Here is a 55137-nt window from a genome sequence, read left to right on the forward strand (position 1 = left end):
TCGGACCGAAGCTGTCGGTCTCGCTGCGGGTGGCGGCGTTGGATGGTGTCGTCGATTGAGCCATGCATGCTCTCCGTTGCGTCATCAGAACGTGGTCCGGCGAGGCGCCGGCTTTCCGGCGCGGCCATGCGAAAGCGTCCGCGCGGAAGCACGTTCATGAAGATAATCCGGGATGACGATCTGTCATCCCGACCCTCGCAAGCATCCTACAAGGTCGAGGATCGATCTGCGTTTAGATTATTTCTTGCGGAAGCGGTCCAGCCGCACGACCTCGGCGCCCTCGCTGGGCTTCGCGGGCTCCTGCTCGGTCTCGGCCGTCTCGGTCTCGGCCGCTCGGGCGGCCGGTGCGGGAAGGGGAGCAGCCGGTGCCGTCGCGGGCGGGGTCTCCTCGGCCAACGCGTCCGAGACGTCGAACCGCAGATCGAACGGAGCGGACGGATCGAGGAAGCGGGTCACCGCGGCGAACGGCACGTTCAGCCGCTCGGGAATCCCGCCGAACGACAGGCCGACCTCGAACCGGTCCTCGGTCACCACCAGATCCCAGAACTGGTGCTGCAGGATGATGGTCATCTCTTCCGGATACTGCGCGAGCAGCCGCGGCGACAGCTTCACGCCATCGCCGTGCGAGAGGAAGGTGATGTAGAAATGGTGCTCACCCGGCAGGCCATGTTCGGCAGCGTCGGACAAGACCCGGCGCAGCACCCCGCGCAGCGCGTCGCGCGCCAGCACGTCATATCGGATGTGATCGGTCGCCATCGTATTCCTGTCGCTTCGAAAATGCCGGCAAGGCATCGCCGGACCCGTCCGACTCGCCCTTTTGGCCATGCTACTCCGCCGGGACCCGGAAATCAGCAGGGCTGGCAGCGGAAAATGCGGGCGGACGCCCGATCGGGAAATAAAGTGGAGGCTTCTGTTGCCAGGTGCCTCCGAACCCCGCCTAACGGAGCTTAACCCGTTAGGACTTTAAGATGGTCTTTCAAACTGCGTTACGCAGCCTGAGCAACCGGAGCAAAGTTGTCGTTGGCAACTATTGCATTAGCCCGATAACGGCGGAACCATACCGAGAAAAAACACGCCCTTTACGCCCTCGTCGATCCTATTTCGCCCCCGCCAAAAGCCACCAAAGCTAGAGGCTCGGATGGGTTTTGGTGGAGGCGCCGGGTACCGCCCCCGGGTCCGAATGGTTTATTGCGACGGCCATTTATTTCCATAGCCGGCGAACCGGCACCCCCAATATAGGCGGCGCGGACGGAGAAAAATAGAGCCGATTCAGGCTTGTTCAGATGTGAAACACGCCGATTTGGGTTAGCCGGCGTCTTGGCCGGGGATCTTGGTCAGGTCTTGGTCAGGTCTTGGTCAGGTCTTGGCGCTGTCTCGGCGCCGTTCTAGATTTTGCCCATGCCCCCGGAATCCCCGCCGGTTGCCGCCCCGGCGCCGGATGCCTCCGCACCGTCTCCGCCCCTCCAGCCCGGCCTGTTCGAGCTGTTCCTGGCCTTTGCCAAGATGTCGCTGGCCGGCTTTGGCGGGGTCCTGGTCTGGGCCCGGCGGTCGATCGTCGAACAGCACCGCTGGATGACGGCTGAGGAGTTCAACGAGACCTTCGCGCTGTGCCATTTCCTGCCAGGTCCGAACATCGTCAATCTGTCGGTCGTATTCGGCTCGCGCTTTCGCGGCGTCGCCGGCGGCCTTGCGGCCTTCGCCGGACTGGTCGGGCCGCCGATGGTGATCGCGACCGTTCTTGCCGCACTCTACGCCCGCTACGGCGATATCGACGTGCTGCGCCGGACACTCGCCGGCGTCGCCTGTGCCGCGGTCGGGCTGCTGTTCGCCGTCGTCCTCAAGATGATGATGCCGCTGTTGAAGCGGCGTGATGTCACAGGCCTCGTCATTCTGTCCGCGGTCTTCGTCGCGATCGGACTGATCCGATGGCCGCTCCAGATCGTGCTGCTGGTGGCGATCCCGCTCAGCATTGCGACGACAGTCCTGGCGCGACGCATGGTGAAGGCATGAATACGGAGTCCAGCCCGATCGCAGCGCTGCTCTGGACCTTCGGCCTGATGTCGCTGTTTGCGGTCGGCGGGGCCAATTCGGCGATTCCCGAAATGCACCGCGCCGCCGTCGACGTGCATCACTGGCTCACCGACAAGCAGTTCGCCGACGTGTTCGCGATCTCGCAGCTCTCGCCTGGGCCGAACGTGCTGATCGTGACGCTGATAGGCTATTCTGTCGCAGGCGTCGCCGGGGCGCTGGCCGCAACCGTCGCGATGTGCGGACCGACCGCGCTGCTTGCCTATTATGTGAGCCGTTTCCTCGATCGCTCGCGCGATGCGCGCTGGCCGGCGATCATTCAGGCCGCATTGGTTCCGCTGTCGATCGGTCTGATGGCCGCCTCCGGTCTGATCGTGGCGCAGACATCAGACCAAAGTTGGATCGCAGTCCTGATCACCATTGTCGCAGCCGCGCTTGCTTTTGCGACGCGGATCAATCCTTTGTGGATGTTGCTTGCCGGAGGTCTCTTGGGTTTTGCTGGCGTTGTCTGACGAAAATCGCTAGCAAGGCTTTCGGTCAACGCACCACAAGCCAAGCCATTCAATCACAACGGGCGGGACAGCCCTGACGGGGGAAGCGAAGTCATGAGCGATACGCCGAGCGAGGCGCCGGTCAAATCGATCTTGCCTGAATGGGTACGCGGTCCGCAGGACTTTGTCGGCGGGCTCGCCATGATGGCGGTTGCGCTGTTTGCCCTGTGGGCCTCCAGCGATCTGCAGGGCATGCACGGATTCTCGTTCGGCGCCGGAACCGCGCCGCGCATGTTCGCCGTGCTGCTGCTGTTGCTCGGCGGCGCTGTCGCGCTGGTGGGAGTTTTGCAGGATGGTCCGCAGATCGCGGCCTATTCCTGGCGCGGGCCGCTGTTCGTGTCGGCGGCAATCGTGTTCTTCGCAGTGGCGATCCGCCCGCTCGGGCTCGTCGTCTCCGCCTTTGCCGCCTTCCTGATCGCGGCGATGGGCTCGCATGAGACGAAATGGCTCGAGGCCATCATCGTCGGCGGCTGCCTGACGCTCGGTTGCGCGCTGCTTTTCCCCTACGTGCTGGGACTTCCGATGCCGATGTTCCCGCGTTTCCTGATTCAGTGAGGGCGTGATGGAACTGTTTGCCAATCTCGCCCACGGTTTCGTGGTCGCGTTCTCGCCGATCAATCTTCTGATGTGTCTGATCGGTGCGCTGGTCGGCACGCTGGTCGGCGTGTTGCCGGGCATCGGCACCATCGCGACCGTCGCGATGCTGCTGCCCATCACCTTCGGCCTGCCGCCGGTCGGCGCGCTGATCATGCTCGCCGGCATCTATTACGGCGCCCAGTATGGCGGCTCGACCACCTCGATCCTGGTCAATATTCCGGGTGAGGCGACCTCCGTTGTCACCGCGCTCGACGGCCACCAGATGGCGCGACAGGGCCGCGCCGGCCCGGCGCTCGCGATCGCTGCGATCGGCTCGTTCTTCGCCGGTTGCGTCGCGACCGTGCTGATCGCCGTGCTCGGCGCGCCGCTGACCAAGCTCGCGCTGGCGTTCGGACCGGCCGAATATTTCTCGTTGATGGTGCTCGGCCTGATTTTTGCGGTGGTGCTCGCCAAGGGCTCGGTGCTGAAGGCGATCGCGATGATCGTGTTCGGCCTGTTGCTGTCGATGGTCGGCTCCGACATCGAGACCGGCGCCTCGCGCATGGCCTTCAACATCCCCGAGCTTGCCGACGGTCTCGGCTTCGCGACGGTGGCGATGGGCGTGTTCGGCTTTGCGGAGATCATCCGCAACCTCGACGCGGGTGCCGAGGTGAGCCGCGACCTGGTCCAGCAGAAGATCACCGGTCTGATGCCGACCAGAAAGGATCTGGTGGATTCCACGCCGGCGATCATCCGCGGCACCGTGCTCGGCTCGATCCTCGGCATCCTGCCGGGCGGCGGCGCCGTGATCGCCTCGTTCGCGGCCTACACGCTGGAGAAGAAGCTGGCAAAGGATCCGTCGCGGTTCGGCCGCGGTGCGATCGAGGGCGTGGCGGCGCCGGAGAGCGCCAACAACGCCGCAGCGCAGACCTCGTTCATCCCGTTGCTTACCCTCGGCATCCCGCCGAATGCGGTGATGGCGCTGATGGTCGGTGCGATGACCATTCACGGTATCGTGCCGGGTCCACAGGTGATGGTGAAGCAGCCTGACCTGGTCTGGGGCATGATCGCCTCGATGTGGATCGGCAACCTGATGCTGATCATCATCAACCTGCCGCTGGTCGGCATCTGGGTCCGTCTGCTGCGCGTGCCGTACCGGCTGATGTTCCCCTCGATCGTGGTGTTCTGCGCAATCGGCATCTACTCGGTGAACAACGCGCCGGTCGACGTCGTGCTCGCAGGCGCGTTCGGTCTGGTCGGCTACTGGCTGATCAAGCACGATTTCGAGCCGGCACCGCTGCTGCTCGGCATGGTGCTGGGCCCGCTGATGGAAGAGAACCTGCGTCGCGCACTCCTGATCTCGCGCGGCGACTGGAGCGTGTTCCTGTCGCGGCCGCTGTCGGCAGTGCTGCTGGCGATCGCGGCGGGTCTGCTGGTGCTCGCCGTGCTGCCGACCTTGCGTGCCAAGCGCGACGAAGTGTTCGTGGAGTCCGAGGGCTGAGTACGCTCAGCCGGCCCTGCGTCGGCGCGCCGCAGGCGGAAGTCGAATCGACACTCGATGTCGTCTCATGAAATGAAAATGCCGGCCGATTTGGCCGGCATTTTTATTTGGTCAAAACGTTCCCGGGAGGAATTGAGATAATGTCCGTTCGCTCGCTTGCGGGCGCATGCCTTTCGGCATTTGCCGCGCTGGGCGCATTCGCCGTGCCGGCCTCCGCGCAAACCTATCCGACCCGCACCATCACCATGATCGTGCCGTTCGCAGCCGGCGGTCCGACCGACGTCATCTCGCGCATCGTCACCGCGCACATGGCGCAGACGCTCGGACAGAGCATCGTCATCGAGAACGTGGTCGGCGCCGGCGGCACCACGGCGACGACGCGCGCCGCACGCGCCGCCAATGATGGCTACACGCTGGTCACCGGACATATGGGCACGCACGCGGCGTCGGTGCCGCTCTATCCGAAACTCGCCTATCACCCGGAAAAGGATTTCGAACCCGTCGCGCTGCTCGCCGGCACGCCGATCCTGATCCTTGCCCGCAAGGATTTCCCGCCGAAGGACCTGAAGGAATTCGTCGCCTACGTGAAGGCCAATGCCGACAAGGTCAACGCCGCGCATGCCGGCATCGGTTCGGTCTCGCACGCGTCCTGCGAGTTGCTGAACTCGATCCTCGACGTCAAGCCGGTGGGCGTGCCGTTCAACGGCACCGGCCCTGCCATGAATGCACTGGTCGGCGGCCAGGTCGATTACATGTGCGACCAGATCGTCAACGCGGTGCCGCAGATCAACGCCGGCACCATCAAGGCCTATGCGATCGCCACCCCCGAGCGCAATCCGTCGCTGCCCAATGTCCCGACCACGGCAGAGGCCGGCTTGCCGGCGTTCCAGGCCCAAGCCTGGAACGCGATCTTCGCGCCGAAGGGAACTTCGCCCGCGATCATCGCCACGCTGAATGCCGCGGCCATCAAGGCGCTCGACGACGACAACGTGCGCAAGCGGCTGCTCGAGCTCGGCAGCGTGATCCCGGCGCCCGCCAACCGCACGCCGGAGGCGCTCGCGACCCTCGTCAAAAGCGAGATCGCGAAGTGGACCCCGGTGCTCAAGCCGGCAAGTTAAGCCAACGCGATCAATCGGATAGGGCAGGGGCGGAACGCAAGTTCCGCCCCTTGTCGTTTGGCTCAAGGGTGCTCATTTTTCGGGGTATAATCGGTGCAATCAGCCGAATCGGCATGTCGGTTGGCAGCCTCGGCCGTTAAGTTCGCCGCTTCCCCCGAAGGGTCCGAAACCAACGCCATGAACCAGTATCACGACCTGCTCGAACGCATCCTCGCCGATGGCGCGGAGAAGCACGACCGCACCGGCACCGGCACGCTGTCGATCTTCGGCCACCAGATGCGCTTCAACCTGTCGGCCGGCTTCCCGATGCTGACCACCAAGCGGTTGCCGCTGAAGGCGATCGTGCACGAGCTGCTCTGGTTCCTCGCCGGCGACACCAACATCAAATATCTCAACGACAACGGCGTCACGATCTGGGACGAATGGGCCGACGCCAATGGCGATCTCGGCCCGGTCTACGGCTCGCAATGGCGGTCGTGGCCGGCGCCCGATGGCCGCAGCATCGACCAGATCGCTGGTGTGATCGAGATGATCAAGCGCAATCCGGATTCGCGGCGGCTGATCGTCAGCGCCTGGAATCCGGCCGAGGTCGACAAGATGGCGCTGCCGCCGTGCCACTGCCTGTTCCAGTTCTATGTCGCGAACGGCAAGTTGTCCTGCCAGCTCTATCAGCGCTCGGCCGACGTCTTCCTCGGCGTGCCCTTCAACATCGCCTCCTATGCGCTGCTGACCATGATGGTGGCGCAGGTGACCGGCCTCAAGCCCGGAGATTTCGTGCACTCGCTGGGCGACGCGCATCTCTACTCGAACCACCTCGAACAGGCGCGGTTGCAATTGACGCGGCCGACGCGGCCGTTGCCGACGATGGCGATCAATCCCGACGTGAAGGATATCTTCGCGTTCCGCTACGAGGACTTCAAGCTCGAGGGTTACGACCCGCATCCGCACATCAAGGCTGAAGTCGCGGTCTGAGGGATTGCATGTCGCTGACCATCCGCCGCGCGCGGCCCGATGAGGCCGGACTGGTGTTCTCGCTGGTCCGCGAGCTCGCCGACTACGAAAAGCTCCTGCACGAGGTCCACGCCAGCGAGGCTGACATCGCTGACGCGCTGTTCGGAACGAACCCGCGGCTTACTTGCGACATCGCCGAATGGAACGGCGAGCCGGCCGGCTTCGCGGTCTGGTTCGTCAACTTCTCGACCTTCGCCGGCCGCCACGGCATCTATCTCGAAGATCTCTTCGTGCGCCCGGCGCTGCGCGGCAAGGGCATCGGCAAGGCGCTCCTGGTGCATCTGGCGAAGCAATGCCTCGCCAATGGCTGGGCGCGCCTGCAGTGGGCGGTGCTCGACTGGAACGCGCCGTCGATCGCCTTCTACAAGTCGCTCGGCGCCGAGATGATGGACGAGTGGACGATTTGCCGCGTCTCCGGCGAGGCGCTGTCGGCGCTCGCGGAAGGAGCGCGCTGATGGAGATCGTGCTCGTCGTTGCGGTCGCCGAGAACGGCGTGATCGGAAATGCCAACGCAATCCCGTGGCGGCTGAAGACCGATCAGCAGCGCTTCAAGGCAATCACGCTGAACAAGCCCGTCGTGATGGGACGCAAGACGTTCGAATCCCTGCGCAGACCGCTTCCGGGTCGCACCAATATCGTGGTGACGCGCGATGCGAACTACCGCGCGCGCGGCGCCATCGTCACCACGTCGTTCGAGAACGCCCGCGCCATCGCGCTTGGTGACGCGCTGCGGCGTTTCGCCACTGAAATTGCCGTCATCGGTGGCGCGGAGATCTATGCGCAATGGATGGGCACGGCCGATCGCCTGGAGATCACCGAGGTTCACGCCCGGCCGGACGGCGACACACGGTTCGACACAATCGACGCGAAAGAGTGGGACGAGGTCGCGCGCGTGCGAAATCCGGCAGGCGAGGGCGACAGCGCCGACTTCTCCTATGTGACATATCGTCGGCGCGGCCGGGGTTAACCAATGTTTGCATTGACAATTATGCCCCGGCGCATAGCTCGTCCGGCAAGGAAGCTTGCGTTGTAAGGGCCTGAGCGGTCCCCTATAACCGGGCCGGACATTCGAGGCCGGGCGTCCCGTCCGGACTTGCCGAGGAGATGTTTGATGCCGTGGAAAAATCAAGGCGGGGGGCCATGGGGCTCGGGTCCGAAAGGACCATGGGGCACAGGTCCGCAGTCAGCCGGGCCAAGGCCGCCGGATCTTGAGGATCTGCTGCGGCGCGGCCAGGACCGGCTGCAGCAGTGGTTGCCCGGCGGTCATTTCAGCGGCATGGGCATCGCGCTGGTGCTGGTCGCCGCGCTGGCGATCTGGTTTGCGACCGGGATCTTCCGCGTCCAGTCCGAAGAGCTCGGCGTCGTGCTGCGCTTCGGCAAATACGTCCGCGATGCCCAGCCGGGCCTGCGCTATCATCTGCCGTACCCGATCGAGACGGTGCTGCTGCCGAAGGCGCTGCGCGTCAACACGATCTCGATCGGCATGACCCTGATCGACGATCCCGCACGGCGCGGCCGCACCATGCGTGACGTGCCGGAAGAGAGCCTGATGCTGACCGGCGACGAGAACATCGTCGACGTCGACTTCACCGTGCTCTGGCGCATCAAGCCGGGCGGGGCCGGCGCCTACCTGTTCAACATCCAGAATCCCGAAGGCACCGTGAAGGCGGTTGCCGAAAGCGCGATGCGTGAGGTGATCGGCCGCTCGCAGATCCAGCCGATCCTGACCGGGGCGCGCAACGTCACCGAGCAGAACGTCCAGGAGCTGATGCAGAAGACGCTCGACAATTACAGCGCGGGCATCCAGATCACCCAGGTGCAGATGCAGAAGGTCGATCCGCCGGCGCAGGTGATCGACGCATTCCGCGATGTGCAGGCGGCGCGCTCCGACCTCGAGCGCAAGCAGAACGAGGCGCAGACCTACGCCAACCGGATCGTTCCGGAAGCGCGTGGTCGTTCCGCGCAGATCCTGCAGGCCGCCGAGGGCTACAAGGAGCAGGCGGTCGCCGAGGCCAAGGGCCAGAGCGCACGCTTCCTGAAAGTCTATGATGAATACAAGAAGGCACCCGAAGTGACGCGCGAGCGCATCTATCTTGAGACCATGGAACGCGTGCTCGGCAGCTCCGAGAAGCTGGTCTATGACGGCGGCCAGGGCCAGAACATCGTGCCCTACCTTCCGCTCGGCGAACTGACGCCGCGGCGTCCGCCGGCAGCGCCGGCCACGACCGGCCAGCAGCAGGGAGCCACCCGATGAGGTCCCCTGTCACCGGCATTGTGTCCCTGATCATCCTCTTCATCGTGCTCGCCGTCGGCTACAGCTCGATGTTCACCGTGGCGCAGACCGAGCAGACCATCGTGCTGCGGTTCGGCGAGCCGGTTGAGGTCGTCACCGATCCCGGCCTGCACTTCAAGGCGCCGTGGAATTCGGTGATCAACGTCGACAAGCGCATCCTCGATCTCGAAAACCCGTCGCAGGAGGTGATCGCCTCCGACCAGAAGCGGCTGGTGGTCGACGCCTTCGCGCGCTATCGCATCAAGAATGCGCTGCGCTACTACACCAGCGTCGGCTCTATCCAGGCCGCCAATCTGCAGCTGACGACGCTGCTCAACGCTGCGCTGCGCCGCGTGCTCGGCGAGGTCACCTTCATCACGGTGGTGCGTGACGAGCGCGAGAAGCTGATGGCACGGATTCGCGAGCAGCTCGACAAGGAGGCTGACGGCTACGGCATCGAGGTCGTCGACGTCCGGATCCGCCGCGCCGACCTGCCGGAGCAGAACAGCCAGGCGGTGTACGACCGGATGAAGTCCGAGCGTCAGCGCGAAGCGGCCGAGTTCCGTGCCCAGGGCGACCAGAAGGCGCAGGAGATCCGCTCCAAGGCCGACCGCGAAGCAACGGTGATTGTCGCCGAGGCGAACTCGACCGCGGAGCAAACCCGCGGTGCGGGCGATGCCGAGCGCAACCGCCTGTTCGCCGAGGCCTATGGCAAGGACAAGGACTTCTTCGCGTTCTATCGCTCGATGACGGCCTATGAGAATAGTCTGCGTTCCGGCGACACACGTTTCCTGTTGCGGCCGGACTCGGAATTCTTCAGATACTTCGGCAATGCGAACGGCAAGGCGCCTGAGGCGGCCGCCGCGCCGAAACAGTAACGTCAAGATCTGAACGTCACGACTTGAACACCACGACCTGAATATCAAGATTTGGCGGCGATGCGGACACCGCGTCGCCGCCACTCAACAACAACAAGCATCGAGCGGGAGGCTGCCATCCGATGAAGTCCATAGCGTTCGGCGACTTCCTCATCGGGTTGGGAATCCTGTTCGTGCTCGAAGGCATCCTGTTTGCGGCAAGCCCCGCCTGGATGCGCCGCGCGATGAAGAGCGCGCTGGCCACGCCCGACAACATCCTGCGCATCGTCGGCATCGGCTCGGCGGTCGCGGGACTGATCCTGATCTGGCTGGTGCGGCGCTAGATTTAGCTGTCGTTCCGGGGCATGCGAAGCATGAACCTCAGGAGCGCAATTGCGCTCCGGGGAACCTCGAGATTCCCCAGGGCGCAATTGCGCCCCTGAGGTCTGGTCCTTCGGACCATCCCGGAATGACAAACAAGACTGAACATAATCGTGAGCCTCTCGCAGCAGGTTTTTCGCCGGAATGCCCGGCTGAGATGCTTGCGCCATATGCCCGTTCGGGCGCACTCTGCGATCAGCTAATTTGAACCTGTTTGCCTGGAGAATTTCCGACATGACCGCTGCCAGACCAGCCCTGAGCCGTCGCCTCCGCATGATGGGAGCTGCGATCTCAATCGGTGCTGCGAGCATGCTGAGCTCCGGGCCGGCGTCCGCACGCGGCCCCGAGGGCATAGCCGACATCGCCGAGAAGGTGATCGACGCCGTCGTCAACATCTCGACGTCGCAGACGATCGAGGCCAAGGACCGGACGATGCCGCAATTGCCGCCCGGCTCGCCGTTCGAGGAATTCTTCGACGACTTCTTCAAGAATCGCCGCGGCCCGCCTGGCAAGGGCGGCGACAAGAGCGGCGAGTTCCAGCCGCGCAAGACCAACTCGCTCGGCTCGGGCTTCATCGTCGACACTGCGGGTATCGTCGTCACCAACAACCACGTCATCGCCGATGCCGACGAGATCAACGTCATCCTCAACGACGGCACCAAGATCAAGGCCGAACTGGTCGGGGTCGACAAGAAGACCGACCTCGCGGTGCTGAAGTTCAAGCCGCCGAAGCCGCTTACCGCGGTCAAGTTCGGCGACAGCGACAAGATCCGCCTCGGCGACTGGGTGGTCGCGATCGGCAACCCGTTCAGTCTCGGCGGCACGGTGACCGCGGGCATCGTCTCGGCCAAGAACCGCGACATCAGCCAGGGCCCGTATGACAGCTACATCCAGACCGACGCCGCCATCAATCGCGGCAATTCCGGCGGCCCGCTGTTCAACCTCGATGGCGAGGTGATCGGCGTCAACACGCTGATCATCTCCCCGACCGGCGGCTCGATCGGCCTCGGTTTCGCCGTGCCGTCGAAGACGGTGGCCGGCGTCGTCGACCAGTTGCAGAAGTTCGGCGAGCTGCGCCGCGGCTGGCTCGGCGTGCGCATCCAGCAGGTCACCGACGAGATCGCCGACAGCCTCAACATCAAGCCGGCACGCGGCGCGCTGGTTGCCGGTGTCGACGACAAGGGCCCGGCCAAGCCGGCCGGCATCGAGCCCGGCGACGTCGTCGTCAAGTTCGACGGCAAGGACGTCAAGGACCCCAAGGATCTGTCACGCGTTGTCGCCGACACCGCGGTCGGCAAGGAAGTCGACGTCGTCATCATTCGCAAGGGCAATGAAGAGACCCGCAAGGTCACGCTCGGCCGGCTCGAGGACAACGACAAGGTGCAGCAGGCCAATGCCAAGCCCAAGGACGACACCGCCGAGAAGCTGGTGACCCAGAAGGCGCTCGGTCTCGACCTGGCGGCGTTGAGCAAGGATCTGCGCACCAAGTACAAGATCAAGGACAGCGTGAAGGGCGTCGTCGTCACCGGCGTCGACAATGCCTCCGACGCGGCCGAGAAGCGGCTGTCAGCCGGCGACGTCATCGTCGAGGTGGCGCAGGAGGCGGTGTCCAGCGCCGCCGACATCAAGAAGCGCGTCGACCAGCTGAAGAAGGACGGCAAGAAGTCGGTGCTGCTGCTGGTTTCGAACGGCGACGGCGAACTGCGCTTCGTCGCGCTCGGCGTGCAGTAAGACTGTGGTCATTGCCGGGCTTGACCCGGCAATCCATCACCTGACGAAGCTTTTGCGAAGTGAGATGGATGCCCGGGTCAAGCCCGGGCATGACGAGCCAGTAATCAGTTAGCTCTCGACGAATTCATCCCGCCGATAGCCCTGCGCATACAGCAGCGCGGTGAGGTCGCCGTGATCGATCCGCGCCGCCGCGGCGGCTGCGACCGCGGGCTTGGCGTGATAGGCGACGCCGAGACCTGCGGCCTGGATCATGCCGAGATCGTTGGCACCGTCGCCCGTGACCAGCGTGTCGATGTCGTCGAGGTCGAAGGATTCTGTCAGCTCGACCAGGGTGGCGAGCTTGGTGGCACGGCCGAGGATCGGCTCGACCACTTCGCCGGTCAACTTGCCGTCCGCGACCTGCAACCGGTTGGCGCGGTTTTCCTGGAAGCCGATGTTCTCCGCGACCACCTTGGTGAACAGGGTGAAGCCGCCGGAGATCAGGCAGGTATAGGCGCCGTGCGCGCGCATGGTCATGACCAGCGCGCGGCCGCCCGGCGTCGGCGTGATGCGCTTCTCCAGCACCTCGTCGACGACGCCGACCGGCAGGCCCTTGAGCAGCGCGACGCGCTCGCGCAGCGCGGACTCGAACTCGATCTCGCCGCGCATCGCGCGCTCGGTAATGGCAGCGACATGAGCCTTCAGCCCGGCGAAGTCGGCGAGCTCGTCGATGCACTCCTGGCCGATCATGGTCGAATCCATGTCGGCCAGAAAAAGCTTCTTGCGCCGGCCGATCCGAGGCTGCACGACAATGTCGATCGGCAGGTCGCCGCGGGCCTGGCGCAGCCGCTCCTCGATGGCCTTGATGTCGTCCCTGCTGGCGTCCTGACGCTCGAACGGAATATCGACGGCGACTTCGTTGAACAGCCACTGCGCCGGGCCAGGTGAGGGCAGCACGGCCCGCGCGCCGTCGACGATGGTGGAGTCGAGCGCGGGGCTTGCAGGATTGCAGATCAGCGTGGCAACGAGGGACATGCAGGCGCATTCAGGATTGTTGGACAAGGCAGTGCTTATCGCAGGGCCGACCGCCAGCGGCAAGTCGGCGCTGGCGCTCGAGCTTGCGCAGCGGACCGGCGGGGTCGTGATCAACACCGACTCCATGCAGGTCTATCGCGACCTCCGGATCATCACCGCGCGGCCGACCGCCGCCGAGGAGGCACAGGTTCCGCACAGGCTCTATGGCCATGTCGACGCCGGCTTGAATTTCTCCGCGGGGGCCTGGGTGACCGACGCGGCAAAAGTGCTGAGTGAGGCGCGTCAGCAGGGACGGTTGCCAATCTTGATCGGCGGTTCGGGCCTGTATTTCAAGGCGCTGACGCGCGGGCTATCGGCGGTGCCGCCGATCCCGCCTGATGTGCGCGACGGCGTCCGCGCAAGGCTGGAGCAGCATGGCGTCGAGGCTCTGCATGCCGAGCTTGCACTGCGCGATCCGGTGTCGGCCGAACGGCTGAAGCCGCGCGACCGCACCCGCATCGCGCGGGCGCTCGAGGTCGTCCAGGCCACCGGCCGCCCGCTGCCGGACTGGCATCGCGATGGCCTGCCGCCGCTGCTGCCGCCGGGCCAATTCCACGCGCTGTTTCTCGCGCCGGAGCGCGAGCGGCTCTATGCGCGGATCGACGCGCGGTTCGGCGTGATGCTCGATGGAGGCGCGCTCGACGAGGTCGCGGCGCTGGCCGCGCGCGGGCTCGATCCGCTGCTGCCGGCCATGAAGGCCCATGGCGTTCCGGCGCTGATCCGGCACCTCAAGGGAGAGATCAGCCGGGAGGAGGCCGCCGAGGTCGGCCGGGCCGACACCCGCCACTACGCCAAACGCCAGTTCACCTGGTTTCGCCACCAGCTCCCGGAATTCGAATGGGTCGCGCCTGAGGCGGCGAGGGAGTGGCTGGAGGGTCTTATCCCGTAGCCCGGATGGAGCGCAGCGCAATCCGGGAGCCTCCTCCGCGGAGACGCCGCCCCCGGATTGCGCTTCGCTCCATCCGGGCTACGGCCTCTCGGACTGCGGCGCCGCCGCGCGCCCGTCTGCCATGCGCGTTGCGCCGCGCAAAAACGCTCGCCGAACGGCTGGAACCCCGTTACACTTCAAAAATCGCGAAATTGCTTGCCTTGCCTTGACATTCGGGCTTTGGCCGCTATGTTCGCGCAACCTTTGGGAAGACTGGGTCCTCTCGTGCGCAACATTATTACCAAACTGCTTATCGCCGTCGTACCCAGGCACACCGCCGGGGATGGCTAGCGGCCATCCAAATTCGGGCGGTGTGCATGGGGCCTCTGGGGCCCCTTTTTATTGCCCGAAGCAGAACTGACGAGAACTGACAAAAGCCGCGCAAAAACAAGCGCATCCGGAGCGAACCATGACCGACAAGAGCCACGATCCCAATCAGATGACCGGCGCCGCGATGATCGTGCGCGCGCTCATCGATCACGGCGTGCAGCATGTCTTCGGCTATCCCGGCGGCGCGGTGCTTCCGATCTACGACGAGATTTTCCAGCAAAGCGAAGTCGAGCACATCCTGGTCCGCCACGAGCAGGGTGCCGGCCATGCCGCCGAAGGCTATGCCCGCTCGACCGGCAAGCCCGGCGTGGTGCTGGTGACGTCGGGGCCCGGCGCCACCAACATGGTGACGCCGCTGACCGACGCGCTGATGGACTCGATCCCGCTGGTCTGCATCACCGGCCAGGTGCCGACCCATCTGATCGGCAACGACGCCTTCCAGGAATGCGACACCGTCGGCATCACGCGGCCCGCCACCAAGCACAACTGGCTGGTGCGCGACGTCAACGACCTCGCCAGGGTGCTGCACGAAGCCTTCTATGTCGCCACCACCGGCCGCCCCGGTCCGGTGCTGGTCGACGTGCCGAAGGACGTGCAGTTCGCGACCGGCACCTATCATCCGCCGCGCAAGTCGGACGTTCACATCTCCTACACGCCGCGCGTGAAGGGCGATGCGACCCAGATCCGCAAGGCGGTGGCGCTGCTCGCCAATGCAAAACGTCCCGTGATCTATTCCGGCGGCGGCGTGATCAATTCGGGTCCGGAGGCCTCGCAACTGCTGCGTCAGCTGGTGGAGGCGACCGGCTTCCCGATCACCTCGACCCTGATGGGGCTGGGCGCCTATCCGGCGTCGGGACCGAACTGGCTCGGCATGCTGGGCATGCACGGCACCTATGAGGCCAACATGACGATGCATGATTGCGACGTCATGCTGTGCGTCGGCGCGCGCTTCGACGACCGCATCACCGGCCGCGTCGATGCGTTCTCGCCGGGCTCGAAGAAGATCCACATCGATATCGACCCGTCCTCGATCAACAAGAACATCCGCGTCGACGTGCCGATCATCGGCGACGCCGGCAATGTGCTCGGCGACCTGCTGCAGGTGTTCAAGGCGGAGGCCAAGAAGCCCGACATCAAGGCGTGGTGGCAGCAGATCGCGCAATGGCGCGCGCGCAACTCGCTGTCCTACCGGAAGAACAACGATATCATCCTGCCGCAATACGCGATCCAGCGCCTGTTCGAGCTGACCCGCGGCAAGGACACCTACATCACGACCGAAGTCGGTCAGCACCAGATGTGGGCGGCGCAGTTCTTCGGCTTCGAGGACCCGCATCGCTGGATGACCTCGGGCGGTCTCGGCACCATGGGCTACGGCCTGCCGGCCGCGGTCGGCGTGCAGGTGGCGCATCCGGACAGCCTGGTGATCGACATCGCCGGCGACGCCTCGGTGCAGATGACGATCCAGGAGATGTCGACGGCGGTTCAGTTCGAGCTGCCGATCAAGATCTTCATCCTGAACAACCAGTACATGGGCATGGTGCGGCAGTGGCAGCAGCTGCTGCACGGCAACCGCCTGTCGCATTCGTACTCCGAGGCGCTGCCGGACTTCGTGAAGCTCGCCGACGCCTACGGCTGCGTCGGCTTGCAGGCGACCAAGCCGTCCGATCTCGACGGCGCGATCAAGGAGATGATCTCGATCAAGCGCCCGGTGCTGTTCGACTGCCGCGTCGCGGCGCTGGAGAACTGCTTCCCGATGATCCCGTCGGGCAAGGCGCACAACGAGATGCTGCTGCCGGAAGAAGCGACCGACGAGGCCACCGCCAAGGCCTTCGCCGGCGGCAAGGCGCTGGTGTGATGATGGATCGGCGCGGAGCACTCTCTCTTCACCTCGCCCCGCTTGCGGGGAGAGGTCGGATTGCGCGTCAGCGCAATCCGGGTGAGGGGGAGTCTCCGCGAGTCCGTCTCTCACCATTGCCTTGGAGGCAGCCCCTCACCCCAACCCTCTCCCCGCGAAGAGCGGGGCGAGGGAGCCTATCGCACGCTCGGATGGAGGGCGGCTCCCATGTTTGACCTCAACGAGCTCGAGCGCGCGCACAGGATCGTCGGCACCGCGGTGCCGGCGACGCCGGCTCATGCCTGGCCGTTGCTGGCCGACCGGCTCGGCACCGAGGTCGTGGTCAAGCATGAGAACCACACGCCGATCGGCGCCTTCAAGGTGCGCGGCGGCCTGGTCTATCTCGAGCGGCTGAAGCGCGAGCGGCCCGATGTGCCCGGCATCATCTCGGCGACGCGCGGCAATCACGGCCAGAGCCTGGCATTTGCCGCGAGCCGCCATGGCGTGCCGGCCGTGATCTACGTGCCGCGCGGCAATTCGGTCGAGAAGAACCGCGCCATGCACGCGTTCGGTGCCGAGCTCGTCGAGCACGGCGAGGACTTTCAGGCCGCGCGCGAAGAGGCCGAGCGCCGTGCCCAGTTCGCCGGCCTGCACATGGTGCCGTCGTTCCATCCGGACCTGGTCCTGGGTGTCGCGACCTACGCGCTGGAATTATTCCGCACCGCGCCCGACCTCGACATTCTCTATGTGCCGATCGGGCAGGGCTCCGGCATCTCCGGATGCATCATGGCGCGCGACCTGCTCGGCCTGAAGACCGAGATCGTCGGCGTGCAGTCGACCGAGGCGCCGTCCTACGCGCTGTCGCTTGCGGCCGGAAAGATCGTGACCACCGAGACCTGCAACACCTTTGCCGACGGCATGGCGACGCGGATTCCGGACGCGGATGCATTCGCCCTGATCCGCAAGGGCGCCTCCCGCATCGTGCAGGTCACCGACGACGAGCTCGGGCAGGCGATCCGTGCCTACTGGACCGACACCCACAATCTCGTCGAGGGCGCAGGCGCTGCGGCGCTCGCAGCCGCGCTGCAGGAAAAGAGCAAGCTCGCCGGCAAGCGGGTCGGCCTGATCCTGAGCGGCGGCAATATCGATTTCGATCTGTTCCGAACCTGGATCGGGACGGATGCTGCGCCGTCCGCCCAGCGGGCGGTGGCGTGAAGAGAATGCAAGGGGACGACCAATGAACCAGCCCGCATCCGCCTACTTCCTCGAAGAGCGTCACGATCCGAACGAGACGCACACGCTGTCCGTCCTCGTGCAGAACGAGCCCGGCGTGCTCGCGCGCGTGATCGGGCTGTTCTCCGGCCGCGGTTACAACATCGAGAGTCTCACGGTTTCGGAAACCGAGAGCCAGAAACACCTCTCGCGGATCACCATCGTCACCACGGGCACGCCGATGGTGATCCAGCAGATCAAGCATCAGCTCGACCGCATGATCCCGGTCTACCGCGTCGTCGACATGACGCTGACCGGCAGCTCGATCGAGCGCGAGCTTGCGATGGTCAAGGTGAGGGGCGGTGGCGATCACCGGGTCGAGGCGCTGCGGCTGGCGGACGCGTTCCGCGCCCGGGTGATCGATGCCACGACCGAGAGCTTCGTGTTCGAGATCACGGGCAACTCGTCCAAGATCAGTCAGTTCATCGACCTGATGCGCCCGCTGGGCCTGGTCGAGGTGTCACGAACCGGGGTGGCCGCGATCACGCGTGGGCCGGAAGGGATGTGAATCATGTTGGCGCGCGACTGGTACTACACGCAACGGCGGCAGGTCGGTCTCGATACCGCGGTTGCCTCGATCTATGACGTCAGCGAGGACAGCGACGCCCGGGCCCGCCAGGCGCTGACTATGCTCGGCGTCAAGCCGGGTTGGCGGATCGCCGATATCGGCTGCGGCAACGGCGTGCTGGCGACCGAGGCGGCGCTGATGGGCGCCGCGGTCGACGCCATCGACATCTCGCCGGCAATGATCGGGCTTGCTGAAATCTATGCGCGGGACCGCAAGGCGAAGATCCGGACCCAGCCGGCCGGGCTGTTGTCCTTTGCCTATCAGCCGAACTCCTATGACCTCATCGTCAGCGAGTTCACGCTGCATCATCTGCCGGACTTCTGGAAAGCGGTGGCGCTGTCGCGGATCTTCAACGCGCTGAAGCCCGGCGCGAATTTCTATCTGCGCGACATGGTGTTCGTCAGCATGCCCGACGGGGTCGATCGCGATGTCGAGGGTTGGGCCGATTTCTCGATCAAGAATCACGATTTCGAGCGCGAAAGCGTGATGACCCACATGCGCGACGAATACTCGACCTTCGGCTGGGTGATGGAGCGCATGCTGATCGAGACCGGTTTCACGCTGGTCACCGCCGACTACCACGCGCCGCTGCACGGCACCTATCTGCTGCGCAAACCGAAGCCGGACGAACAGATCTAGATCCTCGCATCGACAGAGCCAAACCGAACCAAAGAAGAAGAACAATGAAGCCGGCCGATGTTGGCATCGCCGTCATGGTCGCGGTGATCTGGGGACTTGCGTTCGTCGCGAGCCGGATCGCGCTCGATGAGCTGCCGCCTGAATTGATGACGGCACTGCGCTTCGGCATCGCGGCGGTGCCGTGCCTGTTCCTGCCGAGGCCAAGTCAAGTCTCGTGGCCGCTTTTGATCGGAATCAGCCTCACCTTGTTCCTCGGCCAGTTCCTTGCGCAATCCGTCGCCATCGCGCATGGCATGCCGGTCGGGCTTACCAGCGTGATCGTGCAGAGCCAGGCGCTGTTCACCATCGGCTTTGCCGCGGTTTTGTTCGGCGAATTGCCGTCGCGCTTGCAGACCGTCGGCATCGCCATCGCCGCGATCGGCCTGCTGATGATCTGCGGCACCGTCGGATACGATTTCAGCGTCACCGCCTTTGCCATCCTGATGATCTCGCCGATCTCGTTCGCAATCGGAAACCTGCTGCTGCGGCCGGCGCAGGGCGCGCGCATGTTCGACCTGTTCGCATGGCTGTGCCTGTGTGCCGCGATCCCGCTGTTCGGCCTGTCGCTGCTGACGCTGGGCGCGAAGCCGATGTGGCAGGCGCTGTCGCATCTGTCGCCGGCCGGCATTATCTCGATGCTGTTTGTCGGCACCGTTTCCACCAGCATCGCCTATTGGCTGTGGGGCCGGCTGCTCAGGGATTATCCGGCGGCACAGGTGGTGCCGTTCGCGCTGCTGGTGCCGTTCGTCGGCTCCGCCGCTTCCAGCATCGTGTTCGGCGAGAGGTTCGGGCCGCTGCGGCTCGCCGGCATGCTCACGGTCATCGCCGGCATCGCCGTGATGCTGCTGTCGAAGCGGCCAAAAGCTCTGCCGAAAGTCGCGTGAGGGCACCATGTCGCATTCGCTGCTGTTCGCCTTTGTCGTGTTTGCCGTCGTGATGTTCTTCACGCCGGGGCCCAACAACATCATGCTGCTGTCGTCGGGGCTGACCCACGGCTTCCGCCGCACGGTGCCCCACATCGCCGGCATTACGGTCGGCTTCGCCTTCATGGTCGGCGCGATCGGCGTCGGGCTCGGGGCGGTCTTCACTGCCTATCCGGTGCTGCAGACGATCCTCAAATATGGCGGTATCGCCTATCTGGTCTATCTCGCGGCCGTCATCGCCATGGCCGAGCCGCCCTCGGCGGACAAGGACGACAAGGCCGGCCGCGGTCCCATGACCTTCTGGGGCGCGGCCATGTTCCAGTGGATCAATGCCAAGGGCTGGGTGATGGTGATCGGCACCATCACGGCCTATGCGGCGATTGCCGCCTTCCCCTGGAACATCGCGATCCAGGTCGGCCTGAGCCTGGTCCTGGGGACGCTCTCCTGCATCGTCTGGGCGCTGTTCGGCACCGCCCTGCGGCCGGTCCTGACCTCGCCCCGGGCGATCCGTGCCTTCAACGTAATCATGGCCATCCTGCTGCTGGCCTCGCTCTACCCGGTCTTCATGGACGCATGATGCCGCACCGCGCCATGCGAGATGGGGGTTTCCCCTGAGGGGGAAAATGCTCTAGACAACGCCGGAAATTCGCGGGCGCCCGGCGGTTCTGACCTTCCGAAAGCCTGATTCATCGGCCGATTTTGGCCCCCTTCAAACGAGGAAAACACGATGCGAGTTTACTACGATCGCGATGCCGACCTGAACCTGATCAAGGGCAAGAAGGTCGCCATCGTCGGCTACGGCAGCCAGGGCCACGCCCACGCGCTGAACCTGAAGGATTCCGGCGTCAAGGAAGTGGCGATTGCGCTGCGCAAGGGTTCGGCCTCGGCCAAGAAGGCCGAGAACGCCGGCTTCAAGGTGATGGAAGTCGCCGAGGCCGCCAAGTGGGCCGACCTCGTCATGATGCTGACCCCGGACGAGCTGCAGGGCGACATCTATCGCGAGCACCTGCACGACAACATGAAGAAGGGCGCGGCGCTCGTGTTCGCCCACGGCCTCAACGTGCACTTCAACCTGCTCGATCCGCGTGCCGACCTCGACGTGCTGATGATCGCGCCGAAGGGCCCCGGCCATACCGTGCGCTCGGAATATCAGCGCGGCGGCGGCGTGCCCTGCCTGATCGCGATCGCCAAGGATTCGTCGGGCAACGCCCATGACCTCGGCCTCAGCTACGCCTCGGCGATCGGCGGCGGCCGTGCCGGCATCATCGAGACCACCTTCAAGGAAGAGTGCGAGACCGACCTGTTCGGCGAGCAGGTGGTGCTCTGCGGCGGCCTGGTCGAGCTGATCAAGGGCGGCTACGAGACGCTGGTCGAGGCCGGCTACGCGCCGGAGATGGCCTATTTCGAGTGCCTGCACGAAGTGAAGCTGATCGTCGACCTGATCTATGAAGGCGGCATCGCCAACATGAACTACTCGATCTCCAACACCGCCGAATACGGCGAGTATGTCACCGGTCCGCGCATCGTCACGGCCGAGACCAAGGCGGAGATGAAGCGCGTGCTCGCCGATATCCAGGGCGGCAAGTTCGCCCGCGACTGGATGCTGGAGAACAAGGTCAACCAGACCTCGTTCAAGGCGACCCGTGCCAAGCTCGCCCAGCATCCGATCGAGGAAGTCGGCGCCAAGCTGCGCGACATGATGCCCTGGATCAAGAAGGGCGCGCTGGTCGACAAGAGCAAGAACTAAGCTCGGGCGTGTAGGGTGGGTTAGGCGAAAGCGTCACCCACCAATTCGTTCCGCGGAGACGTGGTGGGTTACGCTTCGCTAACCCACCCTACGCATCGAATCAAAAAGGGTGGGCGCGTTGCCCACCCTTTTTCTTTGTCGCGAGGAAGCAGCGGCCGCTAACCGGCCGCCATCGGCTGCTTCTCGATCCTGTTGTGCAGCTGCCAGAACCGCACGGTGCGCTGTGCGGTTTCCAGCGACAGCCGCCTGTAATCGCGGTGCGCGATCTCGAGCGTCGCATGGTCGATCTGATGCGGCAGCGGCCGCTTGCGCAGGATGGTTTCGACCGTCGGCCAGTTGAGCCGCGCCGAGCGGCACGGGATCAGCAGCAGGTCGGAGCGCAGCCCGAGCATCAGGCGCTCGATCATTGCGATCGGCATGTCGTTGAGAACGGCGAGCGCAACCGTGACCTCGTCGAACTTGCCGTCTTCGGCGAATTTGTAGACCGCCACATCGTCGAGCTCGTTCAGCTGCTTCATCAGCTTGACCAGCTCTTCGGCGATGCCGTAGTTGCGGCGCGGGGCGGCGGCCTCTTCCTGCGCGATGTCGTTCAGCACCTGGCTGATCTCCTCGCGTGCCCTGGGCGATGCGAGCGCGAGCAGGCGCGCGCGCACCGTTTCCTTGGCGCGCTGCAGCAGGTCGCGCAGCAGCTTGGCCGGAATATCGATACGCAGCCCGAGGATCTCGACCAGCTCGTCGTCGCCTTCGGCGCGGGCGACGATCGAGGAATAGCCGTTGTCGGAGAACTGCGCGCCGGCGTTCTTGGCGAGACGCCGGATCACCTTGTCCTCGCCGCGATCGATGATCACGTCGGTGACGGAAGCCGGCAGGTTCTCCCGCGCCGAGATCGCGAACAGATGGTCCTGGCCCTTGCTGGCGGCGATCTCGCGCAGTGCGTCGTTCGAGAGGCGGCTGGAGTGGGTCAGCACGTCGCCGGCGACGCCGATGTCGTCGTCCCAGGCGAGATGCTGAATCACCTCAAACGGCGCATAGTCGAGCGGCGCGAGCCGCTTGCTGAGCTCGGCCCGCGCACGCGTCTCGACGCGCGCGACGAGCAGGCAGAGCACGTCGTCGAACACCTTGACCTGTTCATCGTTGAGGCGGTCGCCGTCGTTCAGGAACAGATCGGTGACCTGCCGCAGCGTCTGCACGCGTTTGGCGGATGTCCCGTCCCGGACCGCATCCTCGAGTTCGGCAATAATCGATTGTGACGCCTGTTGCGCCATCGATGGGCGACCTTGTTTTTGTTGAATGACACCTGTCCGTGCACCATGCATGGCGTCGTCTTACACCTGCGTTAAGGTGGAACCCGGTGCAAATACGGGCCCATCGCATCCTTAACGGGCGACGACCGGACAAGGCTCAATTGGTGCTTTCGCCGCAATGGCAGTACGTCTTAAGGGATTGTTTAGGACGATGCGCGCCGCGCGACGGCAAACAGGTCGATCGAAGCAGCGCGCCCGCGCAATTGCGTCGAGCCGAGCGGCTCGATGACAAAATCCGGGTCCGGGGGCAGCAGGCGACGTAGCTCGCCCGAGATCAGCAGCGGCCGGCCGGCCTCCTTGCAATGCGCCTGCAGCCGCGCCGTGACGTTCACGGTGTCGCCGAAATAGGCGATCTGCCGCCGCGAGTCGCCGCATTCGCTGATGACGACAGGGCCGGCATGCAGGCCGGCACGAAACGCCGGCACCACGCCGAACTCCTTGCGATAATGGTCGGCCCGCTTGGCGAGGCGGTCTTCGATCGCGAACACGCAGTCGAGGTAGCGCCGCGACGGCTGGCCCGTGTCGGCCGGCCAGGTCACGATGACCTCGTCGCCGACATAGGCATGAACCTCGCCGCCATGCGCCACGATCGGCTCATCGATGTCGAAGAAGAAGCGCGTCAACAGCTCCTGCACGCGCAGCTCGCCCATCGCCTCCGCCAGCGTCGTCGAGCCGACCAGGTCGAGGAACAGCAGCACGCGTTCCTCGCGCACCGGCTGGCGGTAGCGTCCGAGCACGATGCTGAGCAGCGTATGGCCGCCGATCATCCGGACCAGTTCGTAGATCGTGGTGACCGGGATCGACAGCAGCAGGCCGACACCGATAATCTTGAAGAAAGTCTCGCGAATCCACTTCGCCTCGACGCCATGCCCGTAGAGCACGACCTCCAGCACAATCGAGGCGGCCGCGACGATCACGGCGAGGATCACGGAGCGGGCGATCAACTCGACGACGAGCGGTCGCCGCCGCAGCCAGCCGCTGCGCGTAGTCAGATAGAGATGCGTGGCCCAGACGATCAGAGTGAGGGCGGCGCCGTCGAGGGCGCTGCGCACATAGTTCGCGACGGAGGCTTCGTTGGATTCGTCGAAGGCATAGCGAAAGAGCCCACCGACGAGCAGGCCGAACACGGCCAGAACGATCGCAGGCGTCACCGCGCGCCGCATGGTTCCTCCACGCCCATGAAATATCCTGCGCGGATCGGGAAGGCCAGCCGCGGTGCGGTTGATATGAACGGGATGTGCTACGGCCGCACTAACGTATGGCCCGGCTACGGCATCCATCGGAAAGGGAAGGCGGCATGACATCGGCTCCGACGACAGGCGTGTGCAGGCTCAGGCCCCTGGTTGCGGCCGTTTTCATCATCGCCACCCCATCGGCCTGGGCCGGCGACCAGGGCGATGGAGAGCAGTCCTGCGACGGCAGCACCTACCAGATGGTCGAGTGCCTCAAGGCCAAGACCGCGCAGTGGGACAAACGGATGAACGTCGCCTATCAGCAGGCGCTGAAAGATGCCGCCGGCGACAAGCAGCGCGAACAGCTGCGCACCGCGCAACGGTTTTGGATCCAGTACCGTGACGCCAACTGCCTGTATTACGACCTCGGCGAGGGCACCATCGCCCGGCTCGATGCCGGCGAATGCATGCGCAGCATGACGGAAGTCCGTGCCAAGGAACTGGAAAACCTCGGCCATCAGTGAGCCATCTTCCGGAGTCAGGACCGGGGTCATGACTGACGGAAAGAGCCAGGACGAACTGACCCAGCTTGCGGAGGACGCGCTGCGCGCCCAGCCCGGCTGCGAGACCGCCCGCGTGCCGGCGGTCGCCGCGCTGCCCGATGGGCAGGTCGGGCGCAACTGGGAGATTCCGAACGTCGTGCTCGGCGACAGCCTGATCAGCGACGTCGACCGCGCGGTGCTGTCGGTTCATCGCCGGCTCGGCCGCAAGTTTCACCTGGTGTGAGGCGGCCTGATTTCAGCTCGCCTGTGCCTGACGTGGCGCGGGCCGCGCGGCCATGCTGATCATCCTGAGCGCGAACACCGTGGCGAGCGGCACGAGGAACAGCGCGTAGAGCGGCATCTCGGGAATCCGCTTGCCGAACGAGACCGTGAACTGCAGCAGCAGATAGTAGCCGCCGATCAGATGCAGCCTGCGCCAGGCGTGCGTGCCCAGCAGCGCAGCCGTGCGATCGAACGAGGTCGCGGTCAGCGCGATGATGACGAGATAGCCGATGCCGCCGAAGATGTAGGAGACTGCAGAGGTTGCGGCGGCGAAGCCGGCTGGATCGAGCATTGCGAACGCTGATATCGCGACCGCGTGGATGGCGTGCGAGGCGGCGAAGGTGACGCCGAGATATCGGCGGTTGCGGCGCTGCCAGTGCGTCCAGCCGTTCGGCCAGAGCCGCGCCAGCGCCGCCGCGGAAAAGGCGAGGCAGAAGAAAAGCAGCGAGGTCCGCGCCGTGAAACGGATCACCATCCGCACGCCCTCGACCTCGAACTGCCGCATCGCGGCGATCCAGATCGAAAGCCCGATCAGGGTCAGGGTGAGCAGGCCGAACAGCCGCCATCCCTCGAACCAGTTTCGACGTGTCGTCATATCCTGCCTCCCATCGTTTATGTAATCGCCAGTTACATTTCGCGATGGAGCGCGGTCAATCCGTGTAATCATTGCTTACATTCACAAGCGGGTGATGCTAGAGCATGATCCGGAAAAGTGCGAAGCGGTTTTCCGAGAAGATCATGCTCAATCAAAGAGCCAAAGCGCCATGCGCCGCCCCGCCAAGAATCCGCCGATCGCACGCCGGTCCGCCAAGCCGCGTCCGCCCGCGGCGCGGGCGCCGGCGGCCAAGTCGTACCACCACGGCGACCTCCGCCGGGTCCTGATCGAGGCTGCCATGCAGCTGGTCGGCGAGGGCGGGCCGGAGGCGGTCAGCGTCCGCGAGGCTGCCCGCCGCGCCGGGGTTTCGCCGGGCGCGCCGTTCCGGCATTTTCCGAGCCGGGATGCCCTGATGCATGCGGTGGCCGAGGAGGCGCAGCGCCGCTTCCGCGCCGAGATCGAGACGGCGCTGGCCGATGCGCCATCAGGCGATCCGCTCGGCCGCTTTCGCTGCCTCGGGATCGCCTATCTGCGCTGGGCGATGAAGAACCCGACCCATTTCGAGATCATCTCCAGCCGCCGCTTCTTCGACCACGACCGCTCGGCCGGCGTCTCCAGCGACAATGCGGAGTTGATCGGCCTGACCGAGCGCACGCTGGCGGAGGCCTTTTCGGCGGGGCAGCTCGCGGCGCGCGACCTGAAGCAGGTCCAGATCGCCGGCCGCGCGCTGGTTTATGGCTTTGCGCGGATGCATATCGACGGCCATTTGCCGCGCTGGGGAGTCGTCGAAGCGGAGGCCGAGCAGATGGCCGCCGACATCGTCGACCTCTTTATCGCCGGCATTGCAAGGCCTGCGGCGAAGGCCTGAGGCGCGTCGCGCCGGCCGGGTGTACCCAGGGCGGGCAAATTCATTGCGCGTTCATGACGATTCAATTACGGTTTCATGACACGGCGCAGACACCGGCTGTGCGGTGTGCCTCCTGGCCATTGCCAGTCAAGGCCGTGCCATTGCGCCGGGTTGTATTGCGTCCCGCCCATGGCGCCCGCGCCTCAGCAGAACTCTTCGGTTGCCGCGCTGGCCGGCGGTCTCGCCGCGATCGGCATCTGGCGGTTGCTGGCGGTCGCTGCGCCGCATCTCGGCGCGCTGATCGTGATGCTGCGGACCGAGACCGATTTCGGCTCGCGGCTCTGCTTCCTGCTCTCCTGGGGAATTCTGAACTTCCTGTTCATTGCGCTGCTGCGCCGGCCGGCGCTGTCGGGCGCGCTGTCGCTGACGCTCGTCGTGGTGCTGGTGCTGCTGTCGCGGTTCAAGCACGACGTGGTGCAGATGACCGCGAACTTTGTCGACCTGATGGTGATCGATCGCGACACCGCAGCGTTCCTGCTCACGATCTTTCCGAACCTGCGCTGGTCGATCATCGGCGCCGGCCTCGTCACGCTGCCCCTGATGTATGCGCTGTGGTGGCTCGATCCGTTCCGCATCCGCCGCCTGCCGGCCGCGGCCGCCTGCCTTGCCTGCACCGCGGCGCTCTCGGGCTATGCCTTCGCCTGGCCGGACGAGGCCTGGCGCGGCTATTACGACGACGGCTATCTGTCGAAATTCGCGCGCTCCGGCGTGACGGCGGTGTCAGACTTCGTCGCCTATGGCTTCATGGAGTCGGATCCGAGTGCGAGCGACCAGCTCAAGATGCCCCTGGTCGACGCCTGCCACCCCGTCGGACGGCGGCCGAACATCATCATGATCCATGATGAATCGAGCTTCGACATCCGGGCTGCTTCCGGCGTCAAGGTTCCGTCGGGCTACGGCAGCCAGTTCAAGTCCTACGACGGTGTCGAACGAAAATTCCTCGCCGAGAGCAATGGCGGACCGAGCTGGTTCACCGAGTACAACGTGCTGGCGGGATTGTCCTCGCGCTCGTTCGGCCGGTTCGCCTATTTCGTCACCCGCATCGCATCGGGCCGGGTCGAGCGCGGCCTGCCGCTGGCGCTGCGCCGCTGCGGCTACGACACGCTGTCGCTCTATCCGGCGTTCGGCGCCTTCATGAGCGCGCGCAGCTTCCAGACCACGACCGGCATCCAGCAATTCTACGACGCGCATGATTTGCATGCGAAGGACGTCGAACCCGACAGCTTCTTCTACGACAAGGCGATGAAGCTGATGGCCGAGCAGAAGACGCTCGGCACGCCGCTGTTCACCTTCGTCTATCTCGCCGCCAATCATTTCCCGTGGGAGACGAAATTCCGCCCCGAACTGCTGCCGGCATGGAAGCGGCCGGGCAACACGCCGTCGATCGACGAATATCTGCGCCGGCAGACGATGAGCGCCAACGACTATGCCGGCTTTGTTGCCGCACTGAAGAAGAAGTTTCCGGCGCAGCCGTTCCTGATCGTGCGCTACGGCGATCATCAGCCGGAGTTCTCGCCGCAGCTGCTCGATCCCGGGCTCGACGAGGCCGGCATAGGCAAGAAGCTGATGGACTACGATCCGCGCTACTACGCGACATATTACGCGATCGACGCCATCAACTTCGAACCGGTGAAGAGCCCGACGGCGATGGACACGATCGACGCCGCCTATCTGCCGTTGGTGATTCAGGAAGCCGCGGGCATTCCGCTCGATCCGTCGTTCGAGGAGCAGAAGGCGATCATGCTTCGCTGTGGCGGCGCGTTCTATTCCTGCAAGGACGGCGCAGAAGCGCGCCGCTTCAACCGCCTGTTGATCGACGCCGGGATCATCAAGGGATTGTAGGCGCGTCACCCGATGATTGTAGGACGGGTTTCGCTTCGCTCTACCCATCCTACGGTTTTCCTCCGACCTTCTCCCACAGCCAGCGCGCTACGGCGGCGGGCGACGATGATGCGTCGTTGCCCGATGCGCGCAGGTTCGCCTCGCGTATCTCCGCGATATCGATCTTGCCGAGCAGTGGCCGCAGCGCCGCCTTGAGGACCTCGTCGTCACGCCGCTTTGGCGACAGCAGCACGATCGCGTCATAGGGCGGGATCGCGTGCCTGTCGTCCGCAAGCGCAACCAGGCCGTATTTCGCGATCAGCCCGTCGCTGGTGTAGCCAGCGATGACGTCGACCTCGCCGGAGGCGACCGCGGCATACATGAAATCCGGCTGCATCTGCCGCTGGGCGCGGAACGTCAGCCGATAGGCCTTCTGGATGCCGGCCCATTCCGGCCGCGAGAAGAATTCATAGTCGCCGGCGATCGACATCGTCGCAGCCTGCGACGCCAGGTCGGCGATCGAATGGATGCCGAGCTGATCGGCGCGCTTCTTCGGCATCACCAGCGCATAGGCATTCTCGAAGCCGAGCTCGCCGAACAGCGTGATGTCCTGCTTCGCCAGCGTCGTCTTCAGTTCGCCCAGCAACTCGGCGCGGGGCCTGATGTCGGTGTGGTGGAACTGGTTCGCCCACAGTGTGCCGGAATAGTCGACATAGACATCAATATCGCCGGCCGCGAGCGCATCGAAGATCACGTTGGAGCCGAGGCCGGCGCGGGTCGTCGTCGGCAGTCCGGCCGCTTGCAGCCGCTGCGCGATCAGCGCCGACAGCACATATTGCTCGGTGAACGTCTTGGCGCCGACGACGTAGCGCGCCTGCGGCCGCGCGATCGCGGGCACCAGCGTTGCCGCGATCAGGGCGGCAATGCCGAGCCCGCCGAGTGCGGTCCGGGCGCGGCTGCGATTGCGCAGGCCATTCTCGATCAGCGCCAGCAATTGGTCGACGACAAGCGCGAGCACGGCGGCGGCGAAGCAGCCGAACAGCACGAACACCCAGTTCTGGGTCTGCAGCCCCGCGAAGATGTAGTTGCCGAGGCTGGTCTGGCCGATCGGCGTCGACAGCGTCGCGGTGCCGATCACCCACACCGCGGCGGTGCGGATACCCGCCATCATCACCGGTAGCGCCAGCGGCAACTCGACCGTGGTGAGCGATTGCCGCGGCGTCATGCCCACGCCCTGGGCGGCCTCCAGCACCGCCGGATCGACACCCGACAGGCCTGTGATGGTGTTGCGCAACACCGGCAGCATCGAATAGAGCGCGAGCGCCAGCACCGCCGGCAGGAAGCCGAACGCGGAGAAGCTGAAGCCGAGCCACGCCGCGGTCACAGCAGCGAGCGCCAGCAGCAATGGATAGAACAGCGCGAGCAGCGCGAGACCGGGCACCGTCTGCACGATGCTGGCAAGCCCGAGCAGCGTGCCCCGCAGCACCGGCCGGTTGCGCGCGATGATCGCAAGCGGCAGGCTGACCAGAAGCCCGAGCGCCAGCGCGGCGACGCTGACCCGGACATGATTGCCGAGATAGTCGGGCAGATGCGCAAGCGCCTCGCTCCAGCGTGGATCGCTCATGCCGTGCCGTCCCGCGGCAGCAATGCGCCCAGCCGTTCCGCCTGTCGCCGCGGCGTACGCAAGAGTTCGCCGACATAGGCGTCGGTGTTGCCCGCGAGTTCCGCCGGCGTGCCCAAAGCGAGCAGCTTGCCGCCGCGCATCACCGCGACACGATCGGCCAGCAGCAGCGCTTCGGTCATGTCGTGGGTGATCATGACCGTGGTCAGGCCGAGCTCGCGGTGCAGGGTTCGGTAATCGTCTCCGAGCGCGTCGCGGGTCAGCGGATCGAGTGCGCCGAACGGCTCGTCCATCAGCACGATGCGCGGCTTCGCAGCCAGCGCACGCGCGACGCCGACGCGTTGGTGCTGACCGCCGGAGAGTTCGTGCGGCAGACGGTCGCGATGCTGCGCGCGGTCGAGCCGCACGAGGTCGAGCAGCTCGTCGACCCGCGCTGAGATCTCGGCCTGCGGCCAGCCGAGCAGCTTTGGCGTGATGCCGACATTGCCGGCGACGGTGAGATGCGGAAACAGTCCGCCGCTCTGGAAGACATAGCCGATGCGGCGGCGCAGCAGGATCGGGTCGATGCAGCTGACGTCTTCGCCCTCGACGGCGATCCGGCCGCGGTCGGCCTCGATCAGGCGGTTGGCCAGCCTGAGCAGCGTCGTCTTGCCGGAGCCCGAGCCGCCGACAACAGCCAGGAATTCACCCTCGGCGACGTCAAGCGAGACGTCGTCGACCGCCACCACGCGACCATTGTCAAAACTCTTGCCGACATGCGCGTAGGCAATCAACGGCGTTGTGGGCATTCTCGGGCCATTCCTGGGCGACCTCACGTCTCACTATCGTGAACGACAGTGATAGCCCATAAAATGGACTTTGACTCGAGGTGCACGCGCCTGCTTCACGCGGTTTCGCAGGCTGTTCCAGTTGGGCACGCGAAGCGGGTCAGCCCCTTCGGGGGCTGTGAGCACACATCACACTTCGTTCTTGGGTACGTATTTGCCCATGATGCACTTATAGCTCTGCAAGCGCCAATCGTGATACGGCCCCTTGGCGAGCCAGTCGGCGATGCCGATTTGGGCGCTCACAGCGCAGGCGCCCATGGTGATGCCGGATTGGTCGCTGTTGGTGACGACCTTTTCCATGCAGAGCTGAGCATTGCAAAGGATGGCGACGAGCGTAACAAGCATGATGGTCTTTATCCGTAAGATTAACCCGGTCTGAACCGAATCATGCACGGTTCATGCCATTATCAGCGGCTTTGGTGTCGCAGCCGGCAAGACCGGGAAAGTACGGCGGAACGAATCGCGCGCTCGCCGGCGCGTAGCCGCACGCCCGCAGATGCGCTATAGTTGCTCCCCAACTACGACGTGAGATCGGGGCGAGTGAGGAACGTTGCGCGGTCGGGGGCTGCATCGATGATGACGTTACCTGAGTTGGCGGCAGGTGCTTTGGAGAAGTTTCTCGCCACATGGGTCAGCCGCACCTTTGGGGCTTCGCAGGCGCGATTTGGCGAACTGCTGCCCGCCGCCGCGCGCATCGCGCTGGAATGCATCGGCAACAGCGATGCGCTCTACCACAATGTCGAGCACACCATGCTGGTCACGCTGGCCGGACATGACATCATCCGCGGTCGCGCGCTGCACACCCATGTCACCGCGGAGGATTACACCCACACGATGATCGCCTGCCTGACGCACGACATCGGCTATGTGCGCGGCCTGCTGAAGGGCGACGGACCGGATGGTTATGTCATCGATGCCTCCGGCAAGAAGGTGGTGCTGCCGCGCGGCTCGTCGGATGCCGGCCTGATGCCGTATCACGTCGACCGCTCGAAGCTCTATGTGCTCGACAGGCTCGAGGCCGTCCTCCCGCTCGATCGCGAGCGCGTTGCACGCAACATCGAAGGCACGCGGTTTCCGGCACCCGAAGGCCAGCAATATGACGACGAGGCGGCGATCGTTCGGGCCGCCGATTTCATCGGGCAGCTCGGCGATCCCAACTACATCAGGAAGGCCAACGCGCTGTATCACGAGTTCGAGGAAGTCGGCATCAACCGCCAGCTCGGCTATGAATCGCCGGCCGATATCGTCGACCGCTATCCGCAATTCTACTGGAACATGGTCGCGCCGCACATCCAGGGCGCCATCAACTGCCTGAACATGACGGCAAGCGGCCGTCAATGGATCGCGAACCTCTACAGCAACGTCTTCCGCGCCGAGCGCGAGGTCACCCTGTCCGGCCCGCAAATCTGACGCACGGCACCAGCGTCGCGGCGTTTCAGCGCGGGTCGCCTGCATTCCCCGGTCGATGTCGGGCGTCCACATTTGGGCCTGCTTCATCGTTGCACAGTCCGTGGAAATCGGCGACCTTGCGCCATGGACCTCTCCATCGACCGTGTTCTCGATCGTTTCAGCATGATCTCCCGTTTCGCTCAATTGATTGCGATTGCTATCGTGTGCTGGCCTGCGCTCGCCGTTGCCGCCGGCCCGGTCTACGACGTCGACCTGTATGCGTTGATGTCCGGCACCTGCCGCAATGTCAGCGTCGCCGGCCGCAACTATACCTGCAAGGCGGTGGCCTACTTCCACACCTTGCGCGGCCGTTCCGAGTTCACCGTGGTGCTCGACGACCCCGCCGACAAGAGCCACATCGTCTCGTTCTCCGGCGAGAGCACCGAGCGCACCCAGGATAATCTGTTCGAGCTCGCGGTCGACCGCATGCTGCTGAAGTCGAGCGACCGTCCGCGTGTCGATGGGCTGCCGGTGCCGCTGGTCGAGATGTCGACAGGCTCCTGCCGTCAGATCGGAAGCTTCATCACGCGGCAGGTGTCCACCATCACCTGCGCCGCCACCGACCAGAACGGCAAGAGGTACGAGCTGAGCTTCGAGTCGGATGGCTCGCCGATGACCTTGCGCCGGCTGCGGCAATCGACTCTGCCGTCGGAACGGCAACGGGCACGCCAGATCGCACAGCTCGAATGCCGCCTCAAGGCGCGGGCCGCGCAGGTCCTGCCGCGGGACACCACGGCCTTCATGATCCGTTGTCTCGGCGAGGACGACGGCAAGCCGGCCGGCGAACAGCGATAGCCGCGCGCCCGGCGTTGCGGAGCAAGCTTGAGGAGAATTCGATGCGCTCGAAATTCACCATCATCGCCGCCATTGGCGTCGGCATCGCCGGGCCTGCCGCGGCGCAAATGTACGATCCGAATTATCCGGTCTGCATGGAAGTCTATGGCGGCAGGCTGACACCCGAGTACATCGATTGCAGCTTCACGTCGCTTCCGCAATGCCAGGCAACGGCCTCCGGACGATCGGCGACATGCTCGGTCAATCCGTTCTACAAAGGTCCAAAAAAGCCGACCAGGGAGCGGGGTCAACGACCGCGTCAGCCCGCCAATTAGCGCGCCGTCGCGTCGCTGGCGCAGTTGACTGACTCCGGCGGTTGGGAACCGAGCGAGAAGGAGACACCGATGCGCCTGAAATTGTTCGCGATCGCCGCATTTGCGGTCGCCCTGGCCGGACCTGCCGCCGGGCAGGCCTATGATCCGAATTATCCGGTGTGCATGCACGTCTTTCAGGGCAAATTCGGCGGCAGCTACATCGATTGCAGCTTTACCTCGATCCCGCAGTGCCAGGCGTCGGCCTCGGGCCGGGGTGCGATGTGCTCGGAGAATCCCTTCTTCGCACCGCCGCCGCCTCCGAAGCGCCGGGCACACCGCGGACGGCATCGTGCCCACTGATGCGGGAACACCCGGCAGCTCGAACGCCTGCCGTGGCGGGTCGGGGGAGCTGACCCTGCCGCTATCTCCGATGGTCGGCGCCGTATCAGGCAGACATTAACGAATCTTCACGATAGTGCGGGTTCCCTGACGGCCGCGGTCGGCAAGATCGACACAGGTCCCGAATTCGTTCACAACTATGGCGATAGTTACGCAATCTATTGCTGGATTCGTCGCGACGGGACGCGCGCAACCTCGCCAGGACAGGCCTGGCCGACAGCAATCGTATCGCGTCAAGATTTGCGAAGGAAATCCATGACGGCAAGCTGGGTCAATTCCCTGGTCGACAGTGGCGTCAAGTCCGACATGCTCAACTTTGCTACGGACGGCGTCTTCACCGACGCTGAAGCCATCCAGTTGCTGGCGGATGTCGCCAATCGCGGGAGCGTCACCGCGAACGAGCTGAACTCGCTGCAGCTGATTGCGGCCAATCTGAACAACGGCCTCTACACATCGGACTATGTCTCCCATCTTTTCGTCCAGCTCGTCGATGGGAATCCGGCGAACGCCACCTGGACAGGGGGCGGCACCGCTCAAATCACGCTCGGCAATCTGCAGGTTGGCACGACGTCGACGCAGATGTCTGAACTGATCGGAAAGTGGTTTCAGGGGACCGATCTTCCGGATCCGACTTTGCCGCCCGATGCAGGCGGGAGCGGCTGGACATTACAGGGCTACAGCGCGGTTGTCGGGCCGTTGTATTCTTCGGCGGGCGCGGCCACCATCAACGACATCTGTCAGGGAGCAGACGGCGATTGCGAGTTGATGTCGGGATTGATCGACGTCGTCGTCTTTCATCCTCAGGTCATGAGTTCCATGATCGTGGACAATGGAAACGGCACCTATGGCGTGCGCTTCTATGTCAATGGTCAGGAGACATGGGAAACCGTCAATGACGAGTTTCCGGTCGTCAGTGGCACCGAACTTGACTATGGCCACAACTACAATGAGCAACCCACCGCGATGTGGGTTGCCTTGGTGGAAAAGGCCTACGCGCAGCTCAGCGCGACGGGGCAGATCGGGCACCCGGCCGTCAACAGCTACAACAATATCTCCGCCGATCCCCCGACGAATGTCTTCGAGAATCTGACCGACGCGACGAGCGTCAACTATTATCTGAGCAGCGCGTCCAATTGGTACAGCAACAAGTCCGTCTATATCGCGGCACTCTCCAGCCACGACGACGTCATCCTCGAGATTCCTTCAACGTCTCCGTACACGTATGACAGTGCCGGAAACATCCAGCTGGTCCCGGATCACGCGTTCGGGGTCGTCGGCTATGACAGCGCGACGGGCAATTTCGTCGTTCGTAATCCATGGGGAAATAGCTATCCCGGCCAGAACTGGGATGTGCAATTTGAAGTTTCGCTGACACAGATCGCCAGCGAGGGCGGCGACTTCGTCATCGACAATTCCGGCGCCGTCGACGTCGCGCCCACGGTGGTCGCGTCAAACATAACCGGCCGCGTGCAAACCTCGATTGCAGCGTCGTCCATGCTCTATGTGACGGGCGGTACTCTGCCCATCATCGAATATGCGCTTTGGGACTCCACGGGTAACGGGCACTTCACCGTGGGCGGGGTGGCGCAGGCGAGCGGGGTCGAGATCGACGTCGCTGCCTCACAATGGTCCAGCGTTGCCTACCAGTTCGGTCCCGCGAGCGACCAGCTGTGGGTGGAGGCGTTCAACGGCGTATTCTGGAGCACCTGGACCGAATTTACGGCAACCCCGGAAGGGCCCGTGGTGACGGCCGCAAACGTGACGGCAACGCACGGCCAGAGCTTTGCCGTGTCCTCGCTGTTCAGCTATTACGACCCGTTCGGCCTCGCGGCCACCGAATACGATGTCTGGGATAGCGGCACAGGTGGCGGCCACTTCGTTCTGAACGGGGTGGCACTTGCCGCCAATCAGGGCAACTACATCACGGCCGCGCAGCTGTCGTCATTGACTTATCAATCCGGCTCCGGCGCGGACACGCTCTGGATCCGGGCCAATGACAGCACGGTGTGGGGCCAGTGGTCGAACGCCTTCACCGTCACCGCGCCGGTCGACAGCGGTCCCGTCGAGGCGGTATCGAGCATTGTCGCGGCGCATGGCCAGAGCTATGCGGCCTCGTCCTTGTTCACCTACAGCGATCCGTTCAACAGTCCTGCAACGCAATATGACGTCTGGGACGCGGGAACGGGTGGCGGCCACTTCGTTCTGAACGGGGTGGCGCTCCCCGCCAACCAGGACAACTACATCACGTCCGCCCAGCTGGCCTCGTTGAGCTATCAATCCGGCTCCGGCATCGACACGCTCTGGATCCGCGCCAATGACGGCACGGTGTGGGGCCAGTGGTCGAACGCCTTCACCGTCACCGCGCCGGTCGACAGCGGTCCCGTCGAGGCGGTATCGAGCATCGTCGCGGCTCATGGCCAGAGCTATGCGGCCTCGTCCTTGTTCACCTACAGCGATCCGTTCAACAGTCCTGCAACGCAATATGACGTCTGGGATAGCGGTACCGTCGGCGGGAGCTTCATTCTGAACGGCGTGGCACTGCCAGCCAATCAGCACAACTACATCACGGCCGCCCAACTGGCGTCGCTGAGCTATCAATCGGGCTCCGGTATCGACACGCTCTGGATCCGCGCCAATGACGGCACGGTGTGGGGGGCGTGGTCGAACGCCTTCACCGTCACTGCTCCCCTTGACAGTGGACCCGTCGAGACGGTGTCGAACATCGTTGCTGCCCACGGTCAAAGCTATGCGGCTTCGTCGCTGTTTACCTACAGCGATCCGTTCAACAGCGCCGCGACCCAATATGACGTCTGGGATAGCGGTACCGTCGGCGGGAGCTTCGTTCTGAACGGCGTGGCACTGCCAGCCAATCAGCACAACTACATCACGGCCGCCCAACTGGCGTCGCTGAGCTATCAATCGGGCTCCGGTATCGACACGTTCTGGATCCGCGCCAATGACGGCACGGTGTGGGGGGCGTGGTCGAGCGCCTTCACCGTCACTGCTCCCCTTGACAGTGGACCCGTCGAGACGGTGTCGAACATCGTTGCTGCCCACGGTCAAAGCTATGCAGCCTCGTCGCTGTTCACCTACAGCGACCCGTTTGGCAGCGCTGCGACCCAATATGACGTCTGGGATACCGGCACCGTCGGCGGGAGCTTCGTTCTGAACGGCGTGGCGCTGCCGGCCAATCAGGACAACTACATCACGGCCGCCCAGCTGGCGTCGCTGAGCTATCAATCGGGCTCCGGTATCGACAAGCTTTGGATCCGCGCCAATGACGGCACGGTGTGGGGGACGTGGTCGAACGCCTTCACCGTCAATGCTCCCCTTGACAGCGGACCCGTCGAGACGGTGTCGAACATCGTTGCTGCCCACGGTCAGAGCTATGCAGCCTCGTCGCTGTTTACCTACAGCGACCCGTTTGGCAGCGCTGCGACCCAATATGACGTCTGGGATACGGGCACAGGCGGCGGGCACTTTGTCTTGAGCGGGGTGACGCTCGCACCCAACCAGGACAATTACGTCACGGCAGCCCAGCTTGCGTCGCTGAGCTATCAATCCGGCTCGGGCGCGGACACGCTGTGGGTCCGCGCGAACGACGGCACCGTCTGGGGATCATGGTCGAGTGCCTTCACCGTGACTGCGCCGCTCGACAGCGGTCCGGTGGTGACACCGACCAATTCGAGCACGCTGTCCGTTCAAGGCCAGACGTTCTCGGTCTCCTCGCTCTTCACCTATTCGGATCCGTTCGGCAGTTCCGCAACATCGTATGACGTCTGGAATAGCGGAGGCGGCAACGGCTACTTCATGCTGAACAATGTTGCGCTCGGAGCAAATCAGGACAACGTCGTCGCGGCCTCGCAGCTCTCCCAGCTCGCGTATCACGTCGGGTCGGCCACCGACACGCTCTGGATCAAAGCCAATGACGGAACCGTCTGGGGCGCCTGGTCCAGCGCCTTCACGATCAGCGATCCCTCGGTCATTCCAGCCGGACAGACCCTCGAGCTTGCGTCGGCGAGCTCGGCGCAAATCTCCTTTGCAGCAAGCTCCGGGACATTGAAGCTCGATGATCCCACAGGCTTCTCCGGCACCGTCGCCGGCATGACGGGGGCCGATGCGATCGATTTCGCCAATATTGATTTTGCGGCTGGGCAAACCGTGGGCTTTGCCGGCAACATCGCGGGCGGATCGCTCTCCGTCTCGGACGGCGTCCACGCCGCCAGCATCGCCTTGCTCGGAAACTACATGGCATCCACCTTCATCGCCGCGAGCGATGGACATGGCGGCACGAGCATCACGGTGCATCCCGATCAGGTCGCCACGCTTGCTCCACCGCAACATGCCTGAGCGGCGCGGCTGCTCCGGCGCGCGGCCGCCTGCCTACGACGGCGTGCCCATCGCATAGGGCTTCAGCACGGCATAGAGGAAGTCGTGCGTCGGGGTCGGCACGCCGAGCTTGCGCCCGAGCTCGACCACCTTGCCGCTCAGCCAGGGCAGTTCGAGCCGGTTGCCGCGCTCGAGATCGAGCGCCATCGACGCTTTCATTGCGGGCGGCGCATGGCCGATGAAGTCGAGCACCTTCGCAAGCGGGTCCGGCGGCAGCTTGATGCCGCTGGCATGGGCGATGGCGATGATCTCCTCGCAGGCCGACACGAAGAGCGGGCGCAGGTCGGGATCGTCGCGCAGCCTGCCGATCGGCTGGCGCGTGACCGCGGTCATGCCGGCATTGGTGGCCAGCCCGACGAACTTCATCCACAGCTCGGTGTTGATCTGCTCGCTCAGCGTGGCATCGAAGCCGGCCTTCAGGCAGAGCTCGAGCAGCGCCTTGCCGCGCGGCGTGATGCGGCCGTCGAGCTCGCCGAAGATCATGCGCATGAAGGTGCCGACCTGGTTGATCACGCCGGGCTTGATAATCGAGGCGGAAATCTGCGCCACGCCGCCCATCACGGCGTTGTGCCCGAGGATCGGGATCAGCCGGTCCGGCGCATCAATGCCGTTCTGCAGCGGGATCACGGCGGTGTCGGGACCAACCATCGGCTTGATGTGCACCCCGGCGCTCTCGACGTCCCACAGCTTGACGCAGAACAGCACGATATCGACCGGGCCGACGCTTGCGGGGTCGTCGGTCGCCTGGGTCGGGACGAGGTGAGTTTCCCCGCGGCCGCCCTGAACTTTCAGACCTTCGCTGCGCATGGCGGCGAGGTGCGCGCCGCGCGCGATGAAGGTGACGTCGGCGCCGGCATGCGCCAGCGCTGCACCAAAACCGCCCCCGACGCCTCCGGCGCCGACCACTGCGATCCGCATCATTGTCTCCTTGTCCAAAGCTTTGGCCCGCAGCCTCGACGAAGTCGGCGCGCTACGCAACCCCGGTTACGCAGTGCGTAACCCGGTTGCGCCGTGCGCAACCCGGCTTGTCTGAAAACTGCGTGACTGCAGCATGCGCCTTCTTCCTGCGTTGAACTTGCCCGAGCGAACCGCTAAGCCATTTGCCTGACGTTCGGGAGGAATGCGTGGCGATGACGGAGCCGACGGCGGTCGCGCTTGACGGTGCGACGGTGGCGTTTCGGTTGGCGGATGGACGCGTCTATACCGCGGTCGAGCAGGCCAATCTTTTGGTTGATCACGGCGAGTTCGTCGCCATTGTCGGCCCCACCGGATGTGGAAAGTCGACGCTGCTCAACGTCACCGCGGGGCTGCTGAAACCGGCCGCCGGGTCGGCGCGGATTTTCGACAAGCCGCTCAGTGGGCTCAACCGCGACGCCGGCTATCTCTTTCAGGCCGATGCGCTGTTCCCGTGGAAGACGGCGATCGACAATGTGGCGATCGGGCTCGAGATCCGAGGTACGCCGCGCGCCGATGCGCTCGCGCGCGCGCAGCAATGGCTGACCTCGGTCGGGCTCGGCGCCTTCGCCGGCCGCTATCCGCACATGCTGTCGGGCGGTCAGCGCAAGCGCGTTGCGCTCGCGCAGGTCCTGATCCGCGATCCGAAGATCCTGCTGATGGACGAGCCGTTCGGCCCGCTCGACGCCCAGACCCGGCAGATCATGGGCAACCTGCTGCTGGAATTGTGGACCGCCGACCGCAAGGCGGTGTTGTTCGTCACCCACGACCTCGAGGAGGCGATCGCGCTCGCCGACCGCGTCGTGATCATGTCGGCAGGTCCTTCTGCGCGCATCATCGGCGACTGGCGCATCACGCTGCCGCGGCCGCGCGATATCGCTGAAGTCCGGATGGAGAAGGATTTCCACGCCCTGCACCGCGAGATCTGGGGCGTGCTGAAAGACGAGGTGATGAAGGGCTATGTGCAGTCGACGCAGGCGGGAGCCGCCTGATGTCGCGTGTCACGTTGCTGTCCCTGCAGGTCCTGGTCGCGGTCGTTACGCTGGCGCTCTGGCAGTTCTTCTCAACCGTGCCCGTTTTCGGCAAGGTGCTGCTGCCGCCGTTCTTTTTTTCCAATCCGGTCGACGTCTTCAGCCAAATTGTAAAATGGTTCTCGACCGGGGTGATTTGGAAGCATCTTGCGATCACCTTGTGGGAATCGATCCTGGCCTTCGTGATCGGCTCGGCCGGCGGCATCCTGGTCGGCTTCTGGTTCGCGCGGCAGCCGCGCGTCGCCGCGGTGTTCGATCCCTATGTGAAGATGGTCAACGCACTGCCCCGCGTCGTGCTGGCGCCGATCTTCGCGTTGTGGTTCGGGCTCGGCGTCTCGTCCAAGGTCGCGCTCGGCGTGACCCTGGTGTTCTTCATCGTGTTCTTCAACGTCTACCAGGGCGTCAAGGAAGTGCCGACCACGGTGCTCGACAATGGCCGCATGCTCGGCATGAACGAGCGGCAGCTGATGCGCCACGTCTACTGGCCCTCGGCGCTGTCCTGGATGTTCTCCTCGCTGCACACCTCGGTCGGCTTTGCGGTGGTCGGTGCCGTGGTCGGCGAATATCTCGGCTCCGCCGCCGGTCTCGGCTACCTGATCCAGCAGGCCGAAGGGGTGTTCGACGTCGCCGGCGTGTTCGCCGGCATGTTCGTGCTGTCGGCCTTCGTCATCCTGATCGACATGGCGGTGACTGTCGTGGAGAAGCGGCTGCTGGTCTGGCGGCCGACGGCGGCGGCGCGGGACTAGAGATGATGAGATTAGGTTGAGCTGGAACGGCGTCGAAAGTTCACCTCTCCCTTGGGAGAGGTCGATTTGCGCAGCAAATCGGGTGAGGGGTTACGGTCTATCGAGAGCAAGAGCCCTCACCCGGATTGCACCGGACGATGCTTCGCATCGCCGAGAGCAATCCGACCTCTCCCCAACGGGGAGAGGTGAACCGAGACCGCGCCAAGCCGATTCAACCAAACTCATCCCGCCTTAGAGCACTGCCGGCGCGGCGTCGATCAGCGCGCGGATCTTCTCCGTCACTTCCGGATCAACAGGATTGTAGACGATCATGCTGAGGTCTGACCGGCCATCGACCGCGAACGCCGAATATTCGAACTTGAGCGGGCCGAGGATCGGGTGGCGGAGCTGCTTGACGCCCTCGCCATGGGTTCGCACGTCGTTGTCGCGCCACAGCGCCGCGAATTCCGGGCTGAGCCGGCAGAGCTCATCGACAAAGGGTTGCACCTCGGCGGCAGCCCCAGCGCGCGCCGCGTCCACCCTGAAGGCGCCGACGACGAAGCGCGCCACGCTTGCCCAGTCGTGTTGCGCAGCACGGACGCGCGGATCGAGGAACATGAAGCGCAGCACGTTGCGCTCCCGCGCCGGCAGCGATCCGTAGTCCGTCAGCATCACGGTCGCCGCCCGGTTCCAGGCGACGACGTCCCATATCGCGGTCCTGATGATGGCGGGGCGCGGCTCCAGCGCGTCGAGCACGCGCTGCAGCCGTGGCGTCACGCCCTCGCTTCTGTGGTAGCGCACCTCGGGCGTGCGGCCGAGGCCGAGCAGGAACAGATGCTCGCGCTCGACCTCGGTCAGCATCAGTGCGCGCGCGATGCGGTCGAGCACATCGGCTGACGGCGCGCCGCCGCGGCCCTGTTCGAGCCAGGTGTACCAGGTCGCCGAGATGTTGGCGCGGTGCGCCACTTCCTCGCGGCGCAGCCCCGGCGTGCGCCGCCGCTCCGGCGGAAAGCCGAACGTTGCAGGATCGAGCTTGCTGCGGCGGTCCTTCAGATAGGCGCCGAGCAGGTTCTCATGGGCGAGCGGCTCGCTCATCCTGTTAGCCATTATACCATGATAAGGTCACTACTTTACCACGATAGCGCGACGACCCAGATTTGTCTCCAGCAAAACCTGGAGACTTGCTGATGCGCGTGTTTGTCACTGGAGCCACCGGCTGGGTCGGCTCGGCCGTTACCGACGATCTGATTGCCGCCGGCCATCAGGTGCTCGGCATGACCCGTTCCGACAAGGGCGCGGAAGCGCTCGCCGCTGCCGGCGCCGAAGTTCATTACGGAACGCTGGAGGATCACGACAGCCTGAGGAGCGGCGCCGCGCAGGCGGATGCGGTGATCCACTGCGCCTTCAACCACGACTTTTCGAGGTTCGCCCAGAACTCCGAGGATGACCGGCGCGCCATCGAGGTGTTCGGCGCCGTGCTTGCAGGATCAGACCGGCAGCTGATCACCACGTCGGGCGTTGCAACCATGGCGCAGGGCCGCGTCGCCACCGAGGAGGACACGCCGCATCCGCCTTCGCCCGCTCTGCCGCGCATGACCGAAGCGGCCACGACAGCGGTGGCGGCGCGTGGCGTGCGCGCCGGCGTCGTCCGGCTTGCGCCGTCGGTGCACGGCCATGGCGATCACGGCTTCGTGCCGCGCCTCATCACCATTGCGCGCGAGAAAGGGGTCTCCGCCTATGTCGGCGAAGGGCTCAATCGCTGGCCGGGCGTGCATCGTCTCGATGCGGCCCGGCTCTATCGTCTCGCGCTCGAACGCGGCGTCGAAGGTGGCCCCTTCCATGCCATTGCCGACGAGGGCGTGCCGTTTAAGGCGATCGCCGAGGTGATCGCGCGGCGGCTCAACATTCCCCTGGTGTCGAAATCGCCGGAGGAAGCGGTCGCGCATTTCGGCTTCCTGGGCAGGTTTGCCGGTGCCGACGTGCCGGCCTCGAGCGCACGGACGCGGACGCGGCTCGACTGGCAGCCGCAACAGCCCGGGCTGATCGCGGACATCGATCATCCCGCTTATTTCGCCTAGCTGCAGCGGAGAACGGACCATGACAGACGCCAAGATGTCGCTCGACGGCAAGCGCGTGATCGCAATCGGAGGATCGTCGGGGATCGGCTTCGCGGTCGCTGCGCTCGCGCGGGAGCAGGGCGCGGAGGTGGTGATTGCCTCCAGCAAGCCGGCCAACGTCGATGCGGCGGTCGCGCGGCTGCCGGGATCTTCGGGCATGACCGTCGATCTGCGGGATGAAGCCGACGTGTCGCGCTTCTTCGACCAGGTCGGCAGCTTCGATCACCTCGCGATCACGGCGGGCGATCAGGGCCTCCCGGCGTTCGGTGCCACGCGTGACCTTGATCTCGTTGCGGCGCGCGAGGCTCTCACACTTCGTTTCTGGGGCTCGCTCGCGGCGGTCAAGCACGCCAGCCGTGCGATCGCTGCGAACGGATCGATTGCACTGACCGGCGGCCTGCTGGCACACCGCCCGCAAAAGGGGATGCCGTTTGTTACCGCAGCCGCGGGTGCGATGGAGAGCCTGGCCCGCGGCCTTGCCGTCGATCTTGCGCCGGTCCGCGTCAATGCCGTCTGCCCGGGGCTCATTCTCACCGAGCGCGTCAAGCAGATGCCGGAGGAGAGGGTGCGCGGCTACGTGGCGGGCTTGCCGCTGCCGCGCGCTGCATCGCCGAGCGAGGCCGCCGCGGCTTATGTCTATCTGATGCTGAACAGCTACGTGACCGGGCAGATTCTTGCGGTGGATGGCGGTGGTCTGTTGGTGTGATCGTCAGAGCGGAAAGCACCGCATGTAGGCCGCGAACAGCTCCTCATCGCTGTAGCTCACGAGCCCTGAGGCAATCGCGTCGGCCAGTTCGAGGTCGCGGTTCTGGGTGCGCAGCCAGGCCTGGGTATCGGCGGTGATGGTCAGGGCGGGCTCTCCAACGTGCCGCCCCGGCACCACCTGCAGGTCCTTGCCTTTGATCACGACCGTCATATCGAGCGCGCTTGCCCCGGTGAAGCGCAGATGCGTCACGAAATCCAGACCGCGCGCCCTGCCGCGCTGAAATCCGAGCGAGAGCGAGAAGACGTAGGCCTGGATGCTGCCGGTATGGCGGCCCGACGTGACATGCTGGACTTTCTTGTGCGGAAAGCGCCGCGTCACGGTGTCCTCCGCGTCGGTATCCGGGATCACATAGACGAACTCGTCCTTGTCGATCAGCGGCTGCACGACATCGGCGAAATGGGCGTCGCGATCATGCAGGAAGGGGCCGATCACGTCTTCGCCGGCCGGGCAGGCCGAGATGCAATAGGCTGCCTTGTAGCCCGGCTTGAACGACAGCGATTGCCAGATGTTCAGCGTCTCGGTGCGGGGGACGCGGGCGCGATAATCCCTGGCGTCCTTGGAATCCGCGACCTTCTCCACCCACTGCGTGAAGTTGCCGAGGAAGTCGTGATAATTGTGGGTGTGGCAGGACAGGAAATCGAAGCCGCCGTCCGGCTTGATGGCGCCGACCGGGCAGGCTGCGACGCACAGCTTGCACTCCAGGCAGGGATTGTAGTCGATCGGCTGGTCATAGGCGTCCACCTCGGATCCGAGCAGGACGGTGCCGAGCAGGACGAAGCTGCCGAATTTCGGGTGGATGATGCTGCGATGAATGCCCATCCGCCCGAGCCCGGCTTCCACCGCGATCGGCTTGTGCTGGACCATCATGATCCGGGGCAGGTCCATCTCCATCGGAAAGGCGGCGACTGAATTGCAGGCCGGGATGCCGTGCTCGTCGAGTGCGCGAACGATGGCGCGCGCGGTCTCGTTGACGTGGTCGTAGGTGCCGTGAAATTCCTCGTTGGCGACCGAGCGCGAAGGCGAGCGCACCGGCTCGCGGTTCATGTGGCAGACGATCGCAAGCAGGGAACGCGTCCGGCCGTAGACTTTACGAATGAAGTCGCGCTGCGGCGCGATGGCGGCCCGGTCGAACTCGATGATGCCGACGTCATCGGCGCCGCACTCGCGCGCGATCCGCTTGAGCAGTTCCGAAGAGACCGGGACGCCGTGAACGTGCTTGCTGCTGCGCGCGCGCACCGCCCTGACCGTGGGGTGATCGTCCAGGCTCATCGTGATGCTCTCTATAAATGACGATCATCATACTATTGAGCGAGTGGACGTGAGGCAAGTGAATTATATGTCGATCGTCATGTAATGGAACCGCTGCCGAGGTGACAGATCCGCGTATGCCTGGAGAACGCTTTGCACGCGCGCAATGATCTCAGCTCCGTCATCCTGAGAGGATGTGAGGCTATATCCTCGTCCACCGCTGTCATCGCCCGGCTTGACCGGGCGATCCAGTACGCCGCGACCTCCCGGCTCAAGCACCGCGGTCTCTGGGATACTGGATCACCCGCATGCGCGGGTGATGACACTGAGCAAGCTGAGCAATCACCCCGTCACCCTGAGGTGCGAGCGGAGCGAGCCTCGAAGGATGAATCGGCCACAGTCGGGCCGTCGACCCTTCGAGGGCCGCTGAAGAAGCGGCCACCTCAGGGTGACGGTGCTTGTATGGTTGGAGCCTTCTCGCAATGAGCCGGACGAAGCCGTCGTCAATCCAGCAGCTTCGTATCATCCGGCGCCTGCGGCGGCGTCTTGATCGCGATCGCCTTGATGGCGCGGCCGTTCGGCTTGGTGCCGCCATGCGGCGTGCCCTTCGGGATCACGATCAAATCGCCCGGCTTGACCGTCACTTCCTTGTCGCCGAGCCAGACCGTGCCGGTGCCTTCGAGCACGAACTGCATCTCGTTGGTGTTGGGGTGCATGTGCTTCGGCACGTTGCCGTCCTGGATCGAGACGGTGGCGCCGTCGGCCGAGACGAACGTCTTGGAGCGGAAGCCGACCTTGTTGGCGTCGCCGAGCTTGTCGCCCTCCATCTCGCCGGTGTGGATGACCTGCGCCGTGATGCTCTCGGCTGCGAGCGCCGGCCGCAGCAGATGGGTGACGCCACAGCCGGCGGCGAAGGCCGCGGCGATCGACAGCGCGGTTGCAATTCGATTCATGAAGACCTCCCTTGGTGTTTCCCTTGAAATATTCTTGGTGCTTCTTTGGCGTTTTCCTGTATCCGCGATGCTATGCCGTGGCCGCAGGCTTGACCAGTAACCGGAAAGTCGCCTTCTCAAGGCAGGCCTGCTCCTCTATCTTGCCGGCCAGTCGAACGGAGGACGTCATGAACAAACTGCTGGGCAAGTTTGCCGGAACGCTGCTGGCGCTGTCCCTTTCCACGGGCCTTGCCGCGGCGCAAAGCAAGATCACCATCGCGGTCGGGGGCGGAGCCTGCCTGTGCTATTTGCCCACTGTGCTGGCCAAGCAGCTTGGCGAATATGACAAGGCCGGGCTTGCGGTCGAGCTGGTCGACCTCAAGGGTGGCTCGGATGCGCTGAAAGCCGTGCTCGGCGGCAGCGCCGACGTCGTCTCCGGCTATTTCGATCACTGCGTCAACCTCGCGGCCAAGAAGCAGGAGCTGCAGGCCTTCGTGGTCTACGATCGCTATCCCGGCCTCGTGCTGGTGGTCTCGCCGAAGCACACCGGCGAGATCAACTCGATCAAGGATCTCGCCGGCAAGAAGGTCGGCGTCAGCGCGCCGGGCTCCTCGACCGACTTCTTCCTGAAATACATGCTGAAGAAGAACGGCCTCGATCCGGCCGGTACCGCCGTGATCGGCGTCGGCCTCGGCGCCACCGCGGTCGCGGCGATGGAGCAGGGCCAGATCGACGCCGCCGTGATGCTCGATCCCGCCGTCACCGTGCTGCAGGGCAGCCATTCCGATCTCAAGATCCTGAGCGACACCCGCACCCAGCACGATACGCTTGCGGTGTTCGGCGGCGAATATCCCGGTGGCGCGCTCTATTCGACCGCGGCCTGGGTCAACGGCCACGAGAAGGAGGTGCAGGCGCTGACCAATGCCATCATGGCGACGCTGGCCTGGATCCATTCGCACACCGCCGAAGACATCATGGCCAAGATGCCGGACGAGATCGTCGGAAAGGACAGGGCGCAGTATCTCGCAGCGCTGAAGAACACGATCCCGATGTATTCGGAGACCGGCAAGATGGATCCCAAGGGCGCGGAGGCGGTGCTCGCCGTGTTCAGCGAGGGTTCACCCGAAGTGGCGAAGGCCGGCATCGACGTCACCAAGACCTACACCAACAAGTTCGTCGATCAGGTCAAGAAGACGACCGGAAGCGCGAAATAATTTGCGCAGAGATCATACCGAAATGAGTTTGCGGTGAGTGACATGCAGTCTCCGCTGATTTGTCGCGTCACCGCGCTCGACCTGGCGCTGCAGCGGCGTCCCTGGCCGTTCGCGGACGAGCGGCGCGGCGAGATCGACGCGCATTTCGCCGAGCAGCAGCGGCTCAACCCGAACCTGTGGAACGGCCGCGTCCTGCTCGGGCGCGATCCGGTGTTTGCCGGCGAGCGGCTCAGCGCGAGCTATTTCGAGACCGATTTCGCAAGCTTCCTCGCCTGGCGCGACTGGGGTTTTCCGGACAAGGAGATCTTCAACGGCTTCGGCATGGGCGCGCTGCTCTCGAGCGACGGCGCCTTCGTGTGCGGGGTGATGGGCGAGCGGACGGCGAACGCCGGCCGCATCTATTTCCCCTCCGGCACGCCAGATCTCGACGACATCAGCGGCGAGAGCGTCGATATCGCCGGCAGTGTGATGCGGGAGCTCGAGGAGGAAACCGGGCTTACCGCAGCAGATTGCCGCGCGGATGCCGATTGGCACTGCATCTACACCGGCGTTGCGCTCGCAATGATGCAGATCCTGCGCGTCGACATGTCCGCTGACGCGCTGCGTGCGCGGATCGAGTCCAATCTGGCGCGCCAGAAAAATCCCGAACTCGTCGGCATCCATCTGGTCCGCAGTCGCGCCGATCTCACCGCCGCAATGCCGCGCTTCGTCACCGCGTTCATCGAGACGCAGCTGCCGGCGTAGACCACGGACTGGCGCTTCTGAAGGGGAGCGTCGTGGCTAGGACCGGCTGTCGACGGCTTCTGACTCGAAGCGGCTGGTCATTCGGCCACTTCAACGATCATCTCGACCTCCACAGCGTTGTTGAATGGAAGGCCTGCCATCCCGACAGCAGATCGCGCGTGTTTGCCCGCCGCCTCGCCGAAGACCTGCACCATCAAATCGGAGAAGCCGTTCACGACTTTCGGCTGGTCACCAAAGCCGTCGGCCGAATTGACCATCCCGAAGACCTTGACCACGCGCTTGACGCGATCGAGGCTCCCAAGTGCGACGCGTACCTTCGCCAACATGATCAGGCCGACCTGGCGGGCCGTGTCGTAGCCTTCCTGCACGGTGAGGTCCTTGCCCACCTTGCCCTTGTACTTCCAGTCGGCAGCCGGCGTGTTTCCCGCAAGGAAGAGCAGATTGCCGACCCGGACCGCATCGACGTAGTTGGCGACGGGAACAGGCACGGGCGGCAGCGTGATGTTCAACTCCTTCAGCCTGGCCTCCGCGGAGGGTGAATTCTGCGCCACGGCAGCCGACGAAGCGGCAAGCCACGCTCCCAATCCAAGCACGCACGCACCGAACCACGAGATGAGTCTCGTTCTGCAAAGCATGTGAGTCATGTGTCGCCTCCAATGACAATTACTTCGCTGGCCTCAGGATAAGTCAGAAATAACGAGGCTGCCTTCCGTAGTTCTCCGGTCTGAAAGGTCGTCCGCACCGTTCCGCCGAAACTTTGCGCAAGCCTGCGCCGTGGCGACGCAGCCATCGTGCTTGACATCATCGGCAGCTCCCTCTGTGATGGGGCGGCACGAAAACAAAAATGCAGTGCACAATCTCTGGGGAGGGATTCATGCCGGTCAGGAGGGCCGCCCGCTGGCTCGCGGGTCTGTCTGTCGCGCTTGCGGCGCTGGGCGTGGCTGGTGCCGCGCAGGCGCAGGACAAGAAGATCAAGATTGGCGTGATCTTCGATTTGACCGGGCCGCTGGCCGGCGGCGGCTCCGAGCTGCAATATACCGGCGTCAAGATCATGCTCGACCATTACGCCAAGACCGGCGTCGAGGGGTACAAGGTCGAGGCGGTCTATGCCGACGCGCAGAGCAAGCCCGACATCGCCATCAACGAGGCCGTCCGCCTGCTGGAGCAGGAGAAGGTCGATATGGTGATGGGCTTCTTCTCCTCGGCGCAATGCGTGCCGGTGGCGGCCCGGGTCGACCAGATGAAGAAGTTCATGTGGATCACGACCTGCATCTCCTCGGGCGTGTTCGACGGCAAGAACTACAGATACGTGTTCCGCCCGCAAGCCGCCGGCAACCAGTACGGCATGATGACGACCGACTTCATCGCGCAATACTCGATGTCCAAGTTCGGCAAGGAGCCGAAGGACCTCCGCGTTGCCATCATCCATGAGGACGGCGCCTATGGCGTCGACGTCGCCAAGGGCAACGAGGCCGGTGCGAAGAAAGCCGGCTTCAACGTCGTGCTCAAGGAAGGCTATTCGGCGACCGCGCCGGACCTCTCGGCGCTCGTCACCAAGCTGAAACGCGCCAAGCCCGACGTGATCTTCCACACCGGCTACAATCCGGACATTACGCTCTTGTTCCGCCAGGCGCGCGAGCAGGGGCTGAAGTTCGGCGCCATCGTCGGTCACGGCGCCGGCTACGGTGTCTACGAGAAGCTGAAGGAAGGTCTCGGCGCCGACGCCAACTATCTCTTCAACACCGACCCGATCTCGATCTGGCTCGCCAACCAGAACGGCATGGATGCCAAGCTGCCGCCGGTCATCAAGATGGTCGGTGAGGAGTTCGATCGGCTGAAGCCGGGCGTGCCGATCCGCTCCGCCCATGTCGGCATCGGCGCAGCCAACGCCTACGTGTTCCTCGACGACGTGCTGCCGCGCGCGATCAAGAAGTATGGCGGCGTCGATCCGGATGCGTTGCGCAAGGCGGCGCTCGACACCGACATTCCCGAGGGCGGCACCATGCTCGGTTACGGCGTGAAGTTCTACGGCGAGGGTGAGCAGTACGCCGGGCAGAACGCGCGCTCATTCCCGGTGGTGCTGCAATATATCGACGACAAATCCTATGTGGTGTGGCCGAAGAGCCAGATGCAGCGCGAGACCGTGCTGCCGCTGCCGGCCGGCACCACCTACAGCTACAAATAGCTCGCTCGCGAAAGGGACGCCGTGCTCGCCGTCGAAGGCCTGGTCAAGCGGTTTGGCGGCTTTCGCGCCGTCAACAACGTGTCGTTCCGCGTCGAGCAGGGCGAGATCCTCGGCCTGATCGGCCCGAACGGCTCGGGCAAGAGCACGATCTTCAACATGCTCTCGGGCACGCTGCCGCCAACCGAGGGCTCGATCCTGTTCGACGGCCGGGAGATCGCAGGTCTCGCCCCGCACCGGATCATCGTCGGCGGCATCGGCCGCACCTTCCAGATCCCGCGGCCGTTTCATCGGCTGAGCATTTTCGAGAATGTCGTGCTCGCCGGCTTCTACGGCCAGGGCCGGCACAGCCGCAGCAAGGCCGAGGAAGCGGCCGAGCGCGCGCTGGCGATGGTCGGCCTGCCGACCGATCGCCAGGCCAGCGTCGAAGGCTTGGGCGCCGCCGGGTTGAAGAAGCTTGAACTCGCCAAGGCGCTTGCCACCGGTCCGAAATTGTTGTTGGCCGATGAAAGCCTCGGCGGACTCGACGAAACCGAGATGGACCAGGCCGCCGACATGCTGCGCCGGATCCGCGACGAGCTCGGCGTCACCATCATATGGGTCGAGCACATCATGGGTGTCTTGATGCGGGTGGTCGATCGCGTGATGGTGCTGGATCACGGCGAGAAGATCGCCGAGGGCCTGCCGGCCGATGTCGCCGGCGATGCAAAAGTGATCGAGGTCTATCTCGGCACCGATGCGGACGCGAGCTTGGCTGCCGCCGTCGCCGAGCAGGCGCGCCGCCGGATCGGGGCGTAACCGGCATGCTGGAGCTCCGATCGATCGACGCGGGCTATGGCAGCTTCCAGGCGCTGTTCGACGTCAGCCTCGACGTCAAGGCGGGCGAGGCGGTCGGCGTGATCGGCCCGAACGGCGCCGGCAAGACCACCCTGATGCGCGTGATCTCCGGCCTGATCCGGCCGAGTAACGGCAAGATATCGATGGAGGGGGCCGACGTCGTCAAGACCCCGGCGCATCGCATCGTCAGCCTCGGGATTGCACATGTGCCGGAGAACCGCCGGCTGTTTCCGCGGCTCACCGTCGACGACAATCTGAAGATGGGCGCCTACATGCCCGGGGCGCGCGCGCATTACGCCGAGCGGCTCGATTTCGTGTTCGAGCTGTTCCCGCGCATGAAGGAGCGTCGCCACCAGATGGCCGGCACCATGTCGGGCGGCGAGCAGCAGATGTGCGCGATCGGCCGCGCGCTGATGTCGAACCCGAAACTGCTGCTGCTCGATGAGCCCTCGGCCGGGCTCGCGCCGGTCGTGGTGCAGCAGGTGTTCGAGCTCGTCAAGCGCATCCGCGCCAGCGGGCTGACCGTGCTGATCGTCGAGCAGAACGTGCAGCAGGTGCTGCGCGTGGTCGACCGCGCCTATCTCCTGGAAGCCGGCAGCATCCGCGCCGCCGGGTCAGCGGCGGAGCTCGCGGCCAGCGACACCATCAAGCAGGCGTATCTCGGGGTCTAGGGGATGATGATCGCAGATATCGCAGGCACGCTCATACATCGTTCCGTTATCCTGAGGAGCGCGCACTTGCGCGCGTCTCGAAGGATCGACGGCCCCGCTAGTGGCCGATTCATCCTTCGAGGCTCGCTCCGCTCGCACCTCAGGATGACGGTCGAGCTATTTCAGCTAGCCGACGCCTCGGTCTAAGGCAGGGCCACCATGCAATCCTTCCTCGACATCTTCGACATCTACCTGCTGGAGGCCGTGATCAACGGCATCCTGCTCGGCGGCGTGCTGGCGCTCTTGGCGCTCGGGCTCAATTTGATCTTCGGTGTCATCGACGTCACCTGGATCTGCTACGCCGAGCTGGTGATGATCGGCATGTACGGCATGTACTATCTCGTGCAGGTTTTTCATTTGCCGTACTGGGCCGCCGCGCCGCTCGTCATCCTCTTGGTGGCGCTGCTCGGTGCCGCGCTGCATTTCCTGGTCATCGCGCCGCTGTTGACGGCGCCGCCGATCAACCAGCTGCTCGCCACCGGCGGCGTGCTGTTCATCCTGCAGAGTTTTGCCACCGTTGCCTTCGGCATCGACTTCCGCAATCTCGGCATCCGCCTGCCGGTGCTGGCGCTCGGCGAGATGAATTTCAGCTACGCGCGACTATTGTCGTTCGGCGCGGCGCTGGTCGGCATGATCGGCGTCTATCTGTTCCTGACCCGCACCTTCACCGGCACCGCGATCCGCGCCATCGCGCAGGACCGCCAGATCATGCCGCTGATGGGCGTCGACCCCAAGCGCATCTATCTCGTCACCTCGGCGATCGGCGGCGGGCTGGCCGGGCTCGCCGCCTGCCTCCTGGTGCTGCAATATGACGTGCATCCGTTCGTCGGGCTGTCGTTCGGGCCGATCACCTTCCTGATCTGCGTGCTCGGGGGGCTCGGCAATTTCATCGGCGGCTTCATCGCCGCCTTCGTGTTCGCCGAGATCATCTCGCTCGGCGGCCTGTTCTCCGATCTCGAATGGGGCTACGTGCTGGCCTTCGCCTTCTTCATCGTCATGATGTTCATCCGGCCCGCGGGCCTGCTCGCGAGGCGCTCGTGAACAGACAGGCCGCCGGCTGGATCATCGCGCTGCTTGCACTCGTCGTGCTGCCGTTCGTGCACCGCGACCCCTATCACCTGCACGTGCTGGTGCTGATCCTGATCTGGTCGTTCGCCTACACCTCGTGGTCGATCATGGGCCGCTTCGGCCTGGTCTCGCTCGGCCATGGCGGCTTCATGGGCATCGGCGCCTATGTCACCGCGCTGCTGTGGAATCACCTCGGCGTCTCGCCCTGGATCGGCATCCCGCTGAGCATGGCGACCGCGGGCGTGCTCGCACTCGTCGTCGCCTATCCCTGCTTCCGCTTCCGCATCACCGGGCATTATTTCGTGCTGGTGACCCTGGCGCTGTCCGGCATCGTGCTGCAGGTCATCACCGCGACCCGCGACTATACCGGCGGCTCGCTCGGCTACACGCCGCAGCGGGCGTCGAGCGGCAAGGGGCTGCTCGCACTGCAATTCGACGACAAGATCACCTGGTACCTGATTGCGCTCGCGGTCTGGGTCGCAGGTCTCGTGATCTGGCGGGCGATCGACCGCAGCATGATCCGCCACGCCATGGAGGCGATCTCGGAGGATGAGGATGCGGCCGCAGCCGCCGGCGTCAACGTCACCGCCGAGAAGCTCAAGATCACCCTGATCAGCGCGCTGATGACCGCGCTCGCCGGTGCGCTCTACTGCCAGTACCAGATGTTCATCTCGCCGGACACGGTGAGCGGCATCGCGGTCTCGCTGCAGATGGTGTTCGCGGCGATCGTCGGCGGCGTCTATGTGGCGCTGGGGCCGACGGTCGGCGCCGTCATCACCATCGTGCTGGCCGAGGTGCTGCGCATTTCGTTCGGCACCAAGGCGGTCGGCTGGGACAACCTGGTCTATGGTGTGCTGCTGGTGCTTTTCATCATCTTCCTGCCCAAGGGCATTCTTGGTAGCCTGATCGACCGGATCAAATCGCCACGCAAGCCGTCGAGAGGCCATGAACAACAAACCGTCCCCATCGCTCGCCGATGAACTGAAGCCCTTCGTCGCACCGTTCCGCTTCGGCGGAGCAGGCGAATTTCACCTCAAGTCGTATCCGACCGCCGAGAAGGGCGGCATCGACAAGGACGCCGGCGGCAAGATCATCGAAGCCAACCGCACGCGGCTGAACGACTTCCAGGAGAAGCTCTACGCCCAGGACCGCTGGTCGCTGCTGCTGATCTTCCAGGGCATGGACGCCGCCGGCAAGGACAGTGCGATCAAGAGCGTGTTCGAGGGCGTCAATCCGCAGGGTTGCGAGGTCTCCTCCTTCAAGCAGCCCTCGACGAAAGAGCTCGACCACGACTACATGTGGCGGGCCATGATCGCGCTGCCGGAGCGCGGCCACATCGGCATCTTCAACCGCTCCTATTACGAGGAGTGCCTGATCGTGCGGGTGCATCCGGAGGTGCTCGGCAAGCAGAAGCTGCCGAAGAAGCTGGTGACCAAGGATATCTGGCGCCAGCGCTTCGAGGACATTGCCGCGATCGAGCGCTATCTGTCGCGCAACGGCACCGTGATCCTGAAATTCTTCCTCAACGTTTCCAAGGAGGAGCAGCGCCGCCGCTTCCTCGACCGGCTCGAGGAGCCGGCCAAGAACTGGAAGTTCTCGATGGCCGACGTCACCGAGCGCGCGCTGTGGGCCAAGTACCAGGCGGCCTATCAGGACATGATCCACCACACCGCGACCGGGGAGGCGCCCTGGCACATCGTGCCGGCCGACCACAAATGGTTCGCCCGCGTCGTGATCGGCTCGACCATCGTCAATGCACTCGACCGGCTCGAGCTGAAATTCCCCGAGGTCGACAAGGCGGACCTCAGCGAATTCAAGCGCGTCCGCGCGGCGCTGGAAGCCGAAGGCAAGGGCGCTGCGGCCGAGAAGAAGGCGCCCGCCAAGAAGTAGCGCGCGCCGTCTGCCGTTCGCGCCGCGCGATCGCTATCCCTTGCGCGAGGGCATCCAGGCGGACAGCAGATAGAAGCCGATCGCGACGATCAGGAGATAGCGGAAGCCGAGCAGGGTCGAGCACGATTCGGCGAGGCCGCCGATGACCGATCCCGCGATGTTGGATCCGAACGCCTGATCGGGATTGGCTTCGTCGCGGAACGAGCGGGCGAAGATCACGCCGGCGAAGAACATCGGGCCGAGCGCCAGCGCGCACGGGATCGCGTAGCGCCAGACGATGCCGCCGCTCAGGAACGTGTCCAGCGGCACCAGCACCGAGACCGCCAGCAGCGCCAGCAGCCCGGCATAGTGTCGCACCAGCCGGATCGACGGTACCTTGATCACGTACAGATTGGCGGCGAGGATCAACAGCAGCGCGGTGAAGAACACCGCCGAGTTGACCAGCCAGGTGCTGCCGAACAGCAGCGCCATCTGCACCACCGCCTTGGTCTCGAGCAGCATGAAGGCCGCGCCGAGGAAGAACATCCGGTTATTGGGCCGCCAGGCGCCCTTCGGCTTGAACAGGTAGACGAGGCCAAGCCCGAGCACGCCGAGCAGGATCATCGAGCGAACGGTCAGGTCGGGGATCAGCCTGCCGCTGACATAGAGGAACGGCCAGTCGTCGCTGGTCGATTGCCTGGCGCCTTCATTGTCGACCACCAGCTTCGCCGGCGCCAGCGGCACCCAATCGCCGTGCTGGACGGCAGCCTTGTCCTGTGGCTTCTCGAAGCCGTCGACCGCCAGGTTCTCCGGCGGAATGCTGTTCAGCCAGAACTGGCCGCGGTCGCGGAACGCGGTGGAGATGCGCGGATTGCAGCCCGCGATGATGGTGGTGAAGCCGACCGCTTCGGACGAGGTCAGCGTTTCCTTGTAGGGCAGCGGCAGCACCAGCGGATCGCAGCCGAACACCTGCTTCGCCATCTCG

Annotated in this window: 56 protein-coding genes and 1 other RNA gene (2 of these 57 running past the window's edge); 41 read left to right on the forward strand and 16 right to left on the reverse strand. The window is 64.7% G+C overall.

Annotated elements, in window-relative coordinates:
- The 3 genes from fumC to ssrA form a co-directional block, all read right to left on the reverse strand.
- A protein-coding gene (gene fumC, locus ACE10Z_RS13340; RefSeq protein WP_375788320.1) for a class II fumarate hydratase crosses the window boundary here: on the reverse strand, nt 1-64 show its 5' portion. The gene continues 1352 nt to the left of window position 1, outside the view; the window shows 64 of its 1416 coding nt (coding positions 1-64); it begins with the start codon at nt 62-64; the stop codon falls past the left edge of the window.
- Between the two features lie 173 nt (nt 65-237).
- The gene (locus ACE10Z_RS13345; RefSeq protein WP_375788321.1) at nt 238-756 is read right to left on the reverse strand and encodes an SspB family protein; all 519 of its coding nucleotides are present in this window, start codon (nt 754-756) and stop codon (nt 238-240) included.
- A gap of 143 nt (nt 757-899) precedes the next feature.
- Nucleotides 900-1265, reverse strand: a transfer-messenger RNA (tmRNA) gene (ssrA, locus tag ACE10Z_RS13350).
- Between the two features lie 133 nt (nt 1266-1398).
- On the opposite strand from ssrA, the gene ACE10Z_RS13355 reads away from it, so the two are divergent.
- From ACE10Z_RS13355 to ACE10Z_RS13410, 12 genes are all read left to right on the forward strand, one after another.
- Complete coding sequence (locus ACE10Z_RS13355) at nt 1399-2010, forward strand: chromate transporter (protein ID WP_375788322.1); 612 nt, start codon at nt 1399-1401, stop codon at nt 2008-2010.
- Nucleotides 2007-2540 (forward strand): chromate transporter, encoded by a 534-nt coding sequence (locus ACE10Z_RS13360; RefSeq protein WP_375788323.1) that lies wholly within the window; start codon nt 2007-2009, stop codon nt 2538-2540. Before ACE10Z_RS13355 ends, ACE10Z_RS13360 begins: the two co-directional genes overlap by 4 nt.
- Nucleotides 2541-2633: 93 nt before the next feature.
- Nucleotides 2634-3134, forward strand: a complete 501-nt coding sequence (locus tag ACE10Z_RS13365) for a tripartite tricarboxylate transporter TctB family protein (protein WP_375788324.1) — start codon at nt 2634-2636, stop codon at nt 3132-3134.
- Between the two features lie 7 nt (nt 3135-3141).
- Nucleotides 3142-4656: a tripartite tricarboxylate transporter permease gene (locus ACE10Z_RS13370; protein WP_375788325.1), complete on the forward strand. Its 1515-nt coding sequence runs from the start codon at nt 3142-3144 to the stop codon at nt 4654-4656.
- A gap of 137 nt (nt 4657-4793) precedes the next feature.
- The gene (locus tag ACE10Z_RS13375; RefSeq protein ID WP_375789822.1) at nt 4794-5774 is read left to right on the forward strand and encodes a tripartite tricarboxylate transporter substrate binding protein BugD; all 981 of its coding nucleotides are present in this window, start codon (nt 4794-4796) and stop codon (nt 5772-5774) included.
- 177 nt (nt 5775-5951) lie between these two features.
- Nucleotides 5952-6746 carry a thymidylate synthase gene (locus ACE10Z_RS13380; protein ID WP_375788326.1) on the forward strand — a complete coding sequence of 265 codons (795 nt, stop codon included), beginning with the start codon at nt 5952-5954 and terminating at the stop codon, nt 6744-6746.
- Between the two features lie 8 nt (nt 6747-6754).
- Entirely contained in the window at nt 6755-7240 is a 486-nt protein-coding gene (locus ACE10Z_RS13385; protein WP_375788327.1) for a GNAT family N-acetyltransferase, read from the forward strand.
- Nucleotides 7240-7752 (forward strand): dihydrofolate reductase, encoded by a 513-nt coding sequence (locus ACE10Z_RS13390; RefSeq protein ID WP_375788328.1) that lies wholly within the window; start codon nt 7240-7242, stop codon nt 7750-7752. The genes ACE10Z_RS13385 and ACE10Z_RS13390 overlap by 1 nt, the downstream gene beginning before the upstream one ends.
- 144 nt (nt 7753-7896) lie before the next feature.
- Nucleotides 7897-9039, forward strand: coding sequence for an FtsH protease activity modulator HflK (gene hflK, locus ACE10Z_RS13395; protein WP_223975533.1), 1143 nt, complete (start codon nt 7897-7899; stop codon nt 9037-9039).
- The gene (gene hflC, locus ACE10Z_RS13400) at nt 9036-9935 is read left to right on the forward strand and encodes a protease modulator HflC (RefSeq protein ID WP_375788329.1); all 900 of its coding nucleotides are present in this window, start codon (nt 9036-9038) and stop codon (nt 9933-9935) included. The genes hflK and hflC overlap by 4 nt, the downstream gene beginning before the upstream one ends.
- A gap of 122 nt (nt 9936-10057) precedes the next feature.
- Nucleotides 10058-10258 (forward strand): DUF2065 domain-containing protein, encoded by a 201-nt coding sequence (locus ACE10Z_RS13405; protein ID WP_092115850.1) that lies wholly within the window; start codon nt 10058-10060, stop codon nt 10256-10258.
- Between the two features lie 271 nt (nt 10259-10529).
- Complete coding sequence (locus ACE10Z_RS13410) at nt 10530-12026, forward strand: Do family serine endopeptidase (RefSeq protein WP_375788330.1); 1497 nt, start codon at nt 10530-10532, stop codon at nt 12024-12026.
- Between the two features lie 108 nt (nt 12027-12134).
- Here ACE10Z_RS13410 and serB read toward each other — a convergent pair whose 3' ends face one another.
- Nucleotides 12135-13040 carry a phosphoserine phosphatase SerB gene (gene serB, locus ACE10Z_RS13415; RefSeq protein WP_375788331.1) on the reverse strand — a complete coding sequence of 302 codons (906 nt, stop codon included), beginning with the start codon at nt 13038-13040 and terminating at the stop codon, nt 12135-12137.
- Here serB and miaA point away from each other — a divergent pair.
- The 8 genes from miaA to ilvC all read left to right on the forward strand — a co-directional run bounded on the left by miaA (nt 13039) and on the right by ilvC (nt 21359).
- Complete coding sequence (gene miaA / locus ACE10Z_RS13420) at nt 13039-13968, forward strand: tRNA (adenosine(37)-N6)-dimethylallyltransferase MiaA (RefSeq protein WP_375788332.1); 930 nt, start codon at nt 13039-13041, stop codon at nt 13966-13968. The two genes, serB and miaA, sit on opposite strands and share 2 nt — an antisense overlap.
- 448 nt (nt 13969-14416) lie before the next feature.
- Nucleotides 14417-16192, forward strand: coding sequence for an acetolactate synthase 3 large subunit (locus tag ACE10Z_RS13425; RefSeq protein ID WP_375788333.1), 1776 nt, complete (start codon nt 14417-14419; stop codon nt 16190-16192).
- Between the two features lie 207 nt (nt 16193-16399).
- On the forward strand, nt 16400-17386 hold the full coding sequence (locus ACE10Z_RS13430) for a threonine dehydratase (RefSeq protein ID WP_375788334.1): 987 nt from the start codon (nt 16400-16402) through the stop codon (nt 17384-17386).
- A gap of 22 nt (nt 17387-17408) precedes the next feature.
- Nucleotides 17409-17951 carry an acetolactate synthase small subunit gene (gene ilvN / locus ACE10Z_RS13435; protein WP_016841057.1) on the forward strand — a complete coding sequence of 181 codons (543 nt, stop codon included), beginning with the start codon at nt 17409-17411 and terminating at the stop codon, nt 17949-17951.
- Nucleotides 17952-17954: 3 nt separating this feature from the next.
- Nucleotides 17955-18650, forward strand: a complete 696-nt coding sequence (locus ACE10Z_RS13440) for a class I SAM-dependent methyltransferase (protein WP_375788335.1) — start codon at nt 17955-17957, stop codon at nt 18648-18650.
- Between the two features lie 44 nt (nt 18651-18694).
- Nucleotides 18695-19573 (forward strand): EamA family transporter, encoded by an 879-nt coding sequence (locus ACE10Z_RS13445; RefSeq protein ID WP_375788336.1) that lies wholly within the window; start codon nt 18695-18697, stop codon nt 19571-19573.
- A 7-nt stretch (nt 19574-19580) separates the two neighbouring features.
- Nucleotides 19581-20189 carry a LysE family translocator gene (locus tag ACE10Z_RS13450; protein WP_375788337.1) on the forward strand — a complete coding sequence of 203 codons (609 nt, stop codon included), beginning with the start codon at nt 19581-19583 and terminating at the stop codon, nt 20187-20189.
- Nucleotides 20190-20339: 150 nt separating this feature from the next.
- Nucleotides 20340-21359 (forward strand): ketol-acid reductoisomerase, encoded by a 1020-nt coding sequence (gene ilvC / locus ACE10Z_RS13455; RefSeq protein WP_028342350.1) that lies wholly within the window; start codon nt 20340-20342, stop codon nt 21357-21359.
- A 158-nt stretch (nt 21360-21517) separates the two neighbouring features.
- Here the strand turns inward: ilvC and ACE10Z_RS13460 are convergent, their stop codons facing one another.
- On the reverse strand, nt 21518-22624 hold the full coding sequence (locus ACE10Z_RS13460) for a DUF2336 domain-containing protein (RefSeq protein WP_375788338.1): 1107 nt from the start codon (nt 22622-22624) through the stop codon (nt 21518-21520).
- 182 nt (nt 22625-22806) lie between these two features.
- Nucleotides 22807-23826 (reverse strand): adenylate/guanylate cyclase domain-containing protein, encoded by a 1020-nt coding sequence (locus tag ACE10Z_RS13465; RefSeq protein WP_375788339.1) that lies wholly within the window; start codon nt 23824-23826, stop codon nt 22807-22809.
- Between the two features lie 134 nt (nt 23827-23960).
- On the opposite strand from ACE10Z_RS13465, the gene ACE10Z_RS13470 reads away from it, so the two are divergent.
- Nucleotides 23961-24359, forward strand: a complete 399-nt coding sequence (locus ACE10Z_RS13470) for a lysozyme inhibitor LprI family protein (RefSeq protein WP_375788340.1) — start codon at nt 23961-23963, stop codon at nt 24357-24359.
- 28 nt (nt 24360-24387) lie between these two features.
- Nucleotides 24388-24621 (forward strand): hypothetical protein, encoded by a 234-nt coding sequence (locus ACE10Z_RS13475; RefSeq protein ID WP_375788341.1) that lies wholly within the window; start codon nt 24388-24390, stop codon nt 24619-24621.
- A 12-nt stretch (nt 24622-24633) separates the two neighbouring features.
- Here ACE10Z_RS13475 and ACE10Z_RS13480 read toward each other — a convergent pair whose 3' ends face one another.
- The gene (locus ACE10Z_RS13480) at nt 24634-25254 is read right to left on the reverse strand and encodes a hypothetical protein (protein ID WP_375788342.1); all 621 of its coding nucleotides are present in this window, start codon (nt 25252-25254) and stop codon (nt 24634-24636) included.
- A 169-nt stretch (nt 25255-25423) separates the two neighbouring features.
- Between ACE10Z_RS13480 and ACE10Z_RS13485 the strand changes: the two genes are divergently transcribed.
- Both ACE10Z_RS13485 and ACE10Z_RS13490 read left to right on the forward strand, forming a co-directional pair.
- Nucleotides 25424-26122, forward strand: a complete 699-nt coding sequence (locus tag ACE10Z_RS13485; RefSeq protein ID WP_375788343.1) for a TetR/AcrR family transcriptional regulator — start codon at nt 25424-25426, stop codon at nt 26120-26122.
- A gap of 168 nt (nt 26123-26290) precedes the next feature.
- The gene (locus ACE10Z_RS13490) at nt 26291-28003 is read left to right on the forward strand and encodes a sulfatase-like hydrolase/transferase (RefSeq protein ID WP_375788344.1); all 1713 of its coding nucleotides are present in this window, start codon (nt 26291-26293) and stop codon (nt 28001-28003) included.
- Between the two features lie 49 nt (nt 28004-28052).
- Here ACE10Z_RS13490 and ACE10Z_RS13495 read toward each other — a convergent pair whose 3' ends face one another.
- The 3 genes from ACE10Z_RS13495 to ACE10Z_RS13505 all read right to left on the reverse strand — a co-directional run bounded on the left by ACE10Z_RS13495 (nt 28053) and on the right by ACE10Z_RS13505 (nt 30775).
- Nucleotides 28053-29606, reverse strand: a complete 1554-nt coding sequence (locus ACE10Z_RS13495; RefSeq protein ID WP_375788345.1) for an ABC transporter permease/substrate-binding protein — start codon at nt 29604-29606, stop codon at nt 28053-28055.
- Nucleotides 29603-30391 (reverse strand): ATP-binding cassette domain-containing protein, encoded by a 789-nt coding sequence (locus ACE10Z_RS13500; RefSeq protein WP_375788346.1) that lies wholly within the window; start codon nt 30389-30391, stop codon nt 29603-29605. Before ACE10Z_RS13500 ends, ACE10Z_RS13495 begins: the two co-directional genes overlap by 4 nt.
- Nucleotides 30392-30559: 168 nt before the next feature.
- Nucleotides 30560-30775, reverse strand: coding sequence for a hypothetical protein (locus tag ACE10Z_RS13505; protein WP_074131807.1), 216 nt, complete (start codon nt 30773-30775; stop codon nt 30560-30562).
- A 228-nt stretch (nt 30776-31003) separates the two neighbouring features.
- Between ACE10Z_RS13505 and ACE10Z_RS13510 the strand changes: the two genes are divergently transcribed.
- The 5 genes from ACE10Z_RS13510 (at nt 31004) to ACE10Z_RS13530 (ending at nt 37716) form a co-directional block, all read left to right on the forward strand.
- Nucleotides 31004-31840: a metal-dependent phosphohydrolase gene (locus tag ACE10Z_RS13510; RefSeq protein ID WP_092115836.1), complete on the forward strand. Its 837-nt coding sequence runs from the start codon at nt 31004-31006 to the stop codon at nt 31838-31840.
- 123 nt (nt 31841-31963) lie between these two features.
- Nucleotides 31964-32674, forward strand: a complete 711-nt coding sequence (locus ACE10Z_RS13515) for a hypothetical protein (RefSeq protein WP_375788347.1) — start codon at nt 31964-31966, stop codon at nt 32672-32674.
- A 41-nt stretch (nt 32675-32715) separates the two neighbouring features.
- The gene (locus tag ACE10Z_RS13520) at nt 32716-32988 is read left to right on the forward strand and encodes a DUF3551 domain-containing protein (RefSeq protein ID WP_375788348.1); all 273 of its coding nucleotides are present in this window, start codon (nt 32716-32718) and stop codon (nt 32986-32988) included.
- A 69-nt stretch (nt 32989-33057) separates the two neighbouring features.
- A complete protein-coding gene (locus ACE10Z_RS13525) occupies nt 33058-33327 on the forward strand; it encodes a DUF3551 domain-containing protein (RefSeq protein WP_097674497.1) in 270 nt (89 codons plus the stop codon).
- A 294-nt stretch (nt 33328-33621) separates the two neighbouring features.
- The gene (locus ACE10Z_RS13530; protein ID WP_375788349.1) at nt 33622-37716 is read left to right on the forward strand and encodes a C2 family cysteine protease; all 4095 of its coding nucleotides are present in this window, start codon (nt 33622-33624) and stop codon (nt 37714-37716) included.
- 33 nt (nt 37717-37749) lie between these two features.
- On the opposite strand, the gene ACE10Z_RS13535 is transcribed toward ACE10Z_RS13530, so the two are convergent.
- Nucleotides 37750-38673, reverse strand: a complete 924-nt coding sequence (locus tag ACE10Z_RS13535) for a ketopantoate reductase family protein (RefSeq protein ID WP_375788350.1) — start codon at nt 38671-38673, stop codon at nt 37750-37752.
- 212 nt (nt 38674-38885) lie between these two features.
- Between ACE10Z_RS13535 and ACE10Z_RS13540 the strand changes: the two genes are divergently transcribed.
- On the forward strand, nt 38886-39701 hold the full coding sequence (locus tag ACE10Z_RS13540) for an ABC transporter ATP-binding protein (RefSeq protein ID WP_375789823.1): 816 nt from the start codon (nt 38886-38888) through the stop codon (nt 39699-39701).
- Nucleotides 39701-40486 (forward strand): ABC transporter permease, encoded by a 786-nt coding sequence (locus tag ACE10Z_RS13545; protein ID WP_375788351.1) that lies wholly within the window; start codon nt 39701-39703, stop codon nt 40484-40486. Before ACE10Z_RS13540 ends, ACE10Z_RS13545 begins: the two co-directional genes overlap by 1 nt.
- A 231-nt stretch (nt 40487-40717) precedes the next feature.
- On the opposite strand, the gene ACE10Z_RS13550 is transcribed toward ACE10Z_RS13545, so the two are convergent.
- Complete coding sequence (locus ACE10Z_RS13550; protein ID WP_375788352.1) at nt 40718-41560, reverse strand: helix-turn-helix transcriptional regulator; 843 nt, start codon at nt 41558-41560, stop codon at nt 40718-40720.
- 92 nt (nt 41561-41652) lie between these two features.
- Between ACE10Z_RS13550 and ACE10Z_RS13555 the strand changes: the two genes are divergently transcribed.
- Together ACE10Z_RS13555 and ACE10Z_RS13560 are read left to right on the forward strand one after the other, a co-directional pair.
- Nucleotides 41653-42543 (forward strand): SDR family oxidoreductase, encoded by an 891-nt coding sequence (locus ACE10Z_RS13555; RefSeq protein WP_375788353.1) that lies wholly within the window; start codon nt 41653-41655, stop codon nt 42541-42543.
- A 19-nt stretch (nt 42544-42562) separates the two neighbouring features.
- The gene (locus ACE10Z_RS13560) at nt 42563-43288 is read left to right on the forward strand and encodes an SDR family oxidoreductase (protein ID WP_375788354.1); all 726 of its coding nucleotides are present in this window, start codon (nt 42563-42565) and stop codon (nt 43286-43288) included.
- A gap of 3 nt (nt 43289-43291) precedes the next feature.
- On the opposite strand, the gene ACE10Z_RS13565 is transcribed toward ACE10Z_RS13560, so the two are convergent.
- Nucleotides 43292-44617 carry a 4Fe-4S binding protein gene (locus ACE10Z_RS13565; protein WP_375788355.1) on the reverse strand — a complete coding sequence of 442 codons (1326 nt, stop codon included), beginning with the start codon at nt 44615-44617 and terminating at the stop codon, nt 43292-43294.
- A gap of 482 nt (nt 44618-45099) precedes the next feature.
- Complete coding sequence (locus ACE10Z_RS13570; RefSeq protein ID WP_375788356.1) at nt 45100-45549, reverse strand: cupin domain-containing protein; 450 nt, start codon at nt 45547-45549, stop codon at nt 45100-45102.
- Nucleotides 45550-45716: 167 nt separating this feature from the next.
- Here ACE10Z_RS13570 and ACE10Z_RS13575 point away from each other — a divergent pair, with 167 nt between their 5' ends.
- Together ACE10Z_RS13575 and ACE10Z_RS13580 are read left to right on the forward strand one after the other, a co-directional pair.
- Nucleotides 45717-46742 carry an ABC transporter substrate-binding protein gene (locus tag ACE10Z_RS13575; RefSeq protein WP_375788357.1) on the forward strand — a complete coding sequence of 342 codons (1026 nt, stop codon included), beginning with the start codon at nt 45717-45719 and terminating at the stop codon, nt 46740-46742.
- A 42-nt stretch (nt 46743-46784) separates the two neighbouring features.
- Complete coding sequence (locus tag ACE10Z_RS13580; RefSeq protein ID WP_375788358.1) at nt 46785-47486, forward strand: NUDIX hydrolase; 702 nt, start codon at nt 46785-46787, stop codon at nt 47484-47486.
- Between the two features lie 77 nt (nt 47487-47563).
- Here the strand turns inward: ACE10Z_RS13580 and ACE10Z_RS13585 are convergent, their stop codons facing one another.
- Nucleotides 47564-47995 (reverse strand): RidA family protein, encoded by a 432-nt coding sequence (locus ACE10Z_RS13585; protein ID WP_375788359.1) that lies wholly within the window; start codon nt 47993-47995, stop codon nt 47564-47566.
- Nucleotides 47996-48360: 365 nt separating this feature from the next.
- On the opposite strand from ACE10Z_RS13585, the gene ACE10Z_RS13590 reads away from it, so the two are divergent.
- The 6 genes from ACE10Z_RS13590 (at nt 48361) to ACE10Z_RS13615 (ending at nt 54173) form a co-directional block, all read left to right on the forward strand.
- A complete protein-coding gene (locus ACE10Z_RS13590) occupies nt 48361-49671 on the forward strand; it encodes an ABC transporter substrate-binding protein (RefSeq protein WP_375788360.1) in 1311 nt (436 codons plus the stop codon).
- 21 nt (nt 49672-49692) lie between these two features.
- Nucleotides 49693-50466 (forward strand): ABC transporter ATP-binding protein, encoded by a 774-nt coding sequence (locus ACE10Z_RS13595; RefSeq protein WP_375788361.1) that lies wholly within the window; start codon nt 49693-49695, stop codon nt 50464-50466.
- 5 nt (nt 50467-50471) lie between these two features.
- Complete coding sequence (locus ACE10Z_RS13600; protein WP_375788362.1) at nt 50472-51176, forward strand: ABC transporter ATP-binding protein; 705 nt, start codon at nt 50472-50474, stop codon at nt 51174-51176.
- Between the two features lie 198 nt (nt 51177-51374).
- Nucleotides 51375-52256 (forward strand): branched-chain amino acid ABC transporter permease, encoded by an 882-nt coding sequence (locus tag ACE10Z_RS13605; protein WP_342727726.1) that lies wholly within the window; start codon nt 51375-51377, stop codon nt 52254-52256.
- Complete coding sequence (locus ACE10Z_RS13610) at nt 52253-53263, forward strand: branched-chain amino acid ABC transporter permease (protein WP_375788363.1); 1011 nt, start codon at nt 52253-52255, stop codon at nt 53261-53263. Before ACE10Z_RS13605 ends, ACE10Z_RS13610 begins: the two co-directional genes overlap by 4 nt.
- Nucleotides 53229-54173: a polyphosphate kinase 2 family protein gene (locus tag ACE10Z_RS13615; RefSeq protein ID WP_375788364.1), complete on the forward strand. Its 945-nt coding sequence runs from the start codon at nt 53229-53231 to the stop codon at nt 54171-54173. The genes ACE10Z_RS13610 and ACE10Z_RS13615 overlap by 35 nt, the downstream gene beginning before the upstream one ends.
- A 33-nt stretch (nt 54174-54206) precedes the next feature.
- Here the strand turns inward: ACE10Z_RS13615 and ACE10Z_RS13620 are convergent, their stop codons facing one another.
- A protein-coding gene (locus ACE10Z_RS13620; protein WP_375788365.1) for a spermidine synthase crosses the window boundary here: on the reverse strand, nt 54207-55137 show its 3' end. 1265 nt of this gene lie beyond the right edge of the window; only the last 931 of its 2196 coding nucleotides appear in the window; the start codon falls outside the window, past its right edge; its stop codon occupies nt 54207-54209.

The organism is Bradyrhizobium sp. Pha-3 (assembly GCF_042258615.1).
GTDB lineage: Bacteria > Pseudomonadota > Alphaproteobacteria > Rhizobiales > Xanthobacteraceae > Bradyrhizobium.

Coding starts and splice junctions, on each gene's coding strand:
- ACE10Z_RS13345 (WP_375788321.1), bottom strand. CDS start 756: ATGGCGACCGATCACATCCGATATGACGTGCTGGCGCGCGACGCGCTG.
- ACE10Z_RS13355 (WP_375788322.1), top strand. CDS start 1,399: ATGCCCCCGGAATCCCCGCCGGTTGCCGCCCCGGCGCCGGATGCCTCC.
- ACE10Z_RS13360 (WP_375788323.1), top strand. CDS start 2,007: ATGAATACGGAGTCCAGCCCGATCGCAGCGCTGCTCTGGACCTTCGGC.
- ACE10Z_RS13365 (WP_375788324.1), top strand. CDS start 2,634: ATGAGCGATACGCCGAGCGAGGCGCCGGTCAAATCGATCTTGCCTGAA.
- ACE10Z_RS13370 (WP_375788325.1), top strand. CDS start 3,142: ATGGAACTGTTTGCCAATCTCGCCCACGGTTTCGTGGTCGCGTTCTCG.
- ACE10Z_RS13380 (WP_375788326.1), top strand. CDS start 5,952: ATGAACCAGTATCACGACCTGCTCGAACGCATCCTCGCCGATGGCGCG.
- ACE10Z_RS13385 (WP_375788327.1), top strand. CDS start 6,755: ATGTCGCTGACCATCCGCCGCGCGCGGCCCGATGAGGCCGGACTGGTG.
- ACE10Z_RS13390 (WP_375788328.1), top strand. CDS start 7,240: ATGGAGATCGTGCTCGTCGTTGCGGTCGCCGAGAACGGCGTGATCGGA.
- hflK (WP_223975533.1), top strand. CDS start 7,897: ATGCCGTGGAAAAATCAAGGCGGGGGGCCATGGGGCTCGGGTCCGAAA.
- hflC (WP_375788329.1), top strand. CDS start 9,036: ATGAGGTCCCCTGTCACCGGCATTGTGTCCCTGATCATCCTCTTCATC.
- ACE10Z_RS13405 (WP_092115850.1), top strand. CDS start 10,058: ATGAAGTCCATAGCGTTCGGCGACTTCCTCATCGGGTTGGGAATCCTG.
- ACE10Z_RS13410 (WP_375788330.1), top strand. CDS start 10,530: ATGACCGCTGCCAGACCAGCCCTGAGCCGTCGCCTCCGCATGATGGGA.
- miaA (WP_375788332.1), top strand. CDS start 13,039: ATGCAGGCGCATTCAGGATTGTTGGACAAGGCAGTGCTTATCGCAGGG.
- serB (WP_375788331.1), bottom strand. CDS start 13,040: ATGTCCCTCGTTGCCACGCTGATCTGCAATCCTGCAAGCCCCGCGCTC.
- ACE10Z_RS13425 (WP_375788333.1), top strand. CDS start 14,417: ATGACCGACAAGAGCCACGATCCCAATCAGATGACCGGCGCCGCGATG.
- ACE10Z_RS13430 (WP_375788334.1), top strand. CDS start 16,400: ATGTTTGACCTCAACGAGCTCGAGCGCGCGCACAGGATCGTCGGCACC.
- ilvN (WP_016841057.1), top strand. CDS start 17,409: ATGAACCAGCCCGCATCCGCCTACTTCCTCGAAGAGCGTCACGATCCG.
- ACE10Z_RS13440 (WP_375788335.1), top strand. CDS start 17,955: ATGTTGGCGCGCGACTGGTACTACACGCAACGGCGGCAGGTCGGTCTC.
- ACE10Z_RS13445 (WP_375788336.1), top strand. CDS start 18,695: ATGAAGCCGGCCGATGTTGGCATCGCCGTCATGGTCGCGGTGATCTGG.
- ACE10Z_RS13450 (WP_375788337.1), top strand. CDS start 19,581: ATGTCGCATTCGCTGCTGTTCGCCTTTGTCGTGTTTGCCGTCGTGATG.
- ilvC (WP_028342350.1), top strand. CDS start 20,340: ATGCGAGTTTACTACGATCGCGATGCCGACCTGAACCTGATCAAGGGC.
- ACE10Z_RS13460 (WP_375788338.1), bottom strand. CDS start 22,624: ATGGCGCAACAGGCGTCACAATCGATTATTGCCGAACTCGAGGATGCG.
- ACE10Z_RS13465 (WP_375788339.1), bottom strand. CDS start 23,826: ATGCGGCGCGCGGTGACGCCTGCGATCGTTCTGGCCGTGTTCGGCCTG.
- ACE10Z_RS13470 (WP_375788340.1), top strand. CDS start 23,961: ATGACATCGGCTCCGACGACAGGCGTGTGCAGGCTCAGGCCCCTGGTT.
- ACE10Z_RS13475 (WP_375788341.1), top strand. CDS start 24,388: ATGACTGACGGAAAGAGCCAGGACGAACTGACCCAGCTTGCGGAGGAC.
- ACE10Z_RS13480 (WP_375788342.1), bottom strand. CDS start 25,254: ATGACGACACGTCGAAACTGGTTCGAGGGATGGCGGCTGTTCGGCCTG.
- ACE10Z_RS13485 (WP_375788343.1), top strand. CDS start 25,424: ATGCGCCGCCCCGCCAAGAATCCGCCGATCGCACGCCGGTCCGCCAAG.
- ACE10Z_RS13490 (WP_375788344.1), top strand. CDS start 26,291: ATGGCGCCCGCGCCTCAGCAGAACTCTTCGGTTGCCGCGCTGGCCGGC.
- ACE10Z_RS13495 (WP_375788345.1), bottom strand. CDS start 29,606: ATGAGCGATCCACGCTGGAGCGAGGCGCTTGCGCATCTGCCCGACTAT.
- ACE10Z_RS13500 (WP_375788346.1), bottom strand. CDS start 30,391: ATGCCCACAACGCCGTTGATTGCCTACGCGCATGTCGGCAAGAGTTTT.
- ACE10Z_RS13505 (WP_074131807.1), bottom strand. CDS start 30,775: ATGCTTGTTACGCTCGTCGCCATCCTTTGCAATGCTCAGCTCTGCATG.
- ACE10Z_RS13510 (WP_092115836.1), top strand. CDS start 31,004: ATGATGACGTTACCTGAGTTGGCGGCAGGTGCTTTGGAGAAGTTTCTC.
- ACE10Z_RS13515 (WP_375788347.1), top strand. CDS start 31,964: ATGGACCTCTCCATCGACCGTGTTCTCGATCGTTTCAGCATGATCTCC.
- ACE10Z_RS13520 (WP_375788348.1), top strand. CDS start 32,716: ATGCGCTCGAAATTCACCATCATCGCCGCCATTGGCGTCGGCATCGCC.
- ACE10Z_RS13525 (WP_097674497.1), top strand. CDS start 33,058: ATGCGCCTGAAATTGTTCGCGATCGCCGCATTTGCGGTCGCCCTGGCC.
- ACE10Z_RS13530 (WP_375788349.1), top strand. CDS start 33,622: ATGACGGCAAGCTGGGTCAATTCCCTGGTCGACAGTGGCGTCAAGTCC.
- ACE10Z_RS13535 (WP_375788350.1), bottom strand. CDS start 38,673: ATGCGGATCGCAGTGGTCGGCGCCGGAGGCGTCGGGGGCGGTTTTGGT.
- ACE10Z_RS13540 (WP_375789823.1), top strand. CDS start 38,886: ATGACGGAGCCGACGGCGGTCGCGCTTGACGGTGCGACGGTGGCGTTT.
- ACE10Z_RS13545 (WP_375788351.1), top strand. CDS start 39,701: ATGTCGCGTGTCACGTTGCTGTCCCTGCAGGTCCTGGTCGCGGTCGTT.
- ACE10Z_RS13550 (WP_375788352.1), bottom strand. CDS start 41,560: ATGAGCGAGCCGCTCGCCCATGAGAACCTGCTCGGCGCCTATCTGAAG.
- ACE10Z_RS13555 (WP_375788353.1), top strand. CDS start 41,653: ATGCGCGTGTTTGTCACTGGAGCCACCGGCTGGGTCGGCTCGGCCGTT.
- ACE10Z_RS13560 (WP_375788354.1), top strand. CDS start 42,563: ATGACAGACGCCAAGATGTCGCTCGACGGCAAGCGCGTGATCGCAATC.
- ACE10Z_RS13565 (WP_375788355.1), bottom strand. CDS start 44,617: ATGAGCCTGGACGATCACCCCACGGTCAGGGCGGTGCGCGCGCGCAGC.
- ACE10Z_RS13570 (WP_375788356.1), bottom strand. CDS start 45,549: ATGAATCGAATTGCAACCGCGCTGTCGATCGCCGCGGCCTTCGCCGCC.
- ACE10Z_RS13575 (WP_375788357.1), top strand. CDS start 45,717: ATGAACAAACTGCTGGGCAAGTTTGCCGGAACGCTGCTGGCGCTGTCC.
- ACE10Z_RS13580 (WP_375788358.1), top strand. CDS start 46,785: ATGCAGTCTCCGCTGATTTGTCGCGTCACCGCGCTCGACCTGGCGCTG.
- ACE10Z_RS13590 (WP_375788360.1), top strand. CDS start 48,361: ATGCCGGTCAGGAGGGCCGCCCGCTGGCTCGCGGGTCTGTCTGTCGCG.
- ACE10Z_RS13600 (WP_375788362.1), top strand. CDS start 50,472: ATGCTGGAGCTCCGATCGATCGACGCGGGCTATGGCAGCTTCCAGGCG.
- ACE10Z_RS13605 (WP_342727726.1), top strand. CDS start 51,375: ATGCAATCCTTCCTCGACATCTTCGACATCTACCTGCTGGAGGCCGTG.
- ACE10Z_RS13615 (WP_375788364.1), top strand. CDS start 53,229: ATGAACAACAAACCGTCCCCATCGCTCGCCGATGAACTGAAGCCCTTC.